This window comes from Rhizobium sp. ZPR4 (assembly GCF_040215725.1).
In the GTDB taxonomy this organism is placed as follows: Bacteria; Pseudomonadota; Alphaproteobacteria; order Rhizobiales; family Rhizobiaceae; genus Rhizobium; species Rhizobium rhizogenes_D.
Genome location: NZ_CP157972.1, coordinates 115,211 through 164,438, shown reverse-complemented (window position 1 = coordinate 164,438; position 49,228 = coordinate 115,211). Strand labels below are relative to the sequence as shown.

At 57.9% G+C, this 49,228-nt stretch carries 32 protein-coding genes and 1 pseudogene (1 of these 33 only partly in view); 13 read left to right on the top strand and 20 right to left on the bottom strand.

From position 1 onward, the window contains the following. Positions 1–38: 38 nt before the first annotated feature. From ABOK31_RS35950 to ABOK31_RS35925, 6 genes and pseudogenes are all read right to left on the bottom strand, one after another. Positions 39–980 (bottom strand): phosphotransferase, encoded by a 942-nt coding sequence (locus ABOK31_RS35950; protein WP_349963318.1) that lies wholly within the window; start codon positions 978–980, stop codon positions 39–41. A gap of 1,326 nt (positions 981–2,306) precedes the next feature. After that, positions 2,307–2,605: pseudogene (locus ABOK31_RS35945) on the bottom strand (DUF982 domain-containing protein). A gap of 76 nt (positions 2,606–2,681) precedes the next feature. Continuing rightward, entirely contained in the window at positions 2,682–4,472 is a 1,791-nt protein-coding gene (locus ABOK31_RS35940; RefSeq protein ID WP_349963317.1) for an ABC transporter ATP-binding protein, read from the bottom strand. Between the two features lie 465 nt (positions 4,473–4,937). Beyond that, positions 4,938–8,198 carry an error-prone DNA polymerase gene (locus ABOK31_RS35935; RefSeq protein ID WP_349963315.1) on the bottom strand — a complete coding sequence of 1,087 codons (3,261 nt, stop codon included), beginning with the start codon at positions 8,196–8,198 and terminating at the stop codon, positions 4,938–4,940. Then, a complete protein-coding gene (locus ABOK31_RS35930) occupies positions 8,195–9,709 on the bottom strand; it encodes a DNA polymerase Y family protein (RefSeq protein ID WP_349963485.1) in 1,515 nt (504 codons plus the stop codon). The genes ABOK31_RS35935 and ABOK31_RS35930 overlap by 4 nt, the downstream gene beginning before the upstream one ends. Next, positions 9,624–10,382, bottom strand: a complete 759-nt coding sequence (locus tag ABOK31_RS35925; RefSeq protein ID WP_349963488.1) for an ImuA family protein — start codon at positions 10,380–10,382, stop codon at positions 9,624–9,626. Before ABOK31_RS35925 ends, ABOK31_RS35930 begins: the two co-directional genes overlap by 86 nt. 292 nt (positions 10,383–10,674) lie before the next feature. Here ABOK31_RS35925 and ABOK31_RS35920 point away from each other — a divergent pair, with 292 nt between their 5' ends. Next, a complete protein-coding gene (locus tag ABOK31_RS35920) occupies positions 10,675–11,448 on the top strand; it encodes an SOS response-associated peptidase (RefSeq protein ID WP_349963483.1) in 774 nt (257 codons plus the stop codon). 19 nt (positions 11,449–11,467) lie between these two features. Here the strand turns inward: ABOK31_RS35920 and ABOK31_RS35915 are convergent, their stop codons facing one another. Then, a complete protein-coding gene (locus ABOK31_RS35915; protein WP_349963481.1) occupies positions 11,468–11,827 on the bottom strand; it encodes a hypothetical protein in 360 nt (119 codons plus the stop codon). A gap of 221 nt (positions 11,828–12,048) precedes the next feature. On the opposite strand from ABOK31_RS35915, the gene ABOK31_RS35910 reads away from it, so the two are divergent. After that, positions 12,049–12,318 (top strand): helix-turn-helix transcriptional regulator, encoded by a 270-nt coding sequence (locus tag ABOK31_RS35910; RefSeq protein ID WP_349963479.1) that lies wholly within the window; start codon positions 12,049–12,051, stop codon positions 12,316–12,318. Positions 12,319–12,636: 318 nt separating this feature from the next. Here ABOK31_RS35910 and mcrC read toward each other — a convergent pair whose 3' ends face one another. Continuing rightward, positions 12,637–13,758: a 5-methylcytosine-specific restriction endonuclease system specificity protein McrC gene (gene mcrC, locus ABOK31_RS35905; protein WP_349963478.1), complete on the bottom strand. Its 1,122-nt coding sequence runs from the start codon at positions 13,756–13,758 to the stop codon at positions 12,637–12,639. Further along, positions 13,758–15,968: an AAA family ATPase gene (locus ABOK31_RS35900; RefSeq protein ID WP_349963476.1), complete on the bottom strand. Its 2,211-nt coding sequence runs from the start codon at positions 15,966–15,968 to the stop codon at positions 13,758–13,760. The genes mcrC and ABOK31_RS35900 overlap by 1 nt, the downstream gene beginning before the upstream one ends. A gap of 693 nt (positions 15,969–16,661) precedes the next feature. On the opposite strand from ABOK31_RS35900, the gene ABOK31_RS35895 reads away from it, so the two are divergent. From ABOK31_RS35895 to ABOK31_RS35880, 4 genes are all read left to right on the top strand, one after another. Continuing rightward, complete coding sequence (locus ABOK31_RS35895) at positions 16,662–17,447, top strand: thermonuclease family protein (protein WP_349963474.1); 786 nt, start codon at positions 16,662–16,664, stop codon at positions 17,445–17,447. 645 nt (positions 17,448–18,092) lie between these two features. Continuing rightward, positions 18,093–18,377, top strand: coding sequence for an XRE family transcriptional regulator (locus ABOK31_RS35890; protein WP_349963473.1), 285 nt, complete (start codon positions 18,093–18,095; stop codon positions 18,375–18,377). A 27-nt stretch (positions 18,378–18,404) separates the two neighbouring features. Then, positions 18,405–21,416: an N-6 DNA methylase gene (locus ABOK31_RS35885; RefSeq protein ID WP_349963472.1), complete on the top strand. Its 3,012-nt coding sequence runs from the start codon at positions 18,405–18,407 to the stop codon at positions 21,414–21,416. Further along, positions 21,413–22,135, top strand: a complete 723-nt coding sequence (locus ABOK31_RS35880) for a hypothetical protein (RefSeq protein ID WP_350019325.1) — start codon at positions 21,413–21,415, stop codon at positions 22,133–22,135. The genes ABOK31_RS35885 and ABOK31_RS35880 overlap by 4 nt, the downstream gene beginning before the upstream one ends. A gap of 629 nt (positions 22,136–22,764) precedes the next feature. On the opposite strand, the gene ABOK31_RS35875 is transcribed toward ABOK31_RS35880, so the two are convergent. The 6 genes from ABOK31_RS35875 to ABOK31_RS35850 are packed head-to-tail and all read right to left on the bottom strand — an operon-like array spanning position 22,765 to position 34,387. Then, positions 22,765–25,602 (bottom strand): ATP-binding protein, encoded by a 2,838-nt coding sequence (locus ABOK31_RS35875; protein ID WP_349963469.1) that lies wholly within the window; start codon positions 25,600–25,602, stop codon positions 22,765–22,767. Between the two features lie 14 nt (positions 25,603–25,616). Then, positions 25,617–28,514, bottom strand: coding sequence for a DUF1156 domain-containing protein (locus tag ABOK31_RS35870; protein ID WP_349963468.1), 2,898 nt, complete (start codon positions 28,512–28,514; stop codon positions 25,617–25,619). After that, positions 28,511–29,158 carry a retron Ec78 anti-phage system effector HNH endonuclease PtuB gene (gene ptuB / locus ABOK31_RS35865; RefSeq protein WP_349963466.1) on the bottom strand — a complete coding sequence of 216 codons (648 nt, stop codon included), beginning with the start codon at positions 29,156–29,158 and terminating at the stop codon, positions 28,511–28,513. The genes ABOK31_RS35870 and ptuB overlap by 4 nt, the downstream gene beginning before the upstream one ends. A 1-nt stretch (position 29,159) precedes the next feature. Then, positions 29,160–30,491 (bottom strand): AAA family ATPase, encoded by a 1,332-nt coding sequence (locus ABOK31_RS35860; protein WP_349963464.1) that lies wholly within the window; start codon positions 30,489–30,491, stop codon positions 29,160–29,162. Further along, a complete protein-coding gene (locus ABOK31_RS35855) occupies positions 30,488–34,000 on the bottom strand; it encodes a helicase-related protein (RefSeq protein WP_349963463.1) in 3,513 nt (1,170 codons plus the stop codon). Before ABOK31_RS35855 ends, ABOK31_RS35860 begins: the two co-directional genes overlap by 4 nt. 57 nt (positions 34,001–34,057) lie before the next feature. Next, entirely contained in the window at positions 34,058–34,387 is a 330-nt protein-coding gene (locus tag ABOK31_RS35850; RefSeq protein WP_349963461.1) for a HigA family addiction module antitoxin, read from the bottom strand. 1,000 nt (positions 34,388–35,387) lie between these two features. On the opposite strand from ABOK31_RS35850, the gene ABOK31_RS35845 reads away from it, so the two are divergent. Further along, positions 35,388–37,070 (top strand): transposase, encoded by a 1,683-nt coding sequence (locus ABOK31_RS35845; RefSeq protein WP_349963459.1) that lies wholly within the window; start codon positions 35,388–35,390, stop codon positions 37,068–37,070. 33 nt (positions 37,071–37,103) lie between these two features. On the opposite strand, the gene ABOK31_RS35840 is transcribed toward ABOK31_RS35845, so the two are convergent. Continuing rightward, on the bottom strand, positions 37,104–37,610 hold the full coding sequence (locus ABOK31_RS35840) for a GrpB family protein (protein WP_349963458.1): 507 nt from the start codon (positions 37,608–37,610) through the stop codon (positions 37,104–37,106). A 228-nt stretch (positions 37,611–37,838) separates the two neighbouring features. Here ABOK31_RS35840 and ABOK31_RS35835 point away from each other — a divergent pair, with 228 nt between their 5' ends. From ABOK31_RS35835 to ABOK31_RS35810, 6 genes are all read left to right on the top strand, one after another. Then, positions 37,839–38,450: a chloramphenicol phosphotransferase gene (locus ABOK31_RS35835; RefSeq protein WP_349963456.1), complete on the top strand. Its 612-nt coding sequence runs from the start codon at positions 37,839–37,841 to the stop codon at positions 38,448–38,450. A gap of 131 nt (positions 38,451–38,581) precedes the next feature. Next, positions 38,582–40,249, top strand: a complete 1,668-nt coding sequence (locus tag ABOK31_RS35830; RefSeq protein ID WP_349963455.1) for a transposase — start codon at positions 38,582–38,584, stop codon at positions 40,247–40,249. A gap of 207 nt (positions 40,250–40,456) precedes the next feature. Next, positions 40,457–41,071, top strand: coding sequence for a GNAT family protein (locus ABOK31_RS35825; RefSeq protein WP_349963453.1), 615 nt, complete (start codon positions 40,457–40,459; stop codon positions 41,069–41,071). A gap of 797 nt (positions 41,072–41,868) precedes the next feature. Next, positions 41,869–42,129, top strand: a complete 261-nt coding sequence (gene vapB, locus ABOK31_RS35820) for a type II toxin-antitoxin system VapB family antitoxin (RefSeq protein ID WP_349963451.1) — start codon at positions 41,869–41,871, stop codon at positions 42,127–42,129. Next, positions 42,126–42,530 (top strand): type II toxin-antitoxin system VapC family toxin, encoded by a 405-nt coding sequence (locus ABOK31_RS35815; RefSeq protein ID WP_349963449.1) that lies wholly within the window; start codon positions 42,126–42,128, stop codon positions 42,528–42,530. Before vapB ends, ABOK31_RS35815 begins: the two co-directional genes overlap by 4 nt. 182 nt (positions 42,531–42,712) lie before the next feature. Beyond that, a complete protein-coding gene (locus ABOK31_RS35810; RefSeq protein ID WP_349963447.1) occupies positions 42,713–43,618 on the top strand; it encodes a recombinase family protein in 906 nt (301 codons plus the stop codon). 168 nt (positions 43,619–43,786) lie between these two features. Here the strand turns inward: ABOK31_RS35810 and repC are convergent, their stop codons facing one another. From repC to ABOK31_RS35790, 4 genes are all read right to left on the bottom strand, one after another. Beyond that, entirely contained in the window at positions 43,787–45,001 is a 1,215-nt protein-coding gene (gene repC, locus ABOK31_RS35805; RefSeq protein WP_349963486.1) for a plasmid replication protein RepC, read from the bottom strand. 151 nt (positions 45,002–45,152) lie between these two features. Further along, positions 45,153–46,142 carry a plasmid partitioning protein RepB gene (repB, locus tag ABOK31_RS35800; protein ID WP_349963445.1) on the bottom strand — a complete coding sequence of 330 codons (990 nt, stop codon included), beginning with the start codon at positions 46,140–46,142 and terminating at the stop codon, positions 45,153–45,155. Beyond that, the gene (gene repA / locus ABOK31_RS35795) at positions 46,139–47,338 is read right to left on the bottom strand and encodes a plasmid partitioning protein RepA (protein WP_349963443.1); all 1,200 of its coding nucleotides are present in this window, start codon (positions 47,336–47,338) and stop codon (positions 46,139–46,141) included. Before repA ends, repB begins: the two co-directional genes overlap by 4 nt. A 1,014-nt stretch (positions 47,339–48,352) precedes the next feature. Beyond that, positions 48,353–49,228 carry the 3' portion of a hypothetical protein gene (locus tag ABOK31_RS35790; RefSeq protein ID WP_349963442.1) on the bottom strand. It continues 174 nt past the right edge of the window, so the window shows 876 of its 1,050 coding nt (coding positions 175–1,050); its start codon lies beyond the right edge, outside the window; its stop codon occupies positions 48,353–48,355.

Sequence of the window (49,228 nt, the reverse complement as noted above, 5' to 3'; positions counted from 1 at the left end):
TCCACGGTTCGAATAAAGTGGAAGCGTGTCGCTAATCGCTATTGCCGCGCCAGTTTGAGGTTGGCTTCAAATGCGCGCTCCATTCTTGCTTGTACCGTCGGCATAAGTGAAGTCTCATTGCCGTTGGAAACATGGCCGTGCCCCGCCATCAGATCCAGCAACAGAACACTCGTATAAAGGCGAAAAAGCGGACTATTGGCATGGCCAGCATGCCGGAACCACGAAGAGATATAGCTTCTAGGGCCACCATAAGCCTGCAACGCGGCCAAAGTTAAAGCGGCTGGATAGCGTGGATCGCCAAAGCAGAGATCATCTACGTCGACAATACCGGTAAACATCCCTTCGGATGTCACAATTACGTTCTTTGTTGTGGTGTCGTGCAGGAAGGGCGTCGCTTCAATCTTATCAAGCTCACCGCGTCTGGCATTGACCTCGTGTTCAACGGCATCAACCATTTCGACATCAAAGAGCCCAGCGGATCCGATCCGCTCTCGCGAACGAGCAAGATTGGCAAACAATACCTGCGACCATGCGCTAAACGGCGCTTGCTCGGGTCGTGCTGCGTAGCCGTACCTTCCTGCGGAAGCGGTTTTTGCGGTGACCGCCTGGGCGTGGGCGACCCTCCAAGCAATCCCATCCAACATCTCTTCGGTGAGCCCAGAGATGACCGAGCCCAGATCTGTACCGGGAAAACGCTCCAACAGAAGCCACGGAAATTCTGCGTCGACGTCTTGGCTCAGAATTGCTGGAAGTGGCACCCCTCTCGGTCGCAGCAGCTCGGAAAGATAAATCGCTCCGGTCATCTCGGCCCGAGCAGACGGATCACCGATGCGCGCGACAGCGGAGGATCCATCTGCAAACTTGAGATCGAAAACAAAATGCCTTGAACCCGTCGTGAACCGCTGAACGGTGACCGGCACTTTGCCGATGGCCGTTGATGCGATTGTCGAGGCAAGGCTGGCATCCGGTACTTGTCGCAATGGCTCCCCTCTCCGTCGGCCAGCAGTTTATTTGGAAAGTCGCGAAATTCGACGCTTTGCGTTCGATTGGCCGCTATCTCGATCCCGGAAGCGACGTAGAGCGCTAGGGTGATAGACCAAAAGTCAACTGATAGCCCAGATCGTCTGGAATAGATGCGCATTTCCGAAAGGGCATACTGTCGTGCGTTCGATGCCGCAGGCGGAGGGAGCTTTCACGAGACCTTGGGCTTAAGTCTATACTCTGTCCGGACTTTCGTCCGTGTTCACGGGCAGCGCTCACGGGCATACTACCTCTAAGGCGTGGATCAATGCCTGACATCTTTATACAGTTGTGAATGGAAAGACATGAAAACAATCGTAATCGCGGCGCTTGCGCTCGCAACGAGTTTGGCGGCATCGCCGGCATTCTCTCAGGTCTACTTTGAATACGGAGTTGGGCCTCGATACGACTACGGTCCACCGCCACGCTATTATCGCGAACCGCCGGCTTATGCATATGACGGGTACTATGACGGCCCGCGTTATCGATATCATCGCCGGTGCTGGACAGAGAGGCGCTACGCGTATCGCCATCACCATCGAGTGGTAGTGCGCGAGACCGTTTGCGAGTAGTTGGTGCGAATGAACATGGTTCTTGGTTCGCCCGTGCCCCGCGCTAGCAGTAATCGGTAGCATTCCCAAAGTTACCATACAATGATAGATTGAAGCTGCGCAAGTTATTGAACTCCAGTTCACACCCGACTCGCGCAGCAGTGCTACGTAGCCGCCCTGCCTGGCCCCACCAGGCAGGGCAACTCAACTCAGATCACTGTGACCCTTAAGTCTGCAATTCCGGACCATGCCGGAGACGAGCTTGTCCTTGAACTTTGAGACACCGCCGGTACCAAGGTGCAATTCAGCTTCAGAAAGTGTCCCCCAATGCCAGGAATTACAAAAGGTTATCGTGAGGATCGGCGTCAAAACCGTATGCCGATTTACAACCTACCCGAGCCGTGAATATCGTTTCTACATCATCGGTAGCCGGCGCTCTGTCAGCGGCACGATCAAGCGAAAGACAGATTGAACACGCCCGTTTTGGTACGATCAACCCGGCTGGCAGAAATAGCCTAAGTTATCCGGCGCCCATACTCATTCGGATCCAGGCTCACTATCAAACCCTGACATTCCGCTCTAAGGCCCTTTAATACTGCTCGGTTGTGCACCGCCGTCTTCCGCAAAAGGCGGAGCGCGGCCCGATCATCCAACGCCGATGTATCTTTGCCTAGATGCTCAACCAGTAGCTCGCAACGAAGGTGTAATTCAGCACCAGAAAATGACCCGCTAATGTCAGGAATTACAAAGAGTTATCGTGAGGATCGGCGTCGAACCCCTATGCCGATTTACAGCTGGCATTTCTGCTTCGAGACAAGCCGTCAGAACGCTTCTCTCGCTATAACAGCGGACATGCTCCCATTGAGTGCACCGCGGCAGGCCTTTACTGCGCGCTCGTGGCGTCCGCCGTGCCGCAAGGGCCATTCATTCTCCAAAAAGTTTAGGGCATCATAGACCCCTTTAAAAGTGCGCTCCAACCCGCATTGGAGCCGGACTGTCACTGGACGGGCCCACGAAATATCGTTGAGTGGCATCTCGTTCCTCCTTTCCATACCAGCACCTCTCTTCATAGCAATATTGTAAAGAGGGTTGGCAGTTTAAGAGGTTGCCTCATGCCACCAGCCCCTTGGTCAACTCGAGGGCCTGCCGTTCGAACAGCCTGCGATAAATGCCGTTATTGAGGCGAATGAGCGCTTGATGGTCACCCTCTTCCGCGATCCTTCCCTTGTCGAAGACCAATAGACGATCCAGAGCCTGCACCGTCGAAAGTCGGTGCGCGATCACCAGCGTCGTGCGACCTTCCATGAGGCGATCCATCGCCTGCTGGATCTGCACCTCGCTCTCGCTGTCAAGACTTGAGGTCGCCTCGTCCAGAATGAGAATGGGCGCATCAGCCAGAAAGGCCCGGGCGATGGCGACGCGCTGACGCTCGCCGCCGGACAACTTGACGCCGCGCTCACCCACCATCGTCTCATAGCCCTTCGGTAGCTCCGCGATAAACCGATGCGCACTGGCCTGTTTCGCTGCAGTCTCGATCTCGCGCCGTGACGCGTTCGGCCGGCCATAGGCGATATTTTCGGCGAGCGTACGATGAAACAGGATCGGCTCCTGTTGCACGATAGCAATCTGGCTGCGCAGGCTAGACTGCGTGACATCGGCGATATTCTGTTCGTCAATTCGGACCGACCCAGACTTCACGTCATGGAGGCGCTGGATGAGCTTGACGAAGGTCGTCTTGCCCGAGCCGGAATGGCCGACCAGTCCGACCCGCTCGCCCGGTTTAATGTCAACCGAGAAATCGTCATAAAGCGGAGTAGGATGGGCACCATATTGAAACGTAACGCGATCGAACACGATTTCGCCTCTGCCGATCGTGATTGCCTTCGCGTTTGGCTTATCCTCAATACCCAGCGGCGTTTTGTCGAGCAGGACAAGTTCTTCCATATCATTGACGGCACGCTGCAGGTTCCGAATGTCCTGTCCAACCGAGCGCAGATAACCCTGCAGGACGAAGAACATCGCCAAGACGAATGTGATGTCGCCCGGCGTCGCCAGCCCCTGCCGCCACATGATAAGGCCGGTGCCAAGAATACCGGCCTGCATGGAGACCATCATGAAGCCCTGGACTGTGCCGTTCAGTGTCCCGCGCTTCCACGTCCGCCGTGTTCGACTGTCCCATTTGGCCAGCACATGGCGCAAACGTTCCTCTTCGCGGTTTTCGGCGCCGAAAGCCTTCACGACCGAGTTGCAGCTGATGGCATCCGCTAGCGCGCCACCCAGCTTGGTATCCCATGCGTTAGCGAGCTTTGCCGCGGGCGACACGTATCCCATCGAAAGCAAGACCGTCACGCCGATATAGATCAGCGATCCTGCAGCGACGATGAGGCCCATGATCGGCCAATAAGTGCCGAGTACGATGCTGGCGCCCACCAGCATGACGATCGAGGGCAGCAAAGCTATCAGCAGCAGGTCGTTGAGCGCGTCAAGCGCCCACATGCCACGAGTGATCTTGCGGACGGTCGAGCCGGCGAAACTATTGGCATGCCAATCGGTCGAGAAGCGCTGCACCTTGTGGAAGCCGTTATTGACCACGTCCGCCATGATGCGCAGCGTCAGACGGATGATCCCGTCGAAGATAAACCAGCGCAGTGTAACACTGGTCAAGCCAAGGGCGACGACGACAACGAAGGCGTGGATGGCGTCAGTGGCCGCACTGCCGCTGGCAATCGCATCGACGATCTGACCGGAAAACACCGGCACCAGAACTTCGGCAAGGGTGCTGGCAATTACCAGCAGGATGATGATGCCCACCAGGGTGGGACGATGGCTCCACTGACGAAAAACAAAGCCGAGCACATTGCGATAAGCATCGGCACGGAAGTCGAGCTTCTTGCGAGTCATGTTAACCTGTCCGACCCCGTGTTTCGGCAGCCGGCCCCAAAATCGAGAGTTAATAGACGCGGCCGGAGCGTGAGACGAGCTAACCCCGGCAGATTGATTGAGTTGTGAAGGAAACGAAAAACCGCATGGCGTCGTGCCCGGTGGCGGGAGACGACCGGAAATGACCTAGTGTCGGGTCATTCCGGACGGAGGTGTTTCGATGAATGCTGGTGTCATGCAACGCCTCCTTTGATTGATTTGCAGCGGTGAAATTTTTGTATCGGACTAATTCGACTTTGCCAACTCGCTTTTTCAACTTTGCAGAGTATGATGCGCAAATACAACACTATTTCGGCGTATCACGCGACCGTGCCAACCTTGATTTAGACTGGCGGATTAGATGATTGGACCTAGGTGGCTTGGCAACAGTGAATTGTGGGGTAGGCCGACAGCGGTAAGTTCGGGAATGAAGCAGATTTGCGGCGGTTACTGAAAATTCCGAGACTTCACCTTCAACCTATCAATATGCAAATCCGGCACATAAATCTCGCGCACCTTCATGACAGCCCGCTCCCGCGGATCCGGGCTGCCAGGCGTCCCATGCGCGAACTCATCACCGCGCCCGGTCGGTAGCCGGAAGGTCTCATCACGATCGGCAAGGCCTGAGAGATCGGATGTCAGATCGAAGAGCTGCTGGGCAACGAGATGCACGACGTCGCCTTCCCGCTGAATGCGGCCATTGATCGCCATCATGCTAGATCCGAGCACAACGCGCCGGCGTCGCTCGAATAAAGTCGGCCAGACGACGACATTGGCGGGGCCTGTTTCATCCTCGACGGTCAGGAACATGACGCCCTTGGCGGAACCTGGCTTTTGACGCACGAGCACGAGACCTGCCGTCATCAGCCAGCGACCGTCACGGGCGGACATCGCCTCCTCACAGGTCACGATGTCGCGGGCGGTCAGATCCTGGCGCAGGAAGGCAAGCGGATGCTGGCGTAGCGTCAGCCCGGTGTGGCTATAGTCCTGAATGACATTGTGCCCCTCGGTCATCTGGCGAAGACTGACGGAGGGCTCCCGCTGTTCGGCGATCGTCTTTCGCTCGCGCTGGGCTGCCGCGGCAAAGAGCGGCAATGGCTCGTCGCGCAGAGCCTTAATCGCCCAGAGCGCATCACGGCGCTGCAGATTGAGCGACGGCAGAAACGCGTCCGCCTCGGCAAGCTCGACCAGGGATGCGGCCGGCACGCCCGATCGCCGCCAGAGATTATCGACGCTCTCGAATGGCTGGTCGGCGCGGGCAGCGATGATGCGGGCGGCATCGATCTGCGCGAGACCATGGACCATGCGCATGCCAAGACGAACGGCATGGCGGTCGCCGCCCTCGACCAGCTCCAGCGTGCAGTCCCAGCGTGAGCGATTGATGCAGACCGGCCGGACCTCGACGCCATGCTTGCGGGCGTCGCCGACGATCTGGGCCGGTGCATAAAAGCCCATGGGCTGCGAGTTCAGAAGGGCCGCGCAGAAGGCGTCGGGATAGTGGCGTTTCACGTAAGCTGAGGCATAGGCGATGAGCGCGAAGCTGGCGGCATGGCTTTCGGGAAAACCATAGGAGCCAAAACCTTCGAGCTGCGAGAAGGTCTTTTCGGCGAAGTCCGGTGAATAGCCATTCCGGACCATGCCGGAGACGAGCTTGGCCTTGAACTTCGAGACACCGCCGGTGAACTTGAAGGTCGCCATCGATTTGCGAAGCTGATCGGCTTCGCCGCCGGTAAATCCGGCGCAGACCATCGCCACTTTCATGGCACTTTCCTGGAAGAGCGGCACACCCAGCGTCTTGCCGAGAACGGCCTCCAGTTCCGGTGTGGGATACTCGACCTTTTCCTTGCCCTCGCGCCGGCGCAGATAAGGATGCACCATGTCGCCCTGGATCGGGCCGGGGCGAACGATCGCCACCTGGATGACGAGATCGTAGAAGGTCCGTGGCTTCATGCGTGGGAGCATGGACATCTGCGCCCGGCTTTCGATCTGGAAGGTGCCGAGCGTATCGGCCTTGCGGATCATCGCATAGGTCGCCGGATCCTCCTGGGGGATTTGAGCCAGATCGAGATCCAGATGCTTGTGGTTCTGGATCAAGGCAAAAGCCTTCGACATGCAGGTGAGCATGCCGAGCGCCAGCACATCGACCTTCATGAACTTCAGCGCCTCGACATCGTCCTTGTCCCATTCGATCACCTGCCGGTCAGCCATCGTCGCGGGCTCGATCGGCACGAGATCATCAAGCCGGTCATGGGTCAGCACGAAACCGCCGGGATGCTGGCCGAGATGGCGCGGCACACCCATCAGCTGCTGTGCCAGTTTTAGGGTCAGAGCCAGCCTGCGATCGTCGGGATTGAGGTTCAACTCGCGCAGGCTACGTTCAGTCACCAACTCCTCAGACCAAGACCACATGCCCGATGACAGCGACTTGATCACATCCTCCGGGAGGCCAAGCGCCTTGCCGACATCGCGGATCGCGCCCTTGGCGCGGTAGCGCGTCACGGTCGCACAGAGCGCCGCCTTGTCATGGCCGTAGATCCTGTAGATCCATTGGATCACCTCCTCGCGCCGCTCGTGCTCGAAATCGACGTCGATGTCGGGCGGCTCGTCGCGCTCCTGGGAAACGAAGCGTTCGAAGAGCAGATTGTTGGTCTCGGGATCGATGGAGGTAATGCCGAGGATGTAGCAGACGGCGGAGTTGGCGGCCGATCCCCGCCCCTGGCATAGGATGCCCTGGCTGCGGGCATAACGGACGATCGAGAACACCGTCAGGAAATAGGGCGCGTAGTTCATGGTGCGGATGAGGTCGAGCTCATGCCGGACCACTTTTAGCACAGACGGCGGCAAGCCCTCGGGATAGCGGTTCGGAATGCACTTCCAGACATAATGCTCGAGAGACTCTTGGGCATTCTTGCCGGGAACGATCGCCTCCTCCGGATATTGGTAGGTGAGCTCCTCGAGTGAGAATCTGCAGCGCTCGACGATCTCGAGCGTGCGTGCGAGTGCTTCAGGATAGCGCGGAAAGAGCCGCGCCATTTCTTGCGGCGGCTTCAGATAGCGGTCGGCATGCCGTTCGCGCTCGAAGCCGATATCATCGATCGTGGAGGTGTTGCGAATGCAGGTGACGATATCCTGCAGCTGCCGGCGTGACGGTTCGTGGAAAAGGACGTCATTGGTGACGACCGTCTTCACCTTGAAGCGCGCCGCGAGATTGGAGAGCTCATGCAGCCGCAGTTGATCATTGGGCCGTCGGCGCAGGCAGAGCGACAGATAGGCACGATCGCCGAAGATCTCGGAAATCTTCCGAAGCTGAAGGGCACAGGTCTCGTCGGCAAGATCGGGGACAAGGATGCCGATCAGACCCTCGGCATAAAGAGCGACGTCGTCGAAATGCAGGATGCAGTTGCCCTTGCCGCCCCTGCCCTTGCCCAGCGTCAGGAGCCGGGTCAGCCGCGAATAGGACGCACGGTCCGTGGGATAGGCGAGCATGGACATGCCGTCGGCGAGATCGAGACGGCAGCCGACGACGAGGCGCAGGCCGGTGGCCCGTGAGGCTTCCAGCGCCCTGACAATGCCGGCGAGCGAATTGCGGTCGGCAATGCCAAGCGCCGTGATGCCAAGCTCTTTTGCCGTCCTGAACAGCTCGTCGGGTGATGAGGCGCCACGCAGAAAGGAAAAATGGGTGGTGACCTGCAGCTCGGCGTAGCTCATGCGAAGATCCCATGCAGGAACCAGCGATGCGAGCCGGTGGCGGCATCGACACCGTCGCCGGACCGGAAGATCCAGAGGCGCTCCCCGCTCTCATCCTCGATCACGAAATAATCCCGAACCGCATCGAATTCCGAGCTTCTCGTCCACCACTCCCCGAAGATGCGCTCCGGGCCGTCGGCGCGTTTGATCCGCCGGCGCTTGCCGCGCCAGGTGACGGAGACGGGTGGATGATCCGGCAGCAGCGCGATGACCTCGATCGGTTCCGGCCGCGCCATGAACCGCACCGGACGTGGCCAGTGGTGTATCCAAGTTTCCGCGACGTCCTCGGCTGCCGCCGAGATCCGCCGGACACTGCGTTCGGGGACATCGGAGGCGACCGGCGCTATGCGATAGACACGCTGTCCGCGATTACCGAAGGTATCGATCAGTGGCGTGATGTCCTGATCTTTCTCATCGACCAGCGACGACCGCTGCGCCTCACCAAGCGGTTCGGTCATGACGGCGATGAGCGTCAGCTTCTCGATGCCAAAGCCGGGCTCGATCTTTTCCGTTCGATCCCGGAACAGTTTGGTGAGCCAGGCGATATCGCGGGCCGGTTTGGCGGTGCCGGCGCGGATCGCCTGCCTGCTGCCGTCGACCTTCTCGACGATCAGGTCGGTGCGGCGGACGCCGAGCCCCTTGCGCTGTAGTTCGGTGACCAGCCTCACGATCAGGCGTCCGACATATTTGTCGATCGTCTCTGGGGCGCCGATGGGTTCGGCGAAGGCACGGCTGACTTCGATCCATTCCGGCGCCCGGATGGGATCGATCGGCTCGGCTATCCGGCCGAACATCTGGTCGAGCCGCCTTCCGATCTCCGGGCCGAAACGCAGCGTCAGCGGCGCCCCCGGCGTAACCGATAACTCACCGATGGTTTTGAAGCCGAGGGTTCGAAGACTGGCGACGATCTCCGGCGATAGCCGCAGATGCGAGAGCGGCAGCCGTTCGACGGCGCGGGCGGTCTCTCCATGCGGGATGATGACGGTCTCGCGACGGGTGGCCCGGGCACAGGCATGAGCCGCTCCCCAAGTATCGGCGATCGCCGCATGGACGGTCAGCCCCCTCGCCCGGAAGCGATTGGCGATCCCGGTCAACATCGGAAGTTCGCCGCCCTGCAGGTGATCGGCGCCTTCCGTATCCATGACGATGCCATCCGTGCCGTCGACGGCGACAATCGGGGAATATTGCGAGAGGGACCAGAGCGCGATCCGTTCGAGCGCTTGCGCATCGGCTGTCGGATCCGCATCGACGAATCGCAGACCCTGCACCATCGCCTGTGCCTTGGCGGCCGGCATGCCCAAACGGATACCCGCTTCCCTAGCCTTTGCATCGGCCGCGGATATAAAGCGCTTGGAACCACTCCTTGCGATCAGCACCAGCGGCCTCTCAGACGATAATTCTGCTCTCTGATCCATGCGCCTGATCCGCTCGATCGGCAGGTCCGGCAGATAGATGGATACGACCCGTGGCATCGCACGCTCCCACGATAAACTCAGCGCACTCACCCGCCTTCACTCTCATCAGTTCCAGCAGCCATCGCGGCCGCCCGACGCCTGGAACCGGTAATTCCTGCGATGGCAGGACGCTCACCCGCCACCGCGTCGTCGACGCCGTCGGCTGCCCGAAATCCGAGGCCTCCCCCTGCCGGCGCCAGCGCCGGACCACCAGACCCATGGTGCCGGTCTTTTCCGCCGCCAGCTGCAGGCGGCGCGAGGCCACCATCGGCAATCGGACGATCTCGCCGACGACGGCGCCAAGGCCGCCAAAGGCCAGGGCCTCTTCCATTGAGGCGAGAACATCTTCCTCGCGGTCGGCTTCGACAAAGATGACGCGACCCGGTTGCAGGCCGGCCTGCGCCAGCGCCGGAAAGAACAGGTCCGGCCGTGTCAGGCACCAGACGATCTTGCCCCTGGTCCGCGCCGCGATGCCGGCGGCAAAGAGGGCAGCGGCTGCTCCATCGACGACCCCAGCTCCGCCACCAGCAAATTCGTGCACCGCGCTATAGGCAAGCCCACCACCCGGCAATACGGCATCGATCTCAGCCACACCGAAGGCGAGGCAGCCGCTCTTCCTGCCCGCGTTTCCTTCCAGTAACGCAATGCGATCCTTCAGATCGGAGATCACCCGATTATGGGCAGCGGTTATCATTCACGGGTCCCTGCGAGGTCGCGTTAGCATCGACGTCCTGTCGGTCAAGTGTATTTGTTCACTAAATGTTCCAACTCGATTCGCGAGTCAAGCAACCCGAAATAGGAATATTATCCCTCTATTTTAGTGGACTTTAAGATTCGCGTTGGGAATCATGGACATGACTTCGAGCGGGCGATGATGAAGCTTTCGGAAAATTTTAGGCAACCAGTCCATCGACGCCCGCCGATTGGCGTTCCAGCGTTTCGTCGGCTACCATGTCTTCAGCTTCAAGGGAGATGGAGCGCCGATGTGCAATCTTTACCGCATGGAAGACAAGAACTGGGTGAACAAGTGGGCTCAGGACGCCGAGAGCCTGATCAACCTGATGCCGGCCTATCAGATGAACCCGGATCAGATGGGGCCGATCGTCCGAAACACCGCGGACGGCAAGAAGCAGCTTGTCCATGCCCGTTGGGGGCTGCCCTCCCCGCCATTCGTGCTCGTCAAAGCCGCCGAGGCCAAGGCCGAAAAACTCCGAGCAAAGGGCAAGGAGGTGGATTTCGAGGAGCTATTGCGCCAGCAGGTCGATCGCGGTGTCACCAATATCCGCAATCTCAAACTCGCCCATTGGAGACGCTGGTTCGGTGTCGAGAACCGCTGTCTGGTCCCTGTCACCAGCTTCGCCGAGCCGGATCCGGCAAGCCAGCAGGACGGCGGTAATGTTCCGAACGCCTGGTTCGCGCGCAACGAAGATAAGCCGTTGATGTTCTTTGCAGGCATCCATGTTCCGCAATGGACATCGGTGCGCAAGGTCAAGGACGGGGAAACGACCGATGATCTCTATGGGTTTCTGACGACGGATCCGAACGACCTGGTCAAACCCATTCACGACAAGGCTATGCCGGTGCTGTTGCTGACCAAGGAAGAGACCGACGTCTGGATGACGGCGCCATGGGAGGAGGCCAAGGATCTTGCCCGGCCATTGCCGGATGATGCGTTGATCGTCACGGCCCGCGAGCCCTATGGATCGACGATCGTCACCAATGAAGGTGAGCTGGTCGATCCATCAGGCTTGCTTTAGCCAGTGGACCGCCGGCGCTTCAATGCAGCGACGCCTGTTCGGACAGGAGGAGTTCGTGCACCGCCGCATCCACGATCTCCTTCAGCCGGCGCCAACCGTAGAGATTCCGTTCGCTCACTCGCTCCTGGACCGCCACCAGCATCCAGCCGGCCGCGGCTGCGTCATCCGCGTTCTTATGGACGTTAAAGTGCATCAAACATGCCTCGATCCGTGGGCGAGCTGATCCGCGGTCGCGATCGATCGTCGCGACAAGTGCCCGTGCCTCCTGGTAGGCTTTTGCTATGCGCCGCTTACTTTGCACTCCACTTTCGACGATTGTTCTGACGGAATAGAGCAAGGCCATCAGCATGTCGGCCGTTTCGTCGGGCACCACCGTCATATACCTCCTGCGACCTCACTTGCTTGGCGATCTCTCCGAGCAAGGAAAACCCGATCCGGTTCCGAACCCACGCCGCTCCGAGACATCGAACATCGGGAAATGCAGCGCGAGCGTTACCCCACTTCCCGGGAATAAATCTACCACCTGCAGTTTGTTCAATATCGCCTTTCATAGTTCTATAATACGTGGTTTTATGAACTGTCAAATGTTGTGTTTCCGCCATGGATGCACGGCAGCGAGTGGCACTGAACCTCAGGCGAATACGGGTTATGCGGGGGATCTCGCAGGACAACCTCGCCCTTGAGGCCAACGTCGAGCGCGCCTATGTCGGCTATCTTGAGCGCGGCAATAAGAACCCCACGGTTACGACGCTTGAGAAGATTGCCGAAGCGCTGGCTTGCGATATTTCGGAGTTCTTCGTTCCGGTGGCCGAAGAGACTGCGGAAATTAAGCCGCTTAAGAGTGGCCGAAAATCCACCCGCAACAAATGACCAATCCCATACTTAAATGTTGAGGGGAAGCAGTTTTGGGCAAATCTAACAAACGCGGCTCTTCAACCAACTCGAATCGTGAGGGCCAAAGGTGAGCTGGTTAAATCCTGATAAGAATGTGGTCGCGTCGCCGGTATGAAAGCATAGCCGGAGGTTTTTCGAGGTGCGGTCCGTCGGACATCCACATGGATAGCACGTTGACCTTCACCTTGTGCGGACTGAATGAGTACCGTTCAACCTTCTGACCTTTTTGGGTGCCAGAATAACTACAATTCGGCAACTGGCGTTTCTGCCAGACCTGTGGTCACAGCGCGGTCGTCATGAGCGGACTTTGCCCAATACGACTTTCAATAGCGATTTGCGGATGTGATCTGCATTCGCTGCGAGGTCAACGGTGACAAATCGAAGGCGGTGGCCCTGTATCGTAACCGCCTCGTCCACCAGACACTCGACGGAAGGGTGGAGTAATATACCTTCGGCAGCGTCGGCGCAGCCGTCTCCAAGACCAGCTTGAGACCGGAGATAGGCGTACATTTGATACAGATGCCCGCTCTTCAGTCCCTCACCACCGTACTGGCGTCTGGTGAGAATACCTGTGAATTTCGTGTCCAGCACAATTCGACGTTCGCCCCCTTTCTGCAGCACGACATCCGCGCGCATCGCAGGAAGAATGGCAGCCAATCCGGCAGTCGGCTCGTCCAGGTCCCAGTGAAACAACGCTTGGCCTTTGACTGCCCAGCCATCCCGTCCGTCGACTTCGTGGCGGTAAAATCCCGCGACTGCCTGCTCGAATATTCGTCTGAGGAGGTGCTCGTCGCGATCCAGCCCGTGAAGGTGGGCGCTCCCGGCAGCTTCCGCGGGCAGCACGAGATCGAGCGCCAGTTCGGCAACTCGCACCATCACGATGTCGTCGCGATCGTTGCGGGCTATCGTGTCACGTGACATCTCCGCCCGCGTAGGACGTTTCGGTGATACTCCGGCATCGAGAAGTGTTCTTGCAAGGCCTGCGCACTTGCGCTCGATCTCTGCATCCATCACCCGTGACCGCACCTGGACCAGGGCCGCGAGCACAAGGCGGTTGCGGGGAGTGTCTTGCGTCAGCTCCTCAAACGTACATGCAATTCTTCCTTGAGGGAGGAGAAGTCTCGTTTCGGTGTCCAGCCAGTCGATCCGACCGCGGACACGGTTCACTACGGCGGAGCGTGGTCGATATCCCGACGATAGGTTGCGTCGCAACCTTCGCTCTACGACATAAGCAAGAAGCCGTGCGAGGACGTCCGGAAGGTCGGCGTCGTCCTCGACATTCGCGTCGAAGGGATCGAGGAAATCCGCCAGTCCTGCCGCATAGACCAGGAGCACCCATAGATTGCGCACCGGAATTCCCGCGTGGCTTTTCCAGGTCGCGCCGCTCGCGGCCGAAGTGGTTCCTGAGGCATTCATTAGATCGCCTCAAGCCGGGCAACCTGGGCGGCGGCCTCCTTTACGTTGTCGTACCAGTACTCCTCAAGAAGCGGGGCGACCTCGGTTCTGACAGTTTCGAGATACCATGACCTCCAGGCTTGGCCATCATCGCCAGGCGACACGTGCGGTGTCATGAAGCTGTGCCCGACCTGAAATTGGCGGCCGAGCGAACGTTCAGCCTCTATAGCTCCGTTTAGGAACTTCATTTTCGCCGCAATGGTGGCAATGAGATCGGCCGGAGCGCCATGGTCGAGCATCCACCTTTCCCATGCACCGTTGAACTGAGGGGATAGCGAAATGAACGAAAACCGTCGACGTAGCGCAAGGTCAACGAGTGCCAGCGACCTGTCAGCGAGGTTCATGGTGCCGATGATGAAAAGGTTTTCCGGGACGTGGACACGTTCGTCGATTGTCCTCGGATAGGCAAGCCGCAGCGCTTCGCTCAGCGACCGCTTGCCGTCTTCTATGAGCGTCAGCATCTCGCCAAGAACCTGGGCCGGGTTTCCTCGGTTGATTTCTTCTATGACGAGTACATACGGCGTATGGGGATCGGATTTTGCCGCGTCAACGGCTTCGAGAAAGACGCCGTCGACGAGTTGAAGTCCCTTCGTGCCATCAGGCCGCCAGCCCCTGACAAAATCCTCGTACGACAGGGTCGGTTGAAACTGTACAGCTGTCAACCTTTGCGCGTCTCGCGTCCCCATGAGCGCGTAGCCAAGTCTTTTCGCCAACCACGTCTTTCCTGTCCCCGGGGGGCCTTGAAGGATGACGTTTTTCTTCCTGCGCAGAAGGTCGATCGCGGCCTGGATTTGCTCCAGTGGGAGGAAACAGCCGTCGGCGAGGATAGCCGCGGCGTCGTACCGTTCCGACCCAGATAAAAGTGCTGCGGCGGTTCCGCCTTCCTCGTCGAAGAGCTCGGAAACGTCTGACAGCTCCAACCCTGTCGACAAACTCCAGTTACCCTCAAAACCTTCAGGCAACGCCGTAGCGTAATCTTCTCCGTCGTCCGTTAGGACCAGCCCACCTGACTCCTGTACGTCAACGAGGCCGACCAAGCGCGCCCACGTGCAGATATGCGAGCCGGGTTGTGTGGACGTCCACGTCGGAACGAGCTGTCGAAGGCGTTTGGCGACGTCAGATGCCCGCAGAACGCCTGGCTCTCGGGCGATCATCAGGAGAAGGTGTCCCATTCCGAAGACCCTCCCGATGAGGGGTCCCCGCAAAACGGTCGCCGGGTTGCCGGCGCTGAGAAGCTCGTGACCACGGTCCGTCGGGCGATACGTGATGCCGTCGAGACGCAGAAGTCCCAGCCCGCCCATCGCCTGGGAGATTATGTTTCCGGCGGAACTGGTGTTGAGCTGCGTTGCCTCGCTCAGGATAACCCCGACCAGATCCTCTCGGGTGATCCCGTGTTCAGCTTCGCGGACCATCGCAAGAAGGAGCTCGACGTTGCCTTTGACGCAGGTCAGGCTTCGCCTCTGCGCGTGCGCAGGGAGTATCGAAAAGGGCGGCACCGCGTTCGCTTCTCGTTGCTCGACCTGTGTGACGACAGCGCCCTCGTCGGGCTTCCCGAAATATGTTTGCCAGAGGTACCAAGCGAAAATGGCCTGATCCACCTTCTCCTCAACTGTCTCCGGTGCCCCGAGGGCCGCACGCATGGTCGCACGGACTGTGGGATGCTGGGCTACGAAGTCACCCGGCACTCGCGCGGCCGATATTAGTCTCTGTATTCCCCAGATCCGGCTAGCATCGGCGATGCTTGTCATATCGTCGGGAAACATTGCCGCGAGCAGGCGCGTGAGCCGAGCCCTCGGGCGACGCTTCGCGTACTTTGGGTAGACGGCAGCCAGGGATTCATCATAAAGCTTCTGGAGACGTTCGCCCCTTTCCTCGACCGGTAGGTCAGCGAGCACATTGCGAGCATCGAACAGCATCCGGGCCAGCTCTTCGTCGTCATAAGCTCCGTGAACCGTTACGGAGTGGCCGGGACCGATGCTTGCGACGGCGTCGCTGTTCCAAAGCATCTCTTGGAATTCACGCGTGCGCCACTGCTCCCAGTCAGCCCCCATCACCTTTCGGACCTGTTCGCCGTAGTTGCGACGCCAATCTACCGCCCAGTCCTGGCTCCGGTATTTGTCGAATGCGGTTTCATATTGTATTTTGAGTCTTGGGCCGTCCAGGACGTTCATTGATTGACCTCCAAACCGAGAGATACTGTCGTGTTTAGGTAGAAGTGGCTCCTGAGGCAACAACCGTTTGAGGCCCTGTGATTGAAACTAAAGGTTCGTATTTCGGCGGACACCACAATAGCAGCAGCACGGCTGCTTTAGGGCTGCCATACCTTTTTTATATGGCTGAGTTCAAATCGCACATCCTCAGTTGAACGCAGATCGCAAAACGGCATCAACCGAAGCGCCAAGCGGCCATCTTCCCCTTGAAGGATATGAGCCTTCGGTCCTACTGCTTTTCTGCTGCGGGATAGTGAGCGTCAGGGGCCTGACGAGATCAGTAATCCGGACGAAGTCTGGGGCCAACCTGGATAAGATGATCGGCATTTACGTCGACGCAATATTGCTCAACGAAGAGGATGCCACTGAGCCTCGCGCATGATAGATGCCGGAGAGAGGCTTAGCCGTCTAGGCGGATGTCATCTAGGCTTCGACATTACCGTACTATGCCAATAGCTCATGCTACGTCCAAATCGACTGCGCGACGCCGAGTAAATCGCATCTGTGAACCGGTGATCCTCTCACTATGCGGGAACACTCCGCTTCATGAATCGGAAAGCGGGCTAGCAACAAAACTCGCTTAAATTGTAGATGATCCCGTTACTCGCGTTTAGCCCTCCTCTGCTACGTTGTGTCCATGACATGGGGGCGCGCTTGCTGGACGAGATCGAGATCACACTTTTCAGAAATCGAATCGACGATATTCTTCGAAACGGACAGCCAACCAGGTGGCAGCGTCAATTTCTGTACGACATGCAGCAGAAGTTCGTCCATTATGGAGTTCGGACGCGCCTTACTGAAAAGCAGCTGTCAATGCTCAGGCGGTTAACCGACCCTCCGAGCACTTCAGTCGTTCAGCTCGCCCAAAGGCGCCCGCCCTCGCCGATAGCAACCCAACGCAAGTCGCAACGGAGAAGCTACGGATACCGAAGTTTGCAGGTGAAGGCAGTCCTGTTCCTTGTCTTGCTCATGGCGGTCTTGGTAAACTCCGTCTTTTACGGCGGCATATCCTTCCTGTGGCCGTCATCAGGTTCGGAACACACGTCCATAGAGCTGACTTCGCAATTCGCGATCCAAAGCTTTTCGATCACCGATGGCGACACCATCCGCATGGACGATGGCACCCGTGTGCGGCTGGTCGGCTTTAACGCCCCGGAAGTATTCCATCCCAGATGCTCGAGAGAGGCTGTCCTTGGCAACAAGGCTACAGAACGAGTGAAGCAGTTGGTGGCGAGCGGATCGTCGACGGTGACTAAGGTTGAATGTTCCTGCAAACCCGGAACGGAAGGAACGGACAGGTGCAACTATGGCCGGAGCTGCGGCATCCTGAAGGTCGATGGAAAGGAAGTCGGCCAAACTTTGATCGCGGAGGGACTGGCCGTGTCATTCGTGTGCGGGCGGACCGGGTGTCCGTCTACTCCAAGTCCGTGGTGTGGCTGAATTCCAAGGGTGATCCCGCAAAGAGCAGCCGGCCAGTTTCTCTTGGCCTCGACGATGAACTTGGTCATCGCGTCACGGCTGAAGTACAATCCCTGTCGTTGGCCATTTTTATCTGATCGCAAACTTTGCAGTTGCAGCGGTTCTCTGCTTCAGCGAAGAGCGAATGTCGCTGTATCAGAGGACTAGAATGCTGCCACCGCTGAGGTACGCCTTCGCGCTGATATATTCGCGAAACTTGAAACTCGCGTCGATGATGACGTCTGCAATCGGTCAAAGAGGCCTTCGCCTACTGAAAATTCCTCGCCCGCACCTTCAGCCTATCAATGAGCCGATCGGGCTCATAAAGCTCCCGCGCCTTCATGACAGCCCGCCCCGTTGCACTCGTGTTTCAATAAAATCAGATAGTTATCGACGCACGAAATTTGAGAATTGGTACCTAAATTAAGAACGTCACCCGGATCTTGCCACCGCGGACTAAGACCTTCTTGCTGTTGCCCGAGGCAGGACGCCGCTGCTGCTATCTGGCCGGCCTGCGATAGCGGCTTTTTTCGGCTTTCATCCGACGCGGAGCGGCCGCAACACCATTGCACACATCGTATTGTGTGCTATCATACATCAAACGGTGTGTTGGGATGAAATGGTGCGGTGCCTTATATTGACTTCCTTGGGGAGCTTGAGCGCGCAGGTCTCAGCGTGCGCGGTTTTGCCGAGTTGATTGGCATGAACCCCAATTCGATCACGAATTATGCAAAGGGAGAGTTGCCGCAGCATATCGCGCTTGTGGCCGTGCTTGTCGCCGAAATGGCGGCGCGGGGAGTGGACTATCGCACCGCGATCGCCAAGGTTGCGCCGAAAAAGAAGCCGCGCGGCGCAACCCGTCGCGGCCATTTCGGAGGTGATCGGCAAACGAGCCTGGACTTTCGATCGTGAGCGCCTCACCGATAGACGGGTACGGCCATGACTGATTGGCTGGATCGACTTGAAGCCTTCGGCGTCGATCGGCAGACGTTATACTCGCTTGATGCCGACGCCCCTGAGCTCCTTCCCTATGCCACATTGACCAGTTCGCGAGGCGACAGCGGCTCGATCCTTGGCGTGGTCGGTGCCGTTTATGAATGGCAGGATGAGCCGCTCGTCTTCTTGGTCGATGCCGATCGGATCGATAGCAGCGAACAAATCCACCGGCTGCGGCGCCTGCTGGCAATGCGAGGGGATGCGCCATATCTTGGCGTTGTCGCACCCGGTCGGCTCGACGTCTACTCCATCGCACTCGATCGTAAGACCGTTGCACAGGCGCGCATCGCAGTCGACACGTCGACCGAAGCGGTCAAGGATTTGCTGCCGCATCTCGCCAATCGCCGACCCAATGTCCCAAGAACGAAACAGGGATGGATCTCAAACGTCGTCCTCAACCTGCTGACCGAGGCGATCAACCATCTGATCGGTCTTGAGCTTGACCATGGCGACGCGATTTCGCTGGTTGGTCGTGCACTCTTCGCTCGTTTTTTAGGGGATCGAGGTCTTCTACCTGCAGGTCTGGCAGCAACAGATGTTGCAGCGGCCATGTTCAACGACGCCCGCAGGGCACGCGAGACCTGCGCCTGGCTCGACGAGACATTTAATGGCGATCTGCTGCCGCTGTCGGACGGCATATTTGATCGTCTGCCGTCTGAAGCCTTTCGTGTTCTCGGAAACATTATGATGCGCGCGCCGGGCGGGCAACTTTTCCTCGGTTGGACGGAGCGCTGGGATCGGCTCGATTTCGCCCACATTCCCGTCGGAGTGCTCAGCCAGGCATATGAGCTTTATCTGCGCAATCACGCCCCGGCAAAGCAGCGACAAGAAGGCGGATATTACACCCCTCGGCCGATTGCCGACTTGCTCGTGCGCGCGTCATTTCGCGCCCTGGAGCGTGACGGCGCGACCGCAAAGGCGCGGATTCTCGATCCTGCGGCCGGCGCGGGCGTCTTCCTCCTGACGGCATTCAGGGAACTGGTGGCCGCCCGGTGGCGCGCGGATGGCAAGCGGCCCGACACGCAGCGCTTGCGCGAAATCCTCTACGATCAGATCACCGGTTTTGACATCAACGAGGAAGCGCTGCGTTTCGCCGCCCTGGCGCTTTACCTGATCTCGATCGAGCTTGATCCCGAGCCGCAGCCCGTCGACAAGCTGCGCTTCGACGATTTGCGTGGCAAAGTCCTCCATCGGGTCGGCGCAGACACTGACGCTCCTGGCGCAGCACTCGGCAGTCTTGGGCCCTTCGTCGGTGACGAGCATCGCGGGCGGTACGACATGGTTGTCGGCAATCCCCCGTGGTCGACAGGAACCAAGCTGACCGATTGGTCATTGGTGCTGTCGACCGTCACCCGTATCGCCAGCGAACGAACCGGAGCCAGGATTGCGCCGCCACTTCCGAATGAGGTCCTCGATCTTCCATTTGTCTGGCGCGCGATGGAGTGGGCGAAGCCCGGAGCCCAGATTGCATTTGCGCTGCATGCCCGTCTGCTCTTCCAACAGGGGGATGGCATGGTCGAGGCGCGGCGTATGCTGTTTCAGGCGCTTGAGGTGACGTCGGTTATCAACGGTGTCGAGCTACGGCAGACCAAGGTCTGGCCGGAAATCTCGGCGCCCTTCTGTTTGCTGATCGCCACCAATCGCATGCCGGAGACCGGAACAGGCTTTCGCTTGATCAGCCCGAGGGTGGAAACGGCGCTCAACGCCTCGGGAGCCATGCGCATAGATGTGCATTCGGCGGAGATCATCGCGACGCAGCAATTGGTCGAGACCCCCGAGTTGCTGAAGATCTTGTTTCGGGGGACCAAGGCGGATCTCGGACTTGTGGAGCGGATCAGGACGAAGGGCTTTCCTACACTCGAATCTTTCTGGCGCGACGCAATCGGCATTTCCGAACGCGGTCGCATGGCGGGTGCCGGACGAGGCTACCAGACCCTCAAGACCAGTAGTAGAGAGCGGAAAAAGGGCGATGGTCAACCGGGCGCCCCGGCACATTACCTGCGCGGATTGCGCGATGTGACGGTCAAGAGCCTGGACGATCTAGTGATCAGGGCCGATCAGCTCCAAACATTTCAGCACGACCGCCTCCATGATCCTCGCGATCCGCGCCTATTCGTGGCACCGATGGCGATCGTGCACAAGTCGCCGCCGGCCGAGCGCGGCCGGATCCGTGTCGCGGTTTCCGACAAGCCTGTCGTGTATAACGAGAATTTCTACGGATACAGTCCCGGCGAGTTCGAGCGTGCGGATGTCCTAGTACGCTATCTCGCACTAGTTTTCGGCAGCAAGTTCGCTTTATGGCTCGCACTCGTTACGAGTGGCGAGTTTGGCTTCGAGCGCGATGTAATCGAAAAGGCGGCGCTGGACCGTATTCCCCTGCCCGACTTCCGCAAGCTACCAACCGATGTGCTTGACGAGATCACTCTGCTCTTCGATGGGCTGCACCTGTCTGAAAAGAGCTGGGATGATGTCGACCGCTGGGTTGCGGACCTCTACGGGTTGGGGCCAAACGACCTGCAGATCATTTCGGACACGCTGGCGTTCAACCTGCCTTTCGCCGATACCAAGATCGCAGCGCAAGCCCGCCCCAATCCGGAGACTGCAGCCGCCTTTTGCATGCGGCTGCGAGGCGAGCTTGAACCTTGGGCAAAGCGCTTCGATGGACAGATTGGCGTGCACATGATCGCCGATCGTCCAGCCTCACCGTGGCTGGGATTTGTGTTGCATATGGAGCCTAAGGCGTCTGATCTTGATCTGCGGCGGGACTGGGAGGGACTGCTTGAGGTCGCCGATGCCTCAGCGGCCACGGAGATCATCGTAGAGGATCGCGACGGGGCCCTGCTGATCGGCCGATTGGCCCAGAACCGTTACTGGAGCGATACACAGGCGCGTCTGCTCGCCCAACACATCATCTGGTCACGCCTCGATTTCTTGAAAGGGCCTGCCGGCAGATGAATTCTCCAGCGCGTGTGCCCCGTCCGGACCAGATCGCGGAACTAACCCGTGGCGTCGATCTGCCGTTGGCGGCAATCGACGACGTTTACCTGCACGTCATCGCCGACGGTGTGGTGCAGGCTTTCGAGGAGATCCGCCAAAGTGCGACTGAAACAGTGGCCACGGGCGACGAAACCGAGGTGACCGCGTTGTTGGAGGCTCGCCTTAATCGAATGATTGAGGAGGACCAGGTCTGGAGACAGCTCGTCGCCTCTGTCGTGCGCGGAAAGGAGAGTCTGAGCTTCGACGGTGCACATTTGGAAAAGCGGCCCGATCTATCGATTCATCTGACGTCCCGAACACGTCGTTTCCCGCTGATCGCCGAAGCCAAGATTATCGACGCCGCGAGAGGCGAACAACTTTACTGCAGGCAAGGCTTACAACGATTCCTCAATGGGGAATATGCTTGGGGCGGTCGTGAAGCTTTGATGATTGCCTATGTGCGCGATGGTAGCACCATCGAAACGCGCCTCACGCCTTATCTTGCGCTTCCGGCCCAAGCGACTAACTACGCCGTCGAATCTGCTCCGACATCGCTTGGATTGGGGCTATACGACGCCTCACGAACTGGGCACAGGCGATCCTTCCTCTATACCCACACGCCACCGCCAGCGAATGATCCAGGAGGCATTGCACTCTGGCATCTTTGGGTCGATGCTTCTGCTGCTGCAGCAACCTGAGCTAACATCAGGCAAAACCGGTGTCCCAGCTCGATTGCTTTCGCGGCTGTGAGTTGCATTCTCGCTGAAACCGGGGAGAGCGAGGTCGGACGCCTTGCGGGAAAGGATTTGCAAAAACCTGGGCAACAGACATTGCCGATCGGTCGCAGGCGAGCGGATTCCTGACAGCGATCGAGCTGTGGATATCGAACGGCCCGTCGCGTTCGCAGGCTGTCATTTTGCATTTCTTCGGGGTCTTCCTCACTTTGTGCGGTGACCCCGTCAATTGAGCTAAAAGAGCCCGCTTGGTCGTTTTCAGTCGGCTATTTTGATCTCTGCATTGCCGCTACTTCACTCAAATTCACCTCCGCCCGCACGGCGTCGAGCATTTCGCCCACCGCAAATTACACCTCCACACAAAGTGAGGAAGACCCCGAAGAAATGACAAACGACAATCGGGAATTAAGGCAAAAGCTGACCTACATGGCGGCTTACCTGCTCGCGACTCGGGTACTTTAGCGCCGCATGAGATGAATTCGATCTTGGATTCATCAGCGAAGCTTAACCGCGAAGCTCACAATGCTCCATGGAGGCTTGGCTTCGCTATTTCCAGCGCCTCCTATGGCTAGTCGCGAAACGACGGCGCGAAATCACTCCCAATCGGCCGATTTCAGGCCGAGGCTACGTGCGTTCTCCAAGACTGCACGTCTCACGCCGTCGCTTGCCCCGTCTGGAAACTCGGCCGAGATTTCCACCACAAGGCGGACGGTCGCATTCGGGTCGGAGGTGAGCACCGACACTATCTCCTCGGCGATCTGGACAAGGCGCATCTTAGCGGTCGCGGGGGGGACTTCGGCCGAGCCATAGAAAGTTTTCGGCTTCGCCGCGGCCGGTGCAGGCGCGATCACCGGCTCGTGCGTTGTGCCGCCACCATTAGGAACGTAAGCGCTCGGCTCCACGGCCAGGCCACTTGAGGTCGTGTCCGTAGGGGTTGCAGCCGGAACGGGAGCCGGCGCTGGCCGCGTTGCATCCTCGTAGTCTCGGGCCGCCTGCGGCTCGATCAGGAGCAAAGTGTCGTCGAAGACGACATTGCCCCCGCCAAAGGAGAAGCCCTCGAACCTGTCATCGGCTTCGCCGTAGGCTGTGCCGAAGAAATCCCGGCTGGCCGCGCCGGCGCGGACCGCCTGAGCGAGAACATCCCGCGTCTTGAGACGTGGGAGATAGAGATAGCGAAGTGTGTCCTCGTAAAAGCTGGCTGCGTTCGCCGTGCTCTGACCGCCCTTCCAGTAGAGTTCCTTTAACTTTGCCCGCAGATGGATCGGCGACCAGGTGGGAATCACCAGCTCGTTGTCGATGCAGACGCGCTCGATCTCGCTGCCGACCGAATCGCCAGTGGTGTTGAGAGCAAACGCCTCAACGCCGGGCTTGGGATCGGTGGGCGCATCCTGCATGGGGCAGAGCAGCCATCTGTAGCATTCGCGGACGACCCGCGGGAGCGCTTCCTCAGCACTCTTCAGCTCCTTCTCGGCCTGGTTCTTCTGCAAGAGGTCAATGTTGAGCCGGCCTTCCTTGACGTCCTCGACAATTGAACCCCAAGCGAGAGCGACGCGCGTTGCATCATTGAGACGAGAAAGTGCGCCATGGTCGGGGGCAAGGAAGAGCAGTCGATTGCTGCGATAGCGCGGCTTTGTGCCGTTCTTGCCAATGATCTCCAGCACCGCTTCAAAGGCAAGGCGGTTTTCCTCTCGAGCGTACCAAGTCTCCGGCGGCAGGACGAGCAAGCGCAGGGCGGTATCGTCCGGCACGTCGCCATGAGGCGTGAAAATATGCACGCCATTGAAGGACGTCACGTTTCCGACCGTCTTTTTCAAAGCCTCGGCGATCTTGCCGCGCACCTCAGACCGATCGTCAAACCGGCGTTTGCGGTCCTCCATCTCTCTTCGCAAATTCGCGCGGGTATCGAACCAAAAGCGGGTCGTGTCCTGACTCTTGTCGCCGGAAGCGTTCAGATAATGCAGTCGGTCGGCAAGCCGACCAAGCGCATCGGCATAGACAGATGCGGTCTGGCCCGGCTGGAGACAACCGAGAATGATACGAGCGCGATCAAGGCCACGCGCGGCAACCTTGGACGCGACCGAAGATGGGGCGCTACCGAGAAAAACTGTCCGCGCAATGCGTCGGGCCGCCCCCACCTGGCCGAAGCGTGGCTCTTTGTTCTCCAAAGCTGTCGTCTCAGCGCGGTCGCCATCGATGTCGCGCTCGATCACCGCATCCCAGCCTGCGGACAAGTAGTAGGTCAGCTCATTGCGGCTGCTGCCATCATGGAGCGGCAGACTGCCGGGCATGATCAGCAAGTCTTTGTTGTCGTCCTTCCACAGCCGGTAGATGACCTTCGCCATGAGTTTCAGGACACCGCGCGTCCGTTGAAATCCGTCGATGGTGGTCCAGTCTTCATAAAGGCGATCGAACACCTCTGGGTGGATCGGATAGGCGTGCAATAGGCGCTCGTAGTAATGCCGTTCCTGCGTTTCGGCCGGGAGCTTCACGCCCTCGGCGATATAGGCATCAGCGAAGGCGCGGCACGCGGCTTCACGGGCCTTCTCATCGCGCACCGGCTCGAACAGCCGCCGGCGCACAATCTCGAAGGCTTCTTCGGTCGCGACAGGCTTCCAAAGCGCCTGCACACGCCCGAACGTCTTTTCGAGGGCGCGCAGCGCGGTGACACCGCGCTGACTACCCGCTTCAAGATCAGATTCCGGCAAGGACGCGAGCACGATGGCACGCGGTACCAGCTTCACCGCTTCGGTGAGAGCCTGCACGAAGGATAGGTTGGTGTCGTAACTTCCACCGCTAATCGCCTGCGATTCCGGAAATTGGCGAATATAGGCAACCAACTCGTCGATCAGGACGACGCACGGAGCGTGCCGCTCAAGAAGCTCCCGCAGAACGTCCTTACCCGGGGATGTGCCGGTGGCATCAGCCTCGGCGACAAGCGCGAAGGCTTCAGCACCGCCGAGCTGCCACGCCATCTCGCCCCAGAGGGTCTTGATCGTCTGGCTTCCGCGCTTCCACGGCTGGCCCGGAGCGTTTGCGGTACCATCAAGCACCGCGACGCGAGTCTGAGGCACTTCCATCAAACCGGCACGATCGACAAGCGCTGGAATGCCGGAGAGGTCGGACAAGGCACATTTGCGGGTCGCGAGGTGATAGACGGCGAGCATGGTGTGGGTCTTGCCGCCGCCGAATGCGGTCTGAAGCTGCACGACCGGCTCGCCGCCCCGGCCGGCAAGGCGTTGCGCGACCTGCGTCAGCAGAAGCCCCATTCCCTCGGTGATGAATGTACGGTCGAAGAAAGCGGCAGCATCCTGATATTCACGGCTGGCCCTGCCCGTGTTGACCGCTGTGATGTCTGCCGCGAACTCCGATTGCTGGAAAGTTCCCTCAAGCACGTCCTGGTGGGGTACAGCCACTTCTCTCCAAGGTTTCATCTCCGGTTCCCTCTTCAGCCAAACAGGTCGCTTTGATGCGCCTTCGGTGCCGCTGCTGCGGCAGACTCGATGGCGCTCCAGCTGGTTATGATTTCGTTGTAGGCGCGGGCATCTTCGGCCCAACCTGCGCGCTCGCAAAGCGTATAGAGTCGGTAGGCAAGTTGCCGGGTCGGTTCGGCCTTACCGACAATCGCTGCAAGAATCCCACCGGCGCCGCTCTCACCTTCCGTTTTGAACACGCGGATCAATTGATGTAGCGCCTCCCAAATCGGCAGGCGCCCGTCCTTATCTGGGACCCAATCGGGATCATATTCTTTCCAGCGTTTGAGTCTGACAATCGAACTACCGGACTCGATCACACCCGATTTCTTTACGCCATCAACGCTGGTGCCCTTGGCGCGGGCAAGCGTGTCGGCTTCACCAAACCGGCCCTCCTTCCAGCCATATTGCTCGAACCAATGTAGGCAGAACTGCGTATCATGATCGAAGTCATCTTCGGCGAGGAAGCGGTTAATGAGGCGAAGGGCCATTTGCACGGTCATCGCGGTACCATCTGCCTTAAGCACGGCGGCATATTTGGAGAATACCGCCATGCCAGGACCAATGATTGCCTGCGACAGGTCGACCGGCGCGACCGGAGAGCGATCTTCGCCCGAGCCGCGCGTCATTTCGTCAAGTGCCTCGGGAAGAACCCTGTTCAGCTCGCGCTGAAAATCGCGCTGGGAAATAGTTCCAGCCGTTGCCGGACGCGGGCGGCAAACAAGAACGATACTGGATGCGAGAGCGTTTGTTCCTTTCGCGATGATGCGACCAGCTCCTTCAGTCCGTACAGGCCAAGTGCCAGTCAACGCAAAACCCGAACGGATGACAGCATCCAAGAACGTCTCCCAACCTGTACTGGACGTTCCCTGCGAAGTCTGCGTCTCCGACTGCTTAAATGCATAGTAAATTGTCACCGGAGTCGATGGATGAGCCTGCGTGGCGAGTCGGTGCATCACCTCCGTCATGCCCTCCAAGAAAAATCTCTCAGCTTTTGCTTTTCCTCCGTGTCTGTATTGGTCTGCAACCAATTCTTCTGCCTTCGGCACTGACAGGGTTGCAAATAAATCCGGAAACACTGGCCGCAGAGAGCGCCGTAACCACACATAAAAGAAGTCCGACAAATCCGCATAGCCGATGTTGTCGTAATATGGTGGGTCAGTCGATATTACCTTACCTAGAGAGATGCTTTGTGAAGCTGCATTGTCCTGAATGACGACGCCGCGGCCGGACGCGGGCAGGAACTCAATGGCCATAGCCCCCTTATCGATGGCGGTGAGAAGGCTACCACCTGCGTCGGTGAATGGATTAGACTCGGCGAAGTCCCATGTCATAGGGATAGCTTGCCTTGCAAAAGTCTCTCTGAAGGCCCCTCGATCACTCATCCACGAAGCAATAGAGGAACTGATGTTCGCAACTTTTGAAACCGCGAAAGCGAGATAGATGGCAACCGCTTCCGAATATGCCTTAGGGCCGCCGCCACCAGAACTGAGACTTCGAACATCATCTGGTAAGCTCGCCGACGCATCACATTCGGCCTTTTCTTGGCATTCCCCAATCAGGTCGCTCAATGTTGTCAAAGTGACGAGTTGGCGTGAAGTGAAGATATCTCCGTAAGTTGCCAGGCCATAGAGCGGCGGTGAAAACCAACGCGGGTTCTTTGGCATCGGTGTATCAGGCTTCCACACCGGCGAAGCCTTCCTGGACGCTTCTTCATGCAGTTCGTTCGGCGAGAGGTAGATGCGTCCACGCGGAGTTTCGACAACTATTGCCATGAGCTGAGTGCCCATGCGCCCAGCGTTCGCCTCTGCATAGATGTAGTTCGGCTCAATCGCCGTCCCGGAGATAAGGCACCGGAAGTTAGCGCCACGGGATAGCTTTGTCCCATCATTTGCTGCGGCCGGAGGCCTGCCGGTTCTCACAATGAACCGAAACTGGTCGCCATCGATTACAGGATCGACGTAAGCTTCCTTTCCCGTCTTGCTTGATAGGACAAAAGTCGATGCCAACGGAACCGCCACATGACGAAACGCGGGGTTCGGGCTGTTCACCGTGCGAGCCCAGAGATAGGCAATAACATTTAGTTGCTGGCCGATGAGCGGCTTAAGGTCGGGTCGATCTTCCGCCATTCCTCCTGTTATCTCGACGGGCGGATACAGATGTCGGGTTCGCTTTTCCGCCTCGTCACGCACCCATTGCCCATAGTAACGAATATCTTCGGCGAGCCCCTGCGCTCCTTCCCACTGTTTGCTCCAAGCATCACGGCTGCTCCCCGCCGCCGGGTTCACTGGTGGACGCCCAGCGAACTTTGGTGGGATTTCGATCATTGCTTTGTTGATGAGGACGGCGACTGGATTGAGATCGGACGCGTAGGATTCGAACCCGAGGCGCTGTGCCTCAAGCGGGAGCGCCCCGCCGCCCGCGAAGGGGTCGTGGAAGGCTGGCAATTTTTCGGGATCGAACAACTCGGCAGCTTGTGGATGATCCTTGTTGAGTTCGCAGGTTTCACGCCAGGATTTGCGAATTTCGGCCCGCGCTTTTACCAGCACTGCCTCCTTGGTAGTGTTCTCCCACCGCACTAGGTCTTTGATAATGGCGAAGAGTCGGTTCCTGCTCGCCGCCCAACTCGCCTTGATATTGTTCGGCGGAATCTTGCCCGGATGCTCAAGCTCCCATTTCCACGACGGATCGTTGACCATCTGCGCGAAGATCACAGCACGGGCCGCGGCAAGCGGTCGCCGCGCCCACCACAAATGCAGCGTGCTCGGGTGCCCGTGACGGATCGACTTCTCGCGCGCAGCGGCCTCGTTGATCGCATCCAGAGGCAGAGCGACCTCGATCAGCTTTTTCGGGGTTTTCACGGTAGCGGTCATTCCTGTGGTCTTTCTGTCAGTACATGCCTAATGGCCGTATAAAATGGTAGGCCGCGGGCAGCTTGAAGCTCTTCGGCAATCAGTTCGTGAATATCATCATCCGAAAAGCCGTCAGCGACGGCATCGGCAACGTATTTGATGTATCCGACGACAGCGGCTTTGCGCATGTTCCTTAAGCGTCCCCACCGCGGATGCAGAGAAAAAACGCGCAGCGTTTCGTTCGCTTTATGCTGTTGCGGCTGTGACAGGCCGTGCCTTACACTAATCGTGCCATCGGCTCGGAAGGTGAAGAACTGATCCGGATCATCGGAGCAAGGATTGATGAGGTCTGCCACGTCGTACGGGCCAGCACCCGAATCTTTGAAATGACCGCATGAATCCTTCTCGTCGCAAGACCAAAAGAGATTATTCCAGTCGAAGGTGAGAGCGGGATACGTGCTTTTGCGCCGGAAATGCTCAATGTGTTGGCCAAGATTATCGACGCCACCTTCACAATAAGCGCAGCGCCGGCCTTGCAGTGTCTCGAGATGTATTTTGATTTCTGCCCTATCTTGCGACGATACGTTGTCCCAAGTGTCAGCGCCCTGATTGTAGGTTCCAAGGCAAGGCGGCGCTGGTACCGCCGCACGATCAAGGTGTTGCATATCAGGTTCCTTTGCCCTTGTCGTTCCGGAGCCTGAACTGCTGGAAGCGGATTAGCCGGTCGCAATCAACCATGACTTGACTTTTCGGACCGTAGTGCGCGAGCAATCGCTCGCGCAATGCAAGCGCCTCTGCGGCGTCCGCTTTGCCATCCTCTATCAGCGCCCGATAGGTCCTTAAATTGTCCGTTTCCTGAAGTTGCGGAACCGGATCGACATTCATGACGGCGGCGAGAACGTTGGCGCTTTCCACCCCTCGGGTCTGAAACGACGGCGTTTCTATCCGTGCTTCGTCACGGTCGAAGTGGAGTACCCGGACCGATGCCTTGTCAACCGTCGAAAGAACATGCGGGCTGTGCGTGCTGACGATGATCTGTAGGGCGGGGAACGCGGTTTGCAGCAAGCCGACCACCTGCTGCTGCCAGCGGGGATGCAGGTGCATGTCCACTTCATCGACAATGAGAACACCGGGGGTCTCGCTTGCGGCCCGCTCCCTCAGTTGCGGATTGAGGCTGGCGCAGCGGCGCGCAACGTCGGCGACAAGCGCAAGCATGGTGCGAACGCCATCGCTCAGCATGGACAATGGCAGCTCCCCTCGCGTCTCGTGCTTAGCCGTCAGGGTATGAAGCTCGTCATCCCAGCGGAGACTTGACCATCCGGTGGGCTGAAGAACCGTATCGGTGGCAGTTTTAACGCCTTCGATCATCGCAAGGTTGGCTTGCAGGCTCTCCCGGAATGAAGGCGATGCCGTCTGCCTGAAGCGATGCTCAAACCATGCCGAAATGCCCTTGAACGACGATGATGACGTGAGGCAGTCGGCATAGCCGGCGACGCGCTCCCCGACATTGGTGACGGAGGAACGGCGATATTCGGTCCGCCGTTGCTCGCTCCAGAGGCGGCCCGTACCGTAATAGGCGATGAGCGGGAGAACCGCCGTATCGGAGAGGAAGGGCTGCGCAGCCGTTTTCATCGGGCCAAGGTGCCGGAAGCCCGGACGCACTTTGTCGCCATAAGTCCTTATCGCGCTCTTCCACGTCACAGCCTCACCCTGAACGGTGGCTTGCGCGTCATATTCGGTCGGCAGACAGGGGGCCATCCTGCGCCCTTGATCGGGAATCAGGCGCACGTCGCTCCGCTCCATCCGCCAGGCCTTCTCCGGCGGATAGATCGCGTTGACGAAGACCGAGAGAGCAGCTCCGGCGGCGTCGAGCACGGCCGTCTTACCGCTGCCATTCTCCGCGACCAGCACGGTCAGGCCGGAATGGAACGCGACGTCGCAATGAGCGAAGCAACGGAAATTCGTCAGCGATAGCTTGTCGAGGCGCAGCGCGGTCATCTGGCCTCTGCTTTGGCGAGCAGATCGCTCAAACGGAAGTTAATGGACGCGACGCCCCAGCCCGGTTCGCGGTCGAAGGGGCTCGGAATGTAGTGCGGGCCCTCGATGGAGTCGTCCTCGCCGACAATGGCGATCGCCAGCACGAACTTGTCGCCTTGATTGAAGGCGTAAAGCATTTCGTTGCGGGTGATCGTAACGGTGCTTGCGCCCTTCACGCGACCCTTCACCTCGATGTGCTTGGGATCGGGCTGCCTGCCGTCAACGGCCGGGGGATAGGAAGTCAAATCCCAGCCGCATTTTGCGGCCGAGACATCGACAACACGGCAGCCGCGCGCCTCTTCAGCCTGCCGGACGGCCGTTATGGCAAGATGTTCAATACGCGAGCGGGCCGCCGCGTCGGCCGCGAAAGTCGTCGACATAGGATCGACCGGCTCGTCGCCGCGCAGCTTGTCCATCAAGCCCGCCGGCACTATCAGCGCCGCGCCCAACACGACCGGCGTGCCGTTCACAACATGGCGCATGGCCTGAAGCTCTTTCTTCCGATTATCCAGACGGCCCTGAAGGTCGCCAAGCGTGCGCTCGACATTCTGAAGGTTGAGCCGCACGTCCTTTCCGGCCTCGGCATCGTCCTTCAGCTTCATCCAACGGTCCTGCCAGAAGGCGATTTCCTTGCTCAGCCGCTCATGGACGGCGTTCAGCGTCTTCTCCACATGGTCAATGCGCCGCTGCGCGACTTCGCCATAGTGCTCTGGCACCAGCGTCGTCGCGGCGAGGGACAAGGCGCGCGCTTCCTGACCGGAGGATAGCCATGGCGCGTCGAGTACGTCCTTGAGTAAGGGGCGCTCGGCATCCGGCAAAGGCTCAAGGTCGAGATGGGGCGCCCATCCGGCGAAGGTCGCTTGCCCATCCGGGCCAACCCGCACGAATTGCAGGCGCTTCGACAGCACTGTATTGTCGCCGGACTTTATCTCATGCGTCAGCAGGAACAGCAGCGTCGGGTCGAGTCCCTCATCGGACGAGTCAACAAGAAGTGACCCCTGCCTAAGAAGATTGGTGTGCTGCTCCAGGATCATATCCGACATGGCGAGCATGAGCGGATGGCCGGGGTGCATAAGAACGGCGCGCTCGAGCCCCCCCTTGTCGAGCGGCTGGATGGCCTGACGCTCAAAGCAAATGCGGCTGTAACGCCGCAAGACCGGTTCATGGTCGCGCCGGTTCCGGCCCGTCAGGCGGCGGTCACGCTCGCGGATCGTCGATGGAACATGGCTTATCTCGTAACGGCCGGACTCGCGTGGATGCGCCGTGCCGCCAAGCGCGTCGAGGGCCTTGGAGAAGAAAGCTCGGACGAAGTATGGCTGAAGCCGCCGGGCCTCCGCCTTCTCCATTTCCTCCTTTACCGCGAACAGGCGCTCAGGACTCATGGTTTCCTGAGCGAGCGCGTTGCGATTCAAGAGGGATTTCAGATGGTCGTGGTCGAGCGCCCTATCGATCTTCTGGGTGAGACGGGCGCGGACATCCGGGCGATCACCGTAACGGATCGCCTCTAGCAGAAGATCCTTCAGGCTTGTTTCCTCGAAGACCTCTCCGAGAATATCGAACACGCGTCCATGCAGGGCTTGGCTCTCGACCTCAAGCTTGAGCAGCAGGCGGTGATAGACATCGCCCTCGCGGGTTTCCTTGGCAACTAGATTCCACAGATGGCAAACCTCGGTCTGACCGATGCGGTGAATCCGGCCAAACCGCTGCTCCAGCCGATTCGGGTTCCAAGGGAGGTCATAATTGACCATGAGGTTGGCGTTCTGAAGGTTGACACCTTCGCCTGCCGCATCGGTCGCCACTAGCACGCGGACGTCGGGGTCGGAGCGGAAGAGCGCCTGAAGGCGGCGGCGCTCGTCGCGGTGTGTGCCGCCGTGGATCGTCACGATGGCGTCGGGATTGCCGAGCACGCCGGCAATCCGCGCCTGAAGGTAGTTTAAGGTGTCACGGTGCTCGGAAAAGATGATGATCTTGCGCTGACGGCCGGAGGCGTCGCGCATTTCGGGATTGTTCTGAAGGATTCTCGACAGTTCATCCCATTTGCGGTCCTGCCCGGAGGCGACGACAGCTTTTGCCTGCTCCTCCAGCCCCTTCAGGATAATGATCTCGGCTTCAAGCTCCGCGACCGTTTTGGCGGCGGTCGCGTCGTCGATGAGGTTTTCTTCGAGAGACTCCTGCTCCTCGGCGCTGAGGTCGTCTTCATCCTCCGGCGCGGTGGCATAGGTTTCGGCGAGGTCGTGTCTCCCCTTGATTCCAAGCTTCTCGTCGCGCAGCCGGTTCTCCAGCCGCTCGCGGCGGCGCTTCAGAGACTGGAAGATCGCTTCAGGGCTTGAAGCAAGCCGTCGTTGCAACGCGGTGAGGGCAAAGCCAACCGAACCTTTGCGGGCGCCTTCGAGCTGGTCGGCCTTGCCCATCTCCGTTTGCACGTAGTTGGTAACGGCGTCGTACAAGGCGGCTTCGATCGGCGAGAGTTCATAGTTGACGGTATACGCCTTGCGCTCTGGGAAGAGCGGCGTGCCGTCGAATTTGACCAGCTCTTCCTTTACCATGCGACGCATCAGGTCTGAGGCATCGACTTTGTGCACGCCGTCGCGAAACTTGCCGTAGAAGCGGTCGGAGTCGAGTAACGAAAGGAAGAGCTGAAAGTCCTCCTCCTTCCCGTTGTGGGGTGTCGCCGTCATCAACAGCAGATGCCGGACATGAGCACCCAGCTTTTCGGCGAAGCGGAAGCGGCCTGTCTTTTCCAGTTTCGAGCCGAAATAGTGGGCTGAAAGCTTATGCGCTTCGTCGAAAACAGCGAGGTCCCAGCCCGGAGCGCATAGTTTGTCTTGAAGCTCCTCGTTACGGGAAATCTGGTCGAGTCGGACAATGAGGCGGGGATAGTCGTCGAACGGATTCCCGCTCGGCGAGGTCTGCTCGAGAAGGGGAGAATAGACGTGAAACTCCAGCCCGAATTTCTCGTAAAGCTCGTCTCGCCACTGCTCGACCAAGCTGCCGGGGGCGACAATTAGGATGCGATGCGAATCCGCACGCATAATGAGTTCGCGGATGTAAAGCCCGGCCATGATTGTCTTGCCGGCGCCGGGATCGTCGGCGAGGACAAACCGCAGGGGCTGCCGAGGCAGAAGTGATTCATATACGGCGGTGATCTGGTGCGGCAATGGCTCAACATTCGAGCTGTGGACCGCCATCATCGGATCGAAGAGGAAAGCAAGATCAATCCGCTTAGCCTCGCACACAAGCTGGAATATCGCACCATCCCCAGCGAAAGAGAACGGCCGCTCGACAGTGGCGACATCGACGGAAGGCTCGTCTCCGCGACTGAGGAAACGTTCCTTCATGCTGCCTTCCGGGGTCCGGTAGATAAGCTGCACGGCACCCTCACCAAGGGGAACTGTCGCGACAACGGTCACGATTTGGGACGGCTCGATCCCAGACAAACTCTGGCCGGCAGTAATGTCTTCAAGCTTCATTTGGTCGCCGGCTTTCGTACGTGAGGAGCCCGCCTGGGGAGCGGATAGCTGGGCAGATCATAGCGATACAATCTGTTGCGAGGATTTTCCCTTGTAGGGTGAGACGTCGATGTCTTCGGCTTTCTTACGTGCCACAGCGATGTCAAAGCTATTCTGCATCCGCATCAGGGTCTCCATTGCGACGCCGAAAGCCTTCCCAATCCGAATTGCCATCTCAGGCGAAAGATCGGCGCGCTCGTTGAGAAGTGCGGATAGGGCAGCTCGCGTGACACCGAGAACGTCGGCCGCAGCGGTTACCGTCAGGCCGAGCGGCTCGATAACATCGGTCTTTACGAACCTGCCGGGATGAACAGGAGCACGGATGACGTCGCTTTTGGTTCTCCTCATGGCTTAATTATCTCCAGATCGATTGTCTTTCAGTACCGCAAAACCAAATGCGCCGTGCGTTACACTTTCTCGCGCGACTCCAATACACCGCATCACATTCCGAATTTTCATTCTTTCGGATATCGGAGGATGTCGCATAGCGTCAAGCGACACTTTACATATCCCCAGCTTGCGCCGCCCTCCCTGCAAAGCCAAACCACTAGGTCTTCCATGGGGTTGTACATGATTGAAAAGCTCCACTGGACAGCATCAAAAGGCAAAGACGGCCTAATGAAGATGACTACTTCGCTACTGACGAAACTCCCTAAACGTTTTCTGGTGGTGGTCGTGTCTCACGCCTCTTTTTCAGTCTGTGTCATCCCATGCGATGCGCGCTTCTGTCGGATCGAAATATTTCATAAAGCCCCTCAAGAGTTATCCTACCCGAGAACGAAACCGCGCCCGACAACTTGCAGGTGAGAATGTATCCGTCTGGCTCAATAGGGTGGCTGGGATCTGCCTAGCTCATTCGAATAAGCCACGTGGCCAATCACGAGGCCTCCCGGCTCCCGCGCAAGGAGCGCCCATGCATGCCAGGGTCTGCGACCGCGTCGGGTCGAACGGACGCTCGCGAAAACGCGCTTGCTCGTATTGCCTTCCGCATAGAAGGAAAGTGTCGGCACATGAAATGTCCAAACTTTCGCGGCTCAATGGCTGGCCTGCATGCCCCTTTGTCAACACTTCACCTACAGCCTCACGACTGCCCGCGCATGACTCGGGGCCGATGTGGATCGCTACTCCTTCATCGCAATGGACTTGCACCATCTACTCCTTGCCGGTTTGCGCCGGCGTTCCCATCGATTTTGCCCCAGTTAGTACGCGGGGCAGAAAGGGTGGCGCCGCGAACGTTTTCGAGATGACGAAGACGAACGCTCAGTTAGCTGTGCATAAGCAGCAGCCTTGAATCCGATGGCTGTCATGGCCGATTCCGCCAGCGAGCAAATCATGATTCCTTCTTGCTATGGGGAAGAAGCCACTACCGTCCGTTGAGCATGTTGAGACGCTGTCGCTGGTGGCGATGCGTCGGCTTGTCGGCGGGCTCGTCGAAGAGCTACATGCGTTGAAGGCCGAGGTCACACTGCGATCCGAGAGCGAGGCCTTGCGGCAGGACAATACCGAACTCCGATTGGAAAATGCCCGCCTGAAGGTCGAGAACCAGCAACTGCGTGACGAGATCGCGCGGCTGAAGAAACTACCGCCACGTCCACCATTTCGACCATCGGGTATGGACAAGGCAACAGGTTCTGCTGAGGACGACGCGAAGGATGATCGAACTCCGGGTAAGCTGCCGCGGGGCTCTAAGCGCGACAAGAACCGGATCACCCGCACTGTGACGCTGACAGTCGATGTACCCGAAGGCTCACGCTTCAAAGGATACAAGAACTTTTTGGTCCGTGACCTGATTCTGTCGGCGGAGCTCGTAAACTATCGCCGGGAACGCTGGCTGACGCCCCAGGGCAAACTGATTACCGCCCCTTTGCCAGACGGGGTTGCCGGTGGTTTTGGTCGCAATTTGCGTCGGATCTGTCTGGCACTCCATGCGCAGGGACAGGTTACGACGCCCAGGCTGACGGAGATGCTCAACAGCGTCGGCGTCGAGATCTCGAAACGGCAGGTCGTGCGGCTGCTGACCACGCATCTCGATCCGTTTATCATTGAAGACAGCGCGGTTCTGCATGCCGGGCTTGTTTCAGCACCCTTTATCACCGTCGATGACACCGGTGCCCGCCATATCAGGCGCAACGCCTACACCACCCAGATCGGCGGCGAGCGCTTTTCCACCTTCCGCACCGGCTTTTCCAAATCGCGGCTCAACTTCCTGTCCATCCTGAAAGCTGGCCATCAGGACTATGTCCTGAATGACGAAGCGATGCACTGGCTGCGAACACAGGGTTTTGTCGAGCAGGCGATCATGGAGAAGCTCCAGAGCAGATCCGCCATTATCTTTGCCGATCAGGTTGCTTTCCTGGAGCATCTGACCAGTAGAGGGATCGATATCTTCGATCGACAGCTGATGCGTCTGCTGGTCGAAGCCGCCAGCTGGGGCACGATCCGCCATCATGGCCTGCTCGGCAATACCATCATTGTCTCCGACGATGCCGGCCAGTTCCGCGTCGGCAATCACGCTTTGTGCTGGATCCATTGCGAGCGCCTGTTGCAAAAGCTGATGCCGGCAAAGCGACGAGAGGTGCGATGCGTCGAATTGATCCGTGACCTCGTCTGGCGCTTCTACACGGCGCTCAAGGTCTGGAAGCAAAAGCCATCACCGCAGGCAGCCTATGCATTCCGACGCAGGTTCGATCGCATCTTCACCCTGCGCACCGGCTATGACGCCCTCGACAAGTTGCTCGTGCGCTTGCATCGGCGGCAACAGGAGCTTCTCAAAGTCCTCGAACATCCCGAGATTCCGCTGCACACCAACGCCTCGGAGAACGACCTGCGCAGCTTCATCACCAAGCGAAAGATCTCCGGTGGGACCATGAGCCTTGATGGGCGTATCACTCGCGACGTCATGCTAGGCTTACTGAAGACCTGCCAGAAGCTCGACATCTCATTCTATACTTATCTTGGCGACCGCCTCGGCCTTGCGGACGCTGGATCAAAGATCCCGCCGCTGGCTGACTTGGTGAAGTCGCCTGTCTGACGCTGCATTTGCTGACGAAACCAAGCAGCCAGATCAGGCTTGTCTCCTAGCTAACTCGTCAATCCGTTGACAGAACTCGTCCTTGGCCTGGGAATAAGAAAGGGTATCAGAAACAAAGCGTTCAGCCAGCTCGCGCTTTAGAGCTTCGTAGGCTCGTGCTTCTTCCGGATGAGACCTGAGATAATCACGAAAGCGAAGATGTCGTCCGTATTCCGGATGGCTCTCCACCCACATGTGAACATGATGCGTATGCGGTGTTCCCTTCCGATAGTAGTGACGTCCAGGGATGCCGCCGTCACCGCGATACTCATAGCCCAATTGATGCATTGCTTCAACGCAAGCTCTGCCGTCGTCATCGCAACGTAGGCCGACCAAAATGTCTATAATCGGTTTGGCAGCAATCCCTGGAATAGACGTGCTGCCGACGTGGTGAATGGCCCTGAACCATCCGATATCTGCTCTTTGCAGAGCGGTCCGTTCCCTCTCAAATAGATCGGTCCAGATCGGGTCATAGGGGGTGAGAACTATCGGCGGTTTCATACGCTAAGCCTATCAAGGCTCTGCAACAATTACGAGACGCCGTGGCCTTATGACTGCTTCCGAAGATGTTCCCCTCGAGCCACCAGTTGGCTGCCACCCCTTTTGCTCCGCGTACCCCCAGTTACCCGCAAATGTAAGTGGGGCAGATTTGTTGGCGCGGCAGACGTTGCAGCGTCGGAAATATCCCCTATTGTTCTCTCGGTGAACCGTTGAGAAGTTGACACCGCTATGCGAATTTTCGTTTTGCTGATGGGTTTTCCTGGCGTCGGAAAACTGACAATCGCCAATGAATTGAGCACCCTCGTTTCCGCAAAAGTCATTGATAACCATTGGTTCAATAACCCCATATTCCGCCTCTTGGACGACGACGGGACCACGCCTCTTCCAAAAGGGATATCGGAATACACCGGGAGAATCCGGCAGGTGGTCCTGGACGCAATTGTTGCGTACAGCCCTCCCTCGGCGAATTACATCTTCACGCAGGCCCTTACCGAAGATGACGAACGTAGTGTTCGCACCTTTCAACAGATCGCCAATGCCGCGCAGCAGCGCGAGGCTCTGATGGTACCTGTCAGATTGCTTTGCGATGAAGAAGAACTAGTGCGCCGCGTCTCCACGCCTACACGTCGGGATCGGCTAAAGTCGATCGACACACGAGCTTCCAGAGAGAGAAGCAGTAAAGCTCGAGTCCTCAAGCCTCTACATCCGTTTATCCTGGATTTAGACGTCACTTCCAAAACGGTGGAGGCTAGTGCGGTCGCAATTCAGCAACATATTTCCCGAGTGATTGCCGGCGACTTTGGTTCACCGCCCACAGTAGATGCGGTCAACTTGTCATAGATCCGATCTGCTTTCGTGACCGTGTTCCGCCCGACCGGTTCCAGACAAGCGTAAACAAAAGAATGCTCTATGGGCAGATTATCAGCCATGGGGGATTCCGCTGGCAGCGCAAATCATGATTCAATCCGGGGATGGCAAAGAGACCGCTTCCCTCTGTCGAGTATGTCGAAACTCTGTCCCTTGTGGCGATGCGCCGGCTCGTTGGCGGGCTCGTCGAGGAATTGCACGCGCTCAAGGCCGAGGTCGCGGTACTGCGGTCCGAGAACGCAGTGCTTCGCGAGGAAAACGCAGAGCTGCGCCTAGAAAACACCCGCCTCAAGGTCGAGAACCAGCAGCTGCGCGATGAGATCGCCCGACTGAAGAGTCTGCCGCCGCGCCCGCCGTTTCGGCCGTCCGGCATGGACAAGGCAACCGATATCAAATCCGGCGACAAACCGGCGAGCAAGAAGAAGCCACGCGGCCCGAAGCTCGATGTGAAGCGGGTCAGCCGGGAGGTGATCTTGCAAGCCAATGTTCCGGCCGGCTCACGGTTCAAAGGCTACAAAAGTTGTTTTGTCCGGGAATTGGTGCTGTCGGCCGAGGTCGTGCATTATCGCCGTGAATGTTGGGTAACACCGGACGGTAAGACCACGCTGGCGCCTCTTCCCGCCGGGATTATGGGCGGCTTCGGTGTGCACTTGAGGCGCCTTTGCCTGATGCTGCACGCTCAGGGACAAGTGACGACTGGGCGGCTGACGACATTGCTGAACGATATCGGCATCGACATTTCCAAGCGCCAGGTGGTGCGCCTTTTGACCAAGGGGCTGGACGAGTTTGTCGCCGAGGATGCGGCGGTGCTGCATGCAGGCCTGGTGTCGTCCTCCTACATTACAGTCGACGACACTGGTGCCCGCCACGCTCATTCCAACTTGTATACCACCCAGATCGGCAGTGAGCGCTTTGCGGTCTTCCGCACCACGAAGTCGAAATCGCGGCTGAACTTTCTGTCGCTGCTGCGCGGCAATTATCGAGACTATGTCCTCAACGATGCCGCGTTCGATTATCTGGAAGGCCGCCGCGCCGATCCAGGCCTTGCTGCCAGACTGCACTCATTCGAGCCGCAACACTTCTGTAATGAAGTGCCATTTTTGGAGCGTCTGGCCAGCAAAGGTGTCGAGATCTTCGACAGGCAAGGGGTTGGTTTGCTGGCCGAAGCCGGACTTTGGAGCTGTATCCGTTATCATGGTCTTGTCGGCGACATGGTCATCGTCTCCGACGACGCCGGCCAGTTCCGGGTTGGCAATCACGCCCTATGCTGGGTCCATTGCGAGCGTCTTCTGCAAAAGTTGATGCCTGCCAAGGCGAAAGAGGCGCGATCGGTTGCACTGGTTCGCGATCTCGTCTGGCGATTTTACAAGGCTCTAAAGATCTGGAAACAGAAGCCCTCCCCGCAGGCAATTCCGGCCTTCCGCCGACGGTTCGACCAGATCTTTAGCCTGCGCACTGGCTATGACACGCTCGACGCATTGCTGGTGCGGCTGCACCGTCGAAAAGATGAGCTGCTGCGCGTACTCGAGCGGCCGGAAATCCCGCTCAACACCAATGCATCGGAGAACGACCTGCGCAGCTTCGTCACCAAGCGAAAAATCTCCGGCGGAACGATGAGCCGCGACGGTCGTGTTGCTCGCGACACCATGCTCGGCCTGATGAAGACGTGCCAAAAGCTTGGTCTGTCTTTCTATCACTATCTCGGCGATCGGCTTGGCGTCCGCGGCAAAGTGATCTCACCTCTGGCGGGTCTTGTTGCGGCAAAAGCCTGAGCCCTCAAAATATCTGATAGATGTGATCGCGACTTCGCCCAATGTTTCGATCGAGACTACTTCATCTGCCTGCTCGAATCCGACAATGCATGGCCTTCGAACTGGGGGGATTGAGAATGGATTTGGTTGAGGCAGTTAGCGTCGTTGACCTGACGTCACATTGCGTTAACTTGAATACCGCGATTTTGCGAAATCAAGGAACGTCAGGTGACAGCTATAGAAGCAACCTTATTGTCGGGCCAGAACGTCGATTTGCTTCCGCTAGCACATGAGCATCACGACCAACTTGTGGAAGCCGCAAGAGACGGCAATCTCTGGCAGTTGTGGTACACCGGCGTCCCCGCACCTGAGGACATGTCGGCGCATATAGATCGATGCCTCGCACTCCAAGCGTCTGGCGTCATGATACCCTTTTCGGTCTTCGATAAACGCACGCAGCGTCTGGCCGGAATGACAACGTATCTGAATATTGATCGCGCAGGTCCACGTCTGGAAATTGGCGGGACCTGGTACGCCACTCGCGTTCAGAGAACGCCGTTAAACACGGAAGCAAAACTGTTACTTCTATCGCATGCATTCGATAGCCTCGGCTGCCTGGCGGTCGAGTTCCGCACGCATTTTATGAATCATCAGAGCCGACGTGCCATCGAACGCCTGGGAGCAAAACTCGACGGCGTTCTGCGCCAGCACATGCGCATGCGTGATGGAAGCCTTCGCGACACATGCGTCTACAGCATTATCCCTTCAGAATGGCCAGCAGTGCGAAGCAATCTTAAATGGCAGCTCGAGAAGCTCCGCACGAGCACTGAAATATCGGCGTAGTTTGCTCTCGGAGCGACAAGGAATTCTGTCGAACTGCCGGTCCGAGCAAATGGACCTAAGAAGACGTCCGAGGGTCTGACGATTCTGCCACATCCGCCCGCTGCTCACCTGCCAAGTGGAAAGTGCACCAGCGTCAACGCCGCCTAGCAATTCGGCACTGCCACCCAATTTGCCCCCGTTACCCCGCAAATGCTCGCATCATTCAAGCGCTAGACCAATGTATTTATTACATATTTTTCTCATAATGAATTTAGCCTAATGGTCACTTCCGTCCGTCATGCAGCATTTTTCTGCGCCTCTCATCATCGACAAATATGGCATATCGAATTGAACAAGGTTCCGTACCGAACGGAGTTTTCTGTCGAAAATCCCTTATTTTCAGGCGCATCAGGCCGATTTATAGCCCGAAAAGCGCCTCCAGAGACGTTTACAAACGATCAGTTATCTTCGTCTTGTGCATTTGTACAGACCTCTTACCAGCTACTCAAATTCCGAATATCGATGGCTCTCGGAAGACGGTTTCCCCGAAAAATCACGCACATTCGCCTTTTCCTCCATAAAGGGCCATACGGGCGCATTAGCGCTCTGGCGACGCACAGGTCATCCGAGACCCGAAATCGCGTTCCACGGCCTTCTGCGTAAGTTAAAAATCAGCAAGTAAGCCGCTAAAAAAGCAGACCCTGGTTGTAACCAGCCTATTCACGCGCTTTGCAGCCCACAAATCTTCATGTTCTCATCTTGAAGCCAATGCAATGGCGCTGTATATACATTCATGTATATACTTGGAGGGAGCAGCTATGCCTCATCTGACCCGCGTTTTTCAGGCCGGCAATTCGCAGGCCGTTCGCCTGCCGAAAGAATTCCGCTTCAATGTCGAGCGCGTGGAAATCACGCAGGAAGGCGACGCCCTCATCCTCCGTCCGCATATCGAGACCAAAGAAGCGTGGACATCGCTGAAGGCGGCGCTGGTCCGTGGCTTAAGCGACGACTTCATGGCGGATGGCCGCCAACAGCCGGAGCAACAAGATCGGCCGGACCTTGACGCGGTGTTTTCGTGATTTCGCATGTACTCGATACAAATGCCGTGATCGCGTTAATTGGCCGCAGATCGGACCTGCTGATCGAACGCGTCCTCAATAGCAGGCAGGGCAGTATCGCCCTGTCCTCGATCGTCGTCCACGAGCTTTACTTCGGGGCTCACAAAAGCATGAAGGTGCAGCACAATCTCGAAACCCTGCGCCTGTTGCTCGCCGACTTTCCGATTCTTGAATTTGACCAGCGTGACGCATTCGTCGCTGGAGAGGTTCGGGCAACCCTCATCGCCAAAGGCACGCCTATCGGTCCTTACGACGTGCTGATCGCTGGGCAGGCCAAGGCGCGGGAACTCGCGATCGTTACCAACAATCTCAAGGAGTTTGAACGGATCGAGGGCCTGCGCGTAGAAGATTGGACACAGTGAGCGCACCCAAGTCCCCTCGCTTGTCTGCAAGTAGGCCCTAGCGCATTAGATCGGTGCGCATAACAGATAAATCTCTTTCGGTTGACGAATGTGTCGATATTTGACGATTTTATCGACATGTTTCTGCTTCATGTCGCCAGCATCGACATGTCATCTTGGCGAAAAATTGCAGGGCCGTTTGCATGAACAAATCAAAACAAGGCAGGTTGATCGGCTATGCGCGCGTCTCAACGGAGGAGCAGGCAACGGAAGCCCAGGAAATCGAGCTGCGCTCGGCCGGCTGCGACACAATCGTCCAGGAGCACGGTTCTGGTGCATCGCGTACCCGGCCGGCGCTGGCAAAGCTGATCCGTGAGATCAATGCAGGTGAGACGCTCGTCGTTGTCCGTCTCGACCGTCTGGCGCGCTCCGTTAGCCATCTCCTGTCCGTGATCGAGGACCTGACGGCAAAGGGGGCGCATTTCCGATCACTGCGGGATCCAATCGACACCACGACGCCGCAGGGAATGTTTTCGCTGCAAGTCCTCGGCGCGGTAGCCCAGCTCGAACGGGCCTTAATTTCCGAGCGAACGAAAGCTGGCATCAAGGCGGCTAAATCGAAGGGCCGGCTCCCCGGCAATCCTGGCATTCGTGAGCGCCGCCCGGAAATGCTCGCCAAGATCACCGCCGCACAGAAATCGGCATATGGGGAGCGCATCCAGCTCGACGCCCAAAAGTGGCTTCCGACAGTTCGCCGAATGCGTCCAGACCATACCTGGGACGAAATTGCCCGCGTCCTGAAGCAGCGCGGTGTCGACTGGACGCCTAAACGGCTCCAGCGGGCGGTGAAGTGGCTTGTCGCAGAGCACCTTGCTGATCCGGCGTTGCTCAAAAAGTCTCCCCCTCGCCCTCCCGAAGACCGGCTGATGACGCTTGTCGCGGGTATGTATTCGTCCAACACTGAAATAACCGTTCGCAAAATCGCCAATCAGCTCGAGCGCCTCCATGAACGCACGCCCCGCGGCGGCATAAAATGGTCCCCCTCCTCCGTCAAAAACCTGCTCGACCGAGCAAAGAAAATCGGGCTCATTGACGCTGACGGCGAATAGTCAAATCATCAGTTACGTGAACCTGCCGCTCCGACCTGGAACGAGGCAACAGGAAGGAAAAGACCATGGAAGCCCTTACGACCGAGCACCACACCCATTTCGCGTAACGGGCAATGCCCAGAGAAACCGAACGAACATTGAGGTTCCAGGTTTAGCTTCCGCACTCTACTAGGCAGATTTCCTGTCTCCACCAGCATTGGTTTTGAGCAGCGCCATTAGCATCGGCCCAAGCCCGAATTCGCCGCGCGCCGCTTTCCGAGTGAGGTCGCGCAGATATCCGCCGGCCGAGTTGATGTGCCCTGCCCTTTCCAGGATACAGGCGATCGCCGTCGCAGCGTTTTCCGGCCCCATCACATCGCAAGCATCCTGATAGGCCGAGGGACTGACCCCGAGGGTCGATCGGACCACCACCGCGGCACTCATCAGCTCCCGCCAATGGTTGATTGCTCCTCCCGGCCCATACATCGCGATTTCGGGGCAAGCCCGTAGCACCATGCTCAATGGGAACGGCTGTCTCGGCTCGACCATTCGTTTCGGTTGTTCCGCCGGCCTCTCGCCCTGCTCTTTTTCAGAGCTAGGTCCAAGTTCACAGATGGATTCGGATTTTGAATTCTGTATGTGACAACCATTTCGGATAGCATTGCTATCCATATTTTGGGAATTCTCCTGAATTTCCAGTCGGTTGACGATCTCTTCGCGCAACAATTCCATGTCTTCAAGGATAGAGGTGAGGTCCGAGATGAGCGGTGAACGCGGAATCCGAGCAATAAGGTCGATAAAAAGCGCCTCGATGTAACGCCAGTCGCCAGGAGCACCCTCTTCCACAGCAGCCGTGATCAGCTTGCGGACATCACGCCGGCAGATTGTCAGAGCTTCTTTTGCAATGCGAAAGCGCTTGCGTTCCGCAGCCACCTGCTGCGCGGCATGCGCCAGTTCTTCCGCACGCGCCAGCAATGGAGCCAGGCTAAAGCCAAAGGCATCCTCGATCGCGCCAGATCCGTCCTTGCGGGCATAGCGCTTACCATTGGCACTGTCCTTGCGCTGGATGAGGCCCGCTTCGACAAGCGCGGCAAGGTGGCGGCGCAAAGTCGTACCGGCGATCCCGTGCGCTCGCACGGAAAGCTGATCGTTCGACGGAAAGACCACGAGCCCACGATCTGCTGAAAGTTCGTTGTCTGGATAGAATGTCAGAAGCGCATCGAGAACTGCCAAAGCGCGATCCTGGATACCGAGGAGTTCCCTCGCCTCACAAGCATCGCGAAACACCTTCCACTTCTCGACCGTCTTGCCTGATTTGATTTCGGCCGTCTTCATTTGCCCTCTGATCTGGGCAAGAGAAATCGACCGCCGCCCGAAGGGCGTCGTCACATTTCCACTCTGCATTTTCTTCACCTTTCAAAAGGCAAAAGAAATCTGCTCACCAAAACGATGCCAAAGACTCTTGACTACGATTCGTGGAAATGCGATTCTTCGGTTGCTATGACGAAGAGAGGGGCTTCCACGACTTGGGTCGTTTGGGGGCCTTTTTCTTTTGCTATCCTATCTCCTTGGCTTTCACATACTCGTCGTAAAGCTCATCAAGTCGTTCGGACAGAAATCGGCCAAACGAAGCTGCATCCGCAGCCTTAAGCGTAATTGCAAATGACTTTTCCTTCGCCCTCATAGTGCCCACCAAATCACCACCGTGCTTTGGCTTCCATTCTTCTGGTACGACGGCACCGTCGCGTTTGGTCGTCAGGGATGCTAAAGCGGCCTCAAAACGCTCATTCGAAGAGAGCTCCTGAAAGTTCGCTGAACTTATAAGCTTTGCGAGACCCTTATGGTTTACCGGGCCGCAGGCAGCGGCAAAATCGAGCCAGCGGCGCCTACCAATGCCACGCGCACTTCCAATAGCCTGTATGATGTCAGCAGGCACCGCGGAAGCAACCGAGATAAGTTTCGACAGCTCAGTCTTGTCTGTCGAAAGGGCTTGCATAATGATAGAACGAGAGAAGCCGCGACCCTCAAGACTGGAGGCAAACACCGCTCGTTCGATGTAGGACAGGTTTTCGCGACCACTGTTTTCAACGCCCTGCGCAACAACCAAAGCCGAATCATCAATCTCGCGGACAATCGCGCGAACCTTGACGCCCAAAACGGACGCAGCCTTAACTCGCCGGTGCCCATAGGCGACCTGATAGCGACCATCCCTTTCTGGATGTGGACGCGCCAGGATTGGAACTTCCTGGCCATTCTCGGCGATGGATTGCAAAAATGGATCGTCCTTAGAGAAAACGATCTCATCGATACGATCACGCACGAAAGAGGGGTCAATCAACTCTGGATCTAATTCCTGAACATGTTGCCCAGACTGGAGCGCTTCCTGAAGTGCCTTCGCTTCTTCTTCCATCTTGCCAAGACTAAGAGCCATCGTGCGTACCGGTCCAGCCGGACCGCGATGATCGGGCTCCTTATCTAAGTTGGCCGCGGCCAACTCCTGAACGGATTGCTCAAAGATTCCGTTGAGTTTTGTTCGCCTGCTCATTTGCGCCCCCATACTTTTCGGACATTTGCCAGAACTTCGGAGTTTGCCGCATTCACCGATTCCAGCGCTCTGTCGTAGGTCGCCTTTCGGACTTGGCCACGCTCGATCTCATACAGTGTCTGCTTGGAAAGGCCCGCATCGGAGATAGCGGTCGACTTCAAGATCGTGGCGGTAAGAACATCATCAGAGAAGAGGTTTCTTAGGAGAGCAACAATCTGAGACTGGGGTCCATCAAAAGGCTCATGACGCGTTACGACGTACTTGATGAAGTCATGGGAAAGATCGCCGCCTGCCTTCCGCACCACAGCCAAAAGGTCCGAGGTCATTAGGAGGAACTGCGACATCGAAGCTACGTCGACCATCTGTGGATGAACGGTGATGAGCATTGCGGTTGAGGCGCAGACGGCGCCGAGTGTCAGATAGCCGAGTTGAGGTGGACAATCAATGACAGCGATATCGTAATCAGCTTCCACCTCGGCGATCGCGGTACCTACCCTTTGGAAAAACGGCTCGCCCTTCCCAACCCGCCTTTCAGCCAAGGCCCGAGGTGTTTCGTGCTCGAACTCCATCAGTTCGAGATTGCCAGGCACAAGATGCAGTCCATCAAAGTAAGTGGGCCGAATGATCTCACGTAGTGATTTCCGGTCATCATCATATCGGATGGCGCCGTACAAGGTATCCCCGTCGCCTAGATCGAATTCAGGCTGTACACCGAGCATCGCGGAAAGAGATGCTTGCGGATCAAGGTCAATTGCAAGAACGCGGTAGCCGCACAAAGCGAGATACTGCGCCAAATACAGTGACGTCGTTGTCTTCGCCGAGCCGCCTTTAAAGTTCGTGACTGCGATAGTCTGAAGCTTTTCTCCGCTTTGACGATGAGGGAGAAACGAAAGCGCGTCTTTGGGCTTTGACGTTGCTAAATGACGGCGAAGTTCATTAATTTGGCTGAGGGTATATGAGCGCCGCCCCGAGCTGTTTACGTCTGGAATTGGACCCTTTCCATCCAACGAAAGCTGCCGGAGATATCCGTCTGAAACGCCCACTAGTTGCGCGGCTTCGCCTGACGTAAACGTCCGCAGAGTCTTTTGGGAATGCGGCGGGAAAAGGTGTTCAGAGAGCACCTTGAGCTGCCGCGAGAGCTGCTTTGCATGCCGCTCGATACGAATATCGGTTGATGATACGCTCGCCGTGTTCAAAGTGGAAAATCCTCGCAAAACGAAATTAGTGCCGATACGGAAACTAATCGTTTCTTATTAAAAAAGCGTATCCGTTATGACACGATTCGTTTACCTTGCCAAACGAGGTGTCAAACAGTTGGCCGCGGCCAACTTTCGTCAATAGCTTAAAGAGCGAATCTCGGTGACAGATCAGCCAAGCCGTACTCGACTGTATCGCAACGATCATCAAAGCGTAGCCTCCAAGCACTCACCCGAGCGAAAAATACGATACACGGTTCCCTGAATGCACAGAATACTCCCTGAATAGGGCGCGCCACTCTCTCAAAGGCTACATGCGGTGGTTACACGTTGCACTACCGGATGGGCGCCATTACCAAGCGAAGCCCATCGTTGTTCCCCCAATCCCACTCCGCCTGTCTGAGCCAACCGAACATATCGCCGATCATAATTTCACTGCGGCTCAGGCGATCGATATATCAGGCAGAATAGCCCGCGCTATCGACAACACCGGAGAGTTCGCCGGAACCTTGCCAAAAGCCCCGTACCTTTGCACTCGGTTCTTCGAGAAGCAGGTGCGATGGTCTTCACGCTACGCGGTGGATGGATGCCAGACGCAAGCCAAGTCCGTCGTCGCGAGCTTTCGGTTACGTGAACGCCTATCTAAACTTGCCGACCTTATAGCAAATCGCCCCGTGGAACCTGGCGCCTCAAGCACCATTCTTTCGTGTATGGGAAGAGGGTGAGAAGGCTCAGGCTCGCGAGGTCCTCTCACCGCGGCTGCGGCGGGTCGATCCACCAAGGCTGCATCGAGGCTTTGGGTATAGCCAGATCCCGACGCCATCAGCAATCTGAGACAGGCTTTTGCTCTGCTGACCGCGCCTGTCTGTCGAGCAGGACGCGGGAGGCTGCCAAGACCGGTTTTGAGTTCTACTCAGCGGTCACGTGACAGAACGAGAGCATCCCCCAGGCTTTCCAAAAGCCAAAATCGGGCTATCCCCGCGAAAGAAAATTCGTTGTTTCAGCGTTCGGCCGTCAGCCGGAGGGAGGTTTGCATCCAGCCGACCGCCGAAGGCCGCCTCTAGGGCCTGCATCTGGCTGTTTATCAGGGCGTCCGTTCTGGTTCTTACCTCTAGAAGGTAAAATAGGAGAGGTTTCAGCTTGCTCAACAGACTCACGTTGATCTGATTGATATACCGTACCGCTCAGGGCTGAAACTTGGGCTTTACGCCCATCTCTCTCCTGCGCGAAGTCGTCAGGCAAGGGTGGTGATTGTTCGATGCCAGAAACAACACGCTTTGCGGTCTCGAGGATGATGCGATAGGCGTTGCTGGTTTGCTTCACCTGAGGCCCGGGGCCTTCGCTCCCGGTCAGTTTGTACCGCCGGCGCCAATCAATAAACCCGTGATCGCGTAAACGAGCAAGCGCCGCTACAACAGCGCATTTGGAGCGCCGAATCTTCGACATGATCCATGTGAGTTGTGGTTCGACCCGACCGCCTCCTGCGATCGCCAAATTGACGAACAGCTTCAGTATTTCCAGCCCTATCGGTCCTAGTGGACCGATACGCTCTCCAGTATTTCGAGCGTGCTCTTCGTATCGCTGAGCTGCCCTAATGATGAGCCGGCCATCATCTTTTGAAATGCTTCGCCAGAACCAAAGCTCGCATCTTCCTTTTCGCCAGCTTCCGCGGTGGACGGGCACCCTAGCCGGTCGCTTCTGCGGAGCAAGGAAGTCGGGAAGTAAGCGCTCCCCAAACTGTTGCGATGGAAAATGCTTGTAGCGCTCCCCTGTGAGGTGAGCCGATCGTTGCTCCGCAGCAGCCCGCAGCTCTTCGATCTGCTCCGTGTCGAGCGGTCCACCAGACTCCCGCCATAGTCGTGCATAGAGCGTTTTGGACTTAAACTCCTC

Bases quoted from the DNA above. Each gene is read 5' to 3' on its own strand.
- repC (WP_349963486.1), bottom strand. From the start codon at position 45,001: ATGCAGAGTGGAAATGTGACGACGCCCTTCGGGCGGCGGTCGATTTCT.
- ABOK31_RS35940 (WP_349963317.1), bottom strand. From the start codon at position 4,472: ATGACTCGCAAGAAGCTCGACTTCCGTGCCGATGCTTATCGCAATGTG.
- ABOK31_RS35920 (WP_349963483.1), top strand. From the start codon at position 10,675: ATGTGCAATCTTTACCGCATGGAAGACAAGAACTGGGTGAACAAGTGG.
- ABOK31_RS35835 (WP_349963456.1), top strand. From the start codon at position 37,839: ATGCGAATTTTCGTTTTGCTGATGGGTTTTCCTGGCGTCGGAAAACTG.
- ABOK31_RS35935 (WP_349963315.1), bottom strand. From the start codon at position 8,198: ATGAGCTACGCCGAGCTGCAGGTCACCACCCATTTTTCCTTTCTGCGT.
- ABOK31_RS35910 (WP_349963479.1), top strand. From the start codon at position 12,049: ATGGATGCACGGCAGCGAGTGGCACTGAACCTCAGGCGAATACGGGTT.
- ABOK31_RS35840 (WP_349963458.1), bottom strand. From the start codon at position 37,610: ATGAAACCGCCGATAGTTCTCACCCCCTATGACCCGATCTGGACCGAT.
- ABOK31_RS35845 (WP_349963459.1), top strand. From the start codon at position 35,388: ATGGGGAAGAAGCCACTACCGTCCGTTGAGCATGTTGAGACGCTGTCG.
- ABOK31_RS35900 (WP_349963476.1), bottom strand. From the start codon at position 15,968: ATGAACGTCCTGGACGGCCCAAGACTCAAAATACAATATGAAACCGCA.
- ABOK31_RS35830 (WP_349963455.1), top strand. From the start codon at position 38,582: ATGGCAAAGAGACCGCTTCCCTCTGTCGAGTATGTCGAAACTCTGTCC.
- ABOK31_RS35875 (WP_349963469.1), bottom strand. From the start codon at position 25,602: ATGAAACCTTGGAGAGAAGTGGCTGTACCCCACCAGGACGTGCTTGAG.
- ABOK31_RS35870 (WP_349963468.1), bottom strand. From the start codon at position 28,514: ATGACCGCTACCGTGAAAACCCCGAAAAAGCTGATCGAGGTCGCTCTG.
- ABOK31_RS35810 (WP_349963447.1), top strand. From the start codon at position 42,713: ATGAACAAATCAAAACAAGGCAGGTTGATCGGCTATGCGCGCGTCTCA.
- ABOK31_RS35915 (WP_349963481.1), bottom strand. From the start codon at position 11,827: ATGACGGTGGTGCCCGACGAAACGGCCGACATGCTGATGGCCTTGCTC.
- ABOK31_RS35880 (WP_350019325.1), top strand. From the start codon at position 21,413: ATGAATTCTCCAGCGCGTGTGCCCCGTCCGGACCAGATCGCGGAACTA.
- ABOK31_RS35850 (WP_349963461.1), bottom strand. From the start codon at position 34,387: ATGAGGAGAACCAAAAGCGACGTCATCCGTGCTCCTGTTCATCCCGGC.
- vapB (WP_349963451.1), top strand. From the start codon at position 41,869: ATGCCTCATCTGACCCGCGTTTTTCAGGCCGGCAATTCGCAGGCCGTT.
- ABOK31_RS35855 (WP_349963463.1), bottom strand. From the start codon at position 34,000: ATGAAGCTTGAAGACATTACTGCCGGCCAGAGTTTGTCTGGGATCGAG.
- ABOK31_RS35860 (WP_349963464.1), bottom strand. From the start codon at position 30,491: ATGACCGCGCTGCGCCTCGACAAGCTATCGCTGACGAATTTCCGTTGC.
- mcrC (WP_349963478.1), bottom strand. From the start codon at position 13,758: ATGAATGCCTCAGGAACCACTTCGGCCGCGAGCGGCGCGACCTGGAAA.
- ptuB (WP_349963466.1), bottom strand. From the start codon at position 29,158: ATGCAACACCTTGATCGTGCGGCGGTACCAGCGCCGCCTTGCCTTGGA.
- ABOK31_RS35885 (WP_349963472.1), top strand. From the start codon at position 18,405: ATGACTGATTGGCTGGATCGACTTGAAGCCTTCGGCGTCGATCGGCAG.
- repB (WP_349963445.1), bottom strand. From the start codon at position 46,142: ATGAGCAGGCGAACAAAACTCAACGGAATCTTTGAGCAATCCGTTCAG.
- ABOK31_RS35930 (WP_349963485.1), bottom strand. From the start codon at position 9,709: ATGCCACGGGTCGTATCCATCTATCTGCCGGACCTGCCGATCGAGCGG.